The 51,148-nt window shown below is 37.0% G+C and carries 40 protein-coding genes (1 of these 40 only partly in view); 21 read left to right on the top strand and 19 right to left on the bottom strand.

All coding sequences use genetic code 11. From position 1 onward, the window contains the following. Positions 1-142 precede the first annotated feature (142 nt). Positions 143-655: a DUF2062 domain-containing protein gene (locus tag ESZ26_RS04325; protein WP_146798344.1), complete on the bottom strand. Its 513-nt coding sequence runs from the start codon at positions 653-655 to the stop codon at positions 143-145. A gap of 62 nt (positions 656-717) precedes the next feature. On the opposite strand from ESZ26_RS04325, the gene ESZ26_RS04320 reads away from it, so the two are divergent. From ESZ26_RS04320 to kdsB, 5 genes are all read left to right on the top strand, one after another. Continuing rightward, positions 718-3,168 (top strand): DNA internalization-related competence protein ComEC/Rec2, encoded by a 2,451-nt coding sequence (locus ESZ26_RS04320; protein ID WP_146798342.1) that lies wholly within the window; start codon positions 718-720, stop codon positions 3,166-3,168. 92 nt (positions 3,169-3,260) lie between these two features. Beyond that, on the top strand, positions 3,261-5,021 hold the full coding sequence (gene msbA, locus ESZ26_RS04315; RefSeq protein ID WP_146798341.1) for a lipid A export permease/ATP-binding protein MsbA: 1,761 nt from the start codon (positions 3,261-3,263) through the stop codon (positions 5,019-5,021). Between the two features lie 21 nt (positions 5,022-5,042). Further along, a complete protein-coding gene (gene lpxK / locus ESZ26_RS04310) occupies positions 5,043-6,131 on the top strand; it encodes a tetraacyldisaccharide 4'-kinase (RefSeq protein ID WP_146798340.1) in 1,089 nt (362 codons plus the stop codon). 33 nt (positions 6,132-6,164) lie between these two features. Then, positions 6,165-6,344, top strand: a complete 180-nt coding sequence (locus ESZ26_RS04305; protein ID WP_146798338.1) for a Trm112 family protein — start codon at positions 6,165-6,167, stop codon at positions 6,342-6,344. 22 nt (positions 6,345-6,366) lie between these two features. Continuing rightward, positions 6,367-7,146 carry a 3-deoxy-manno-octulosonate cytidylyltransferase gene (gene kdsB / locus ESZ26_RS04300; protein ID WP_146798336.1) on the top strand — a complete coding sequence of 260 codons (780 nt, stop codon included), beginning with the start codon at positions 6,367-6,369 and terminating at the stop codon, positions 7,144-7,146. Positions 7,147-7,214: 68 nt separating this feature from the next. Here the strand turns inward: kdsB and pepN are convergent, their stop codons facing one another. Then, on the bottom strand, positions 7,215-9,914 hold the full coding sequence (gene pepN / locus ESZ26_RS04295) for an aminopeptidase N (protein WP_146798334.1): 2,700 nt from the start codon (positions 9,912-9,914) through the stop codon (positions 7,215-7,217). Positions 9,915-10,381: 467 nt separating this feature from the next. Between pepN and ESZ26_RS04290 the strand changes: the two genes are divergently transcribed. Beyond that, entirely contained in the window at positions 10,382-11,821 is a 1,440-nt protein-coding gene (locus tag ESZ26_RS04290; protein ID WP_211361199.1) for a zinc-binding metallopeptidase family protein, read from the top strand. Positions 11,822-12,001: 180 nt separating this feature from the next. Next, positions 12,002-13,402 (top strand): hypothetical protein, encoded by a 1,401-nt coding sequence (locus tag ESZ26_RS04285; RefSeq protein ID WP_146798332.1) that lies wholly within the window; start codon positions 12,002-12,004, stop codon positions 13,400-13,402. A 65-nt stretch (positions 13,403-13,467) separates the two neighbouring features. On the opposite strand, the gene ESZ26_RS04280 is transcribed toward ESZ26_RS04285, so the two are convergent. Further along, on the bottom strand, positions 13,468-14,571 hold the full coding sequence (locus tag ESZ26_RS04280) for a 1-acyl-sn-glycerol-3-phosphate acyltransferase (protein WP_146798330.1): 1,104 nt from the start codon (positions 14,569-14,571) through the stop codon (positions 13,468-13,470). Positions 14,572-14,883: 312 nt separating this feature from the next. Between ESZ26_RS04280 and hpf the strand changes: the two genes are divergently transcribed. Both hpf and arfB read left to right on the top strand, forming a co-directional pair. Further along, positions 14,884-15,240 carry a ribosome hibernation-promoting factor, HPF/YfiA family gene (gene hpf / locus ESZ26_RS04275; protein WP_146798328.1) on the top strand — a complete coding sequence of 119 codons (357 nt, stop codon included), beginning with the start codon at positions 14,884-14,886 and terminating at the stop codon, positions 15,238-15,240. Positions 15,241-15,363: 123 nt separating this feature from the next. Beyond that, entirely contained in the window at positions 15,364-15,777 is a 414-nt protein-coding gene (arfB, locus tag ESZ26_RS04270; RefSeq protein WP_070376061.1) for an alternative ribosome rescue aminoacyl-tRNA hydrolase ArfB, read from the top strand. Between the two features lie 8 nt (positions 15,778-15,785). Here arfB and ESZ26_RS04265 read toward each other — a convergent pair whose 3' ends face one another. Continuing rightward, positions 15,786-16,556, bottom strand: coding sequence for a peptidylprolyl isomerase (locus ESZ26_RS04265; RefSeq protein ID WP_146798326.1), 771 nt, complete (start codon positions 16,554-16,556; stop codon positions 15,786-15,788). Positions 16,557-17,245: 689 nt separating this feature from the next. Beyond that, positions 17,246-17,908 carry a signal peptidase I gene (lepB, locus tag ESZ26_RS04260; protein ID WP_146798324.1) on the bottom strand — a complete coding sequence of 221 codons (663 nt, stop codon included), beginning with the start codon at positions 17,906-17,908 and terminating at the stop codon, positions 17,246-17,248. 413 nt (positions 17,909-18,321) lie between these two features. On the opposite strand from lepB, the gene ESZ26_RS04255 reads away from it, so the two are divergent. The 4 genes from ESZ26_RS04255 to ESZ26_RS04240 all read left to right on the top strand — a co-directional run bounded on the left by ESZ26_RS04255 (position 18,322) and on the right by ESZ26_RS04240 (position 21,591). Further along, the gene (locus ESZ26_RS04255) at positions 18,322-18,870 is read left to right on the top strand and encodes an RNA methyltransferase (protein ID WP_146798322.1); all 549 of its coding nucleotides are present in this window, start codon (positions 18,322-18,324) and stop codon (positions 18,868-18,870) included. A gap of 282 nt (positions 18,871-19,152) precedes the next feature. Continuing rightward, entirely contained in the window at positions 19,153-19,359 is a 207-nt protein-coding gene (locus ESZ26_RS04250; RefSeq protein WP_070376065.1) for a cold-shock protein, read from the top strand. 119 nt (positions 19,360-19,478) lie between these two features. Then, on the top strand, positions 19,479-20,606 hold the full coding sequence (gene zapE, locus ESZ26_RS04245; protein ID WP_146798320.1) for a cell division protein ZapE: 1,128 nt from the start codon (positions 19,479-19,481) through the stop codon (positions 20,604-20,606). Between the two features lie 175 nt (positions 20,607-20,781). Beyond that, the gene (locus ESZ26_RS04240; protein WP_146798318.1) at positions 20,782-21,591 is read left to right on the top strand and encodes a DUF2884 family protein; all 810 of its coding nucleotides are present in this window, start codon (positions 20,782-20,784) and stop codon (positions 21,589-21,591) included. Positions 21,592-21,724: 133 nt separating this feature from the next. On the opposite strand, the gene ESZ26_RS04235 is transcribed toward ESZ26_RS04240, so the two are convergent. Next, the gene (locus ESZ26_RS04235; RefSeq protein ID WP_146798316.1) at positions 21,725-22,951 is read right to left on the bottom strand and encodes an EAL and HDOD domain-containing protein; all 1,227 of its coding nucleotides are present in this window, start codon (positions 22,949-22,951) and stop codon (positions 21,725-21,727) included. Positions 22,952-23,207: 256 nt separating this feature from the next. Between ESZ26_RS04235 and putP the strand changes: the two genes are divergently transcribed. Beyond that, on the top strand, positions 23,208-24,701 hold the full coding sequence (gene putP / locus ESZ26_RS04230) for a sodium/proline symporter PutP (RefSeq protein WP_146798314.1): 1,494 nt from the start codon (positions 23,208-23,210) through the stop codon (positions 24,699-24,701). A gap of 372 nt (positions 24,702-25,073) precedes the next feature. Here the strand turns inward: putP and ESZ26_RS04225 are convergent, their stop codons facing one another. Genes ESZ26_RS04225 through ESZ26_RS04190 form a run of 8 tightly spaced genes read right to left on the bottom strand, consistent with a single transcriptional unit; the run spans position 25,074 to position 33,533 of the window. After that, a complete protein-coding gene (locus ESZ26_RS04225; RefSeq protein WP_146798312.1) occupies positions 25,074-25,787 on the bottom strand; it encodes a DUF3379 family protein in 714 nt (237 codons plus the stop codon). Beyond that, on the bottom strand, positions 25,780-26,295 hold the full coding sequence (locus ESZ26_RS04220; protein ID WP_244947070.1) for a sigma-70 family RNA polymerase sigma factor: 516 nt from the start codon (positions 26,293-26,295) through the stop codon (positions 25,780-25,782). The genes ESZ26_RS04225 and ESZ26_RS04220 overlap by 8 nt, the downstream gene beginning before the upstream one ends. Positions 26,296-26,354: 59 nt before the next feature. Next, on the bottom strand, positions 26,355-28,031 hold the full coding sequence (locus ESZ26_RS04215; protein WP_244947069.1) for a BatD family protein: 1,677 nt from the start codon (positions 28,029-28,031) through the stop codon (positions 26,355-26,357). A 5-nt stretch (positions 28,032-28,036) separates the two neighbouring features. Next, positions 28,037-29,986, bottom strand: coding sequence for a vWA domain-containing protein (locus ESZ26_RS04210; protein ID WP_146798308.1), 1,950 nt, complete (start codon positions 29,984-29,986; stop codon positions 28,037-28,039). 1 nt (position 29,987) lies between these two features. After that, positions 29,988-30,986: a vWA domain-containing protein gene (locus tag ESZ26_RS04205; protein WP_146798306.1), complete on the bottom strand. Its 999-nt coding sequence runs from the start codon at positions 30,984-30,986 to the stop codon at positions 29,988-29,990. After that, the gene (locus ESZ26_RS04200; RefSeq protein WP_146798304.1) at positions 30,983-31,492 is read right to left on the bottom strand and encodes a DUF4381 domain-containing protein; all 510 of its coding nucleotides are present in this window, start codon (positions 31,490-31,492) and stop codon (positions 30,983-30,985) included. Before ESZ26_RS04200 ends, ESZ26_RS04205 begins: the two co-directional genes overlap by 4 nt. Then, positions 31,480-32,508, bottom strand: coding sequence for a DUF58 domain-containing protein (locus ESZ26_RS04195; RefSeq protein ID WP_146798302.1), 1,029 nt, complete (start codon positions 32,506-32,508; stop codon positions 31,480-31,482). The genes ESZ26_RS04200 and ESZ26_RS04195 overlap by 13 nt, the downstream gene beginning before the upstream one ends. Positions 32,509-32,567: 59 nt before the next feature. Beyond that, positions 32,568-33,533 (bottom strand): AAA family ATPase, encoded by a 966-nt coding sequence (locus ESZ26_RS04190; protein ID WP_070376075.1) that lies wholly within the window; start codon positions 33,531-33,533, stop codon positions 32,568-32,570. A gap of 246 nt (positions 33,534-33,779) precedes the next feature. Here ESZ26_RS04190 and fadI point away from each other — a divergent pair, with 246 nt between their 5' ends. From fadI to ESZ26_RS04175, 3 genes are all read left to right on the top strand, one after another. After that, positions 33,780-35,087: an acetyl-CoA C-acyltransferase FadI gene (fadI, locus tag ESZ26_RS04185; protein ID WP_070376076.1), complete on the top strand. Its 1,308-nt coding sequence runs from the start codon at positions 33,780-33,782 to the stop codon at positions 35,085-35,087. Positions 35,088-35,146: 59 nt separating this feature from the next. Continuing rightward, entirely contained in the window at positions 35,147-37,291 is a 2,145-nt protein-coding gene (gene fadJ, locus ESZ26_RS04180; RefSeq protein WP_223271569.1) for a fatty acid oxidation complex subunit alpha FadJ, read from the top strand. 171 nt (positions 37,292-37,462) lie between these two features. Then, positions 37,463-37,663: a hypothetical protein gene (locus ESZ26_RS04175; RefSeq protein ID WP_146798298.1), complete on the top strand. Its 201-nt coding sequence runs from the start codon at positions 37,463-37,465 to the stop codon at positions 37,661-37,663. A gap of 223 nt (positions 37,664-37,886) precedes the next feature. On the opposite strand, the gene ESZ26_RS04170 is transcribed toward ESZ26_RS04175, so the two are convergent. The 3 genes from ESZ26_RS04170 to ESZ26_RS04160 all read right to left on the bottom strand — a co-directional run bounded on the left by ESZ26_RS04170 (position 37,887) and on the right by ESZ26_RS04160 (position 45,940). Further along, on the bottom strand, positions 37,887-38,084 hold the full coding sequence (locus ESZ26_RS04170) for a hypothetical protein (RefSeq protein ID WP_146798296.1): 198 nt from the start codon (positions 38,082-38,084) through the stop codon (positions 37,887-37,889). A 186-nt stretch (positions 38,085-38,270) separates the two neighbouring features. After that, positions 38,271-42,899 carry an EAL domain-containing protein gene (locus tag ESZ26_RS04165; RefSeq protein ID WP_146798294.1) on the bottom strand — a complete coding sequence of 1,543 codons (4,629 nt, stop codon included), beginning with the start codon at positions 42,897-42,899 and terminating at the stop codon, positions 38,271-38,273. Positions 42,900-43,156: 257 nt separating this feature from the next. After that, a complete protein-coding gene (locus ESZ26_RS04160; RefSeq protein WP_146798292.1) occupies positions 43,157-45,940 on the bottom strand; it encodes an insulinase family protein in 2,784 nt (927 codons plus the stop codon). A gap of 218 nt (positions 45,941-46,158) precedes the next feature. On the opposite strand from ESZ26_RS04160, the gene sixA reads away from it, so the two are divergent. Further along, complete coding sequence (sixA, locus tag ESZ26_RS04155; RefSeq protein ID WP_146798290.1) at positions 46,159-46,632, top strand: phosphohistidine phosphatase SixA; 474 nt, start codon at positions 46,159-46,161, stop codon at positions 46,630-46,632. A gap of 8 nt (positions 46,633-46,640) precedes the next feature. On the opposite strand, the gene smrB is transcribed toward sixA, so the two are convergent. Continuing rightward, positions 46,641-47,198, bottom strand: a complete 558-nt coding sequence (smrB, locus tag ESZ26_RS04150; protein ID WP_146798289.1) for an endonuclease SmrB — start codon at positions 47,196-47,198, stop codon at positions 46,641-46,643. A 281-nt stretch (positions 47,199-47,479) separates the two neighbouring features. Between smrB and prmB the strand changes: the two genes are divergently transcribed. From prmB to ESZ26_RS04135, 3 genes are read left to right on the top strand one after another with little or no spacing between them, the layout of a single operon-like run. After that, complete coding sequence (gene prmB, locus ESZ26_RS04145) at positions 47,480-48,424, top strand: 50S ribosomal protein L3 N(5)-glutamine methyltransferase (protein ID WP_146798287.1); 945 nt, start codon at positions 47,480-47,482, stop codon at positions 48,422-48,424. Positions 48,425-48,477: 53 nt separating this feature from the next. After that, the gene (gene aroC / locus ESZ26_RS04140; protein WP_146798285.1) at positions 48,478-49,569 is read left to right on the top strand and encodes a chorismate synthase; all 1,092 of its coding nucleotides are present in this window, start codon (positions 48,478-48,480) and stop codon (positions 49,567-49,569) included. Positions 49,570-49,598: 29 nt separating this feature from the next. Then, positions 49,599-50,762 carry an MFS transporter gene (locus ESZ26_RS04135; protein ID WP_146798283.1) on the top strand — a complete coding sequence of 388 codons (1,164 nt, stop codon included), beginning with the start codon at positions 49,599-49,601 and terminating at the stop codon, positions 50,760-50,762. Positions 50,763-50,857: 95 nt separating this feature from the next. Here the strand turns inward: ESZ26_RS04135 and ESZ26_RS04130 are convergent, their stop codons facing one another. Beyond that, positions 50,858-51,148, bottom strand: partial view of a M16 family metallopeptidase gene (locus ESZ26_RS04130; RefSeq protein WP_146798281.1) — the final stretch only. 2,577 nt of this gene lie beyond the right edge of the window; the window shows 291 of its 2,868 coding nt (coding positions 2,578-2,868); the start codon falls outside the window, past its right edge; it ends in the stop codon at positions 50,858-50,860.

Raw genomic sequence — 51,148 nt, 5'->3', positions numbered from 1 at the left:
AAAGTCAGCCAAGCAATTCGTTTTACCCAGTAGGCGAGAGCGGCAATATCCGAGAATGCTGAAGTGCTCAAAGAATAGATATCCTGTTAAAAGTAAAAATGCCGTTCACCTTAAGTGAACGGCATTAAGATATTGTCGGTTTTTATTTTCTATTCTTGCGTTTTTTCCATTCTTTTATCACTGAATATCGCCATAGTCCATGTATGGTGAAATAACCTATTATTGAGAATAATGTCGCCAGTACTCCACAACCAAGTAAAAATGCTGGTCCAATAGTTGACAAGCTATCAACTAGCCATTGCCAGTTCGCTTCAAATACAAATTCTTTTTCTGGACGACCTAATAACCAGATACCAACCATATAACAGCCATAAAAAATTGCCGGTATCGTTAACGGATTTGTGATCCAAACCAGCGCAACCGATAGTGGCAAATTTGAATGTACTATAATAGCAACACCAGCAGCTAAAACCATTTGAAAGGGGACCGGGATAAAGGCAAAAAATAAACCGACGGCAAAAGCTTTTGCGACAGAATTACGGTTTAAATGCCATAAGTTGGGGTTATGCAATGACGCACCAAAAATTTTTAAATGTTTATTATTTTTTATGGTGTTGTGATCCGGCATATAACGCTTGAAGAGTTTTTTAGGCATATACTTTACTTATATTATCTAGGCTTTATTTATCGATTAGACAGATACGGAAATTAATCACTATGGAACGGTGGCTATTTACATTTTTTATTGGTGCTATTCTGTCACTATTCTTACCGATAGTACCAGACTTTTCGCAAGTTTCTATTTGTTTTTGTTTTGCTGTCATTTTTTGTCTCATCAAAAGGTTACGGGGTTATAGTGGACTCTTTTTTGGCTGTGCTTGGTTACTCAGTGCTGGCTTTGCTTATCAAAATATCTGGCAAGTTAATAACCTTGTCGCAGATAATTTTTTCGGTAAAACCGTAACGGTAAAAGGTATAGTTACCAATATCCCAAAGTCATTAACGCGTATAATAAAAAAGGATGAAACGACCAAAAAAGTATCACGTTTTAATTTTGTTGTTGAAGAAGTCAATCAACAAAAACTCCAATCAAAGATAAATATTCGTCTCCGTTGGGATCATAAGTCTATTAAACTAGATAGCTTAAAAAAGGCTACCAAGATTAACCAAGGCCAGAAATGGCAACTTAATGTCCGAGTGAAGCCTGCCCATGGTTTTGCAAATATTGGCGGTTTTAGCTATCAAACATGGTTAAGGCAAAAGGAACTCCATGCTACCGGCTATGTAAAACATTCAGTAAAAAATAAATTAATATCAGCACAGCCTAGTTATCGCCAACGATTGTATTTACAACTCAATGAATTAATAGACTCAATAACTTTAACGAATGAGCTGCACCATTTTATTTTTGCCCTTACCTTTGGCGAGCGAGGCAAAATTACCCCTGAGCAATGGCAAGTTTTACAAGCAACAGGAACACAGCATTTAATGGCAATTTCTGGCTTACACTTAGGCCTAATTGCCAGTGGTGCTTTTGGATTGATGTTGATGTGTTTTCGCTATAGTCCCTTTTATTTACTGTTAACTGAAAAAGGCAAGTTATGGCTGGTAAAAAAGAACAGCCGTATCGTTACTTTCGCTTTTAGTAGCTTGGTTGCGCTATTTTATGCTTATCTCGCTGGCTTTTCTTTACCAACACTGCGCGCATTGATTATGATGCAAATATTTATTGGCGCTAAGTTATTGGGTGTTAAGTTAACGATAACACGCTGGTTATTACTCAGTATCGTTTGCATTATATTGATATCACCCTTTAGTCTGTTTAGCGTTAGTTTTTGGCTAAGCGTTTATGCGGTATCACTGATCTTATTGATTATTTGGCGATGTCGAAAACTACTCTCATCATCGGGTGATGGTCAAGCGGATAAAATAAAAGCCTGGCTCCACTCCTTAATAATTATACAGCTAGGCTTAACATTATTTATGTTACCCGTTGCGGCTTTGTTGAATTATCAACTACCTCTTTCGGCATTACTTGCTAATATTATTGCCGTGCCTTGGATGAGTTTTACCGCTATTCCGCTATGTTTATTGGCTGTAGTTGTTATGCCTTTTAGTGAAACGCTAGCAATATTTTTTCTTGAGTTATCGCTAATGTCATTAAAGTTGATTTGGCAGTGGCTAAGTTATTTGTCGAGCCAACAATGGCTTTTTATCGACGTTAGCCATCAGACATTAATGATTATTTTGATGATCAGCGGTTTATGCTTCATCAGTTATTTTTTAGCATTACCCAAAAAAGTACTGGCTGCTGCGCTATTACTTACTTTTTTATTCAGCTTGATGTCTGTTAATAACCAGCAAAAAAATGATGATTGGCAAGTAAATGTTCTTGATGTGGGACAAGGGTTAGCGGTTGTTATTGAACGAAATGGACAAGCGATTTTATACGATACAGGGGCGAGTTACCCTAGTGGCTTTAACTTGGCAGAAAGCGTGATTTTTCCTTATTTACAGTATCGAGGGGTGACCACTCTTGACTATTTATTGTTAAGTCATGCCGATAACGATCATGCTGGTGGCTTGGCTTTTATTGATGAAAAAATAGCGCTAAATAAAATTATCGTTAAGCAAATTAAATATAATCAACCGGTAGAAGATTTTGGCAGGTATAGTTTTGTTAACATGCAGAGTTGTAAACAAGGCGATAATTTTATTTGGCAAGGTCTGACTTTTTCTGTGTTGTGGCCAGTGGTTATTGAAGATAAAGAAAATGATAATTCGTGTGTGATCCATATTTCTGATGGTAAATATAAGGTGCTATTAACGGGCGATATTCCTCGTAAAGTTGAAAAGTTACTGGTCGCAAATGTTGAAATCGCTGACAAGTTAAAAGCTGATGTTATTGTTGCGCCACACCATGGCTCAAAAACCTCATCAAGTACGGGTTTTATTAAAGCGGTTTCACCCGAGGCGGTTATCTTTAGCGCCGGTTTTATGAATCGATGGAAGATGCCTAATAAAGCAGTACTTAAACGTTATCATCAGCTTAATGTAACGCCATATGCAACTGCTGAGCATGGAATGATCCGCATAAACATCAGCGAGCAAGCACTTGAAATTGAATCTTATCGTCTGCATATTAAGCCTTATTGGTTTGCTAATTAACGTTGTAAATATTATTAGTTGGTTGCAACTAAGAAATAACGCTAAAATGGCTTGGGTATGAATAATTAATCGCGAAGTCACAGAGAGACTGAATGTTAGCAAGTAAAAACAAAGTAGCAGTGCAAGCCACAACTTGGCAAAATTTTAAACGTTTAATGAGCTATGCTAAACCCTATAAAGCAGGGTTTGTCATCGCTATATTAGGTATGCTCGGTTATGCCGGTATCGACACTTTATTTTTCTCGCAGTTACAGCCATTAATTGATGATGGACTAACAGATGCTAATCCTAACTTTATGAAGTGGGCACCACTTTTTGTTATTGTTTGTTTTATTATCCGCGGTATCTGCCATTTTTTTGGTAATTATTGTTTAGCTTGGGTGGGTAATAATGTTGTTACCGATTTAAGGCAAAATTTATTCGAGCATATTATGGCGCTGCCGGTGACTTTTCATGATAAAACGTCGACCGGAACGTTAATCTCTAAACTCACCTTCGATACCGAACAAGTCCTTAACGCGACGAGTAAAGCGTTACTTACCTTAGTGCAACAAGGCGCTATGGTGATTGGCTTTCTCGCGGTTATGTTTTACAACAGTTGGCAGTTATCGGCAATATTCCTTCTTATAACTCCTATTATCGCTATTATTGTTACTGTGGTTTCGAAACGTTTTCGCCAAGTCAGTAAAAAAATTCAAAATGCGATGGGCGAAGTAACTTCTGCTGCTGAGCAAACCTTTAACGCTCATAAGGTTGTGTTAACCTTTGGCGGACAAAAACGTGAATTCGAACGTTTTGGTCAGATAAATAAACATAACCGCCAACAACGTATGAAAATGGTAGCCACTAAATCTTTTAGCGTACCCTTAATACAAATTATCGCTTCTTTTGCATTAGCGTTTGTACTTTACGTTGCCAATTTAGAAAGTATGAAAGCAAGCTTAACGCCAGGGATTTTCATAACGGTGATTACTTGTATGACCATGCTACTTAGACCTTTAAAGTTATTAACAACGGTTAACAGTGACTTTCAAAACGGTATGGCGGCTTGTGTCAGTATTTTTGCTGTGCTTGACCAAGAAAATGAAAAAGACACCGGTCAACAATCACTTGAGAAAGCCAAAGGAACACTTGCCTTTGAACAGGTAGATTTTTCTTATACTAATGACGAAAAATTAGCGCTTACTCAGTTAAGCTTTACTGCGAATGCTGGCGAAACAGTGGCTTTAGTTGGTCGCTCGGGGAGTGGCAAATCAACCGCCAGTGCAATTTTGCTTCGCTTCTATGATGCCACTTCGGGTAAAGTACTTATTGACGGTAAAGACATTACCTCATACAAATTGAAAGACTTACGTGCTCAGTTTGCTTATGTGTCTCAGCAAGTGGTGTTATTTAATGACTCTATCGCTAATAATATTGCCTATGGTAAACCCAACGCCAGTCGTGACGAAATTATAGCTGCGGCTAAAAGTGCCCATGTTATTGAATTTGCAGAGAATATGGCTGACGGAATTGATACAAATATTGGAGATAATGGCGCTTTACTCTCTGGTGGGCAACGTCAACGTGTTGCTATCGCTCGAGCATTGTTGTGTGATGCACCTTTTTTAATTCTTGATGAAGCGACCAGTGCATTAGATACGGAGTCAGAACGTCATATTCAAGATGCTTTGCAAGTTTTACAAAAAGATCGTACCTGTATTGTTATTGCTCATCGTTTGTCTACCATTGAAAATGCCGATAAAATTATTGTTATGGAACAAGGGAAAATTCTTGAGCAGGGCGACCATCACACGTTATTAGCAAAAGAAGGTGCTTATGCAAAATTACACAACTTTCAATTTAGCGAATAAAATGACGGTTGAGATCTTGCTATGCGCTTAATTGAAAAGGTTTGGTTTTTTCAACATCCAGCAAAATGGCTGCTCGTGCCTTTATTGTTGCCGTTAACGCTTCTTTTTTGGTTATTATCTGCGTTGCGACGAAAATGCTATCATCTGTATTTTTTTAAATCCTTTGGTATCGATATCCCTGTGGTGGTAGTGGGTAATATTGGTATTGGCGGTAACGGTAAAACACCAGTGGTTTTATACTTAATTGAGCAATGCTTAGCACAAGGCATGAAAGTTGGGGTTATTAGTCGAGGTTATGGCGGACAAGCACCGCACTATCCTTACTTACTCAATGCAACCAGTAGCGCAGCTGAAACAGGCGATGAGCCTTTATTAATTTATCAACGCCATGGCATTCCTGTGGTGGTTGGTGGCGATCGTGTGGCGAGTGCCAGGTTGTTAATGCAGCAAGGCTGCGATGTTATTATTGCTGACGATGGTTTACAACACTATCGCTTAGAACGAGATTTTGAGCTTATTGTTATTGACGGTAAACGTGTGTTTGGTAATGGGTTGTTATTACCTGCAGGGCCCTTACGTGAAGGTTTATGGCGTTTAAAAACAGTCGATGCGCTTATCTTTAATGGCGCAGTGCCAACCGATAATAAAGTCTATCCGCTAGGTATACCTCAAATAACAATGACCTTGATGGCAAAAACGGTGGTCAATGTTAAAACCAAACAGCAGCTATTATTAACTGATTTTTATCAGCAGTTTAATGATAAAGACAATGAGACTAAGCGTATCAATGCTATTGCCGGTATTGGTGATCCGAGTCGTTTTTTTAAAACCTTAGTCGATATTGGCTTTAGCCTCGAAGCATCGGTCGGCTTTAAGGATCATCAGCATTATAATGCAGCACAATTTGTCAGTTTTTCTGACGAAATTCCGCTTTTGATGACAGAAAAAGACGCGGTTAAATGTACATCTTTTGCTAAAAATAATTGGTGGTATTTACCGGTTGATGCCCATATGGAAAATAAACAAATAACGCCATTTTTAGACGCGCTATTTGACAAAGTAAAAGCAGATAAACTGAGCCGTATTAAGGCTAGATTCACGCTAAGCTAAATAATAAATAAACTGATAAATAAGAGAATGAACATGGCATTTGACGTAAAATTAATGGAAATATTGGCTTGTCCTGCTTGCAAGGGCAAACTTGATTACAATAAAGAGCAACAAGAATTAATCTGTAAATTCGACCGCCTTGCTTATGCTATTGAAAAAGGCATTCCGGTCTTGTTAGAAAGTGAAGCGCGCCATATTACCGAAAATGACTAATTAAATATATTTGGAGAATTAAATGTCTTTTATTGTTGTTATACCCGCTCGGTTTGAGTCGTCTCGTTTACCGGGAAAAGTGTTAGCCGATATTAATGGTAAGCCGATGATCCAATGGGTTGTTGAAAAAGCCCAGCAAAGTGGTGCTAGCCAGGTGATTGTGGCCACTGATAATAAGCAGGTTGAAGAAGCGGTATTAGCATTTGGCGGTGAGGTTTGTAAAACTCGTGCCGACCATCAATCGGGTACTGAACGTTTAGCTGAAGTGATGAACATTTATAACTTTGATGATGATCAGGTTATTGTTAATGTTCAGGGCGATGAGCCTTTTATTCCAGCTGAAAATATCGCTCAAGTTGCCCGGAATTTAGCCGACCAGCAAAGAACAAATCAGCAACAAGCTAGAATGGCGACACTTGCTGTGCATATTCATGACGTAGAAGAAGCTTTTAATCCTAACGCCGTTAAAGTGTTAACAGATAAGCACGGTTATGCGATGTACTTTAGCCGTTCGACCATCCCTTATGACCGAGATCGCTTTCTTAATGAGGAAAGTGTCGCCGCTATTGGTGATTTTTATTTACGCCATATTGGTATCTACGCCTATCGCGCTGGGTTCATTAAAGACTATGTGCAATGGCCGGCCAGTCAATTAGAGCAAATTGAATCTTTAGAGCAACTACGGGTGTTATGGCAAGGTGAAAAAATTCATGTTGCGGTCGCTGAAACTCGTTTAGCGGTTGAAGGTGTTGATACACCAGAAGACTTAGAAAAAGCTCGGGCTTATGCTCTTACGCTTTAAGTATTTTTTATAAAATAAAAAAGGCCTTATGTTTTTACATGAGGCCTTTTTATTACGCTAACAAAATATTATTTCAATAGTTTTAGCGCTTTAACACAGCGACCAATTTGTTGATGGCTAGCTTTAACTGTCTTTAACACTTGCGGCTTCATAGCACTGTAGTCTTTAATCAGTTGTGCTAATTCTGCTTCACTGGTTGCATTACATTGTGTAGGCAACATGCTACCGGCAAAAGACTCTAATAAACCTAAATCACTTCCTTCATTTAATTTAGGGATGTGTGCAAGAATTTTAGCTTTATAAGGCGCTTCTAAAGCTTGTTGCTCACCAGGAAATAAACCCCACATAATATAACGCAGTGTAGAAAGTTTTAGCTTGTCAGGGTTATTAATAACGATGTTAAACCACTTTTCTTTAACGTCTGCCTCAGGTCGAAGAACTTCGGCATAAATAGCACTTTTAACACCTGAATCGGTAATGTCTTTTTTTGCTTCAGCGCTCAATAATGCTTGGTAATTACCATGTTGGTAACGGTTCATTTTAGCAATTAATGTCCAGCGCTTGTCTTGATCTATGGTAATGCCATCAAAACTTTTTTCACCGTTCAAAATGTTTTGTAAGCGGTTTAAATGCTTAGTTGTTTTCGTTACACCGACATAACGGCCATACCAAAGTTTTTGGAAGTCTGAACCCGCTTCAGCATTTTCTAATAAACGTAAGTATAAGTTTTCAACGTCCATATAAAGTGCCGTATAATCTTTTTGCTCTAAGCGTGTTGCAACAGTTAGGAAGCCTAAAGCCGAGGTTAAAGTGCTGGCAATTTTACGTGATACGTTATAATCGCTTTCACCTTCAAGATTAGCCATAGCAAAATTTACCAACTGATCAGCAGCTAAATTTGCATCATTGACACTGTCAGACAAGCTTTGCCATAACATTAAGCGCATAGTGGCATTATCAATCGCATTGATATGCTTTTGTGCTGAAGCCAATGACTTTTCATCAAGGTCTACTTTTACGTAACCCCAATCGGCTTCGTTTGGATACACCAAATCAGGGCATGTTTGACCAATTACTGCTTTAATCTCAGTGGTTGCACCTTTATACATGATAGGTGTTGCAGAGGTTAAGTTCATCGCATTGCCATCAGCACTAACATTGTATAAACCAATTTGCACACGTTGTTCACGTAATGTTGGGTAACCTTCTGGTGCTGTTTGGTTTATTGCAAACGCGCTAATTTTACCGTCACTACATTGGTAATTAACTTTGATGGTGTTTAAGCCTGCATTATATAACCAGTCTTGTGTCCACTGGCTCATATCTTTACCAGCAGCTTTGCCCAATTCACCAATAAAATCTTCAAGATCAGTATTTTGGTAAGAAAACTTTTTCAAGTAATTGCTTACGCCGATGCGGAAATTTTCTTCACCTAAATAATAAGGCAACTGTTTTAATACTGATGCACCTTTACCGTAAGTAATACCGTCAAAATTTGATAAAGCAACCCCCGTAGAAGCAACCGGTAGTTCTATTGCATGAGTGTTCACTGAATCATCAGTGCGGTAAGCCCATTGTTTAGTACCAGAGTAGAATACATCCCAGTTGTTTTCAAAGTCACTGGCTTCTGCAATAGCTAAGTTAGCCATATAAGTAGCAAAACTTTCATTTAACCATAAGCCGTTCCACCAGCGCATAGTAACTAAATCACCAAACCACATGTGTGCCATTTCATGAGCAATAACATTAGCAAGACTCATACGAGCACTGGTTGATTTTTCTCCACGTGCTATATAGCCTTCATTGAAGGTAACCGCAGCAACGTTTTCCATGGCACCGGCATTAAAGTCAGGTGCGACAATTTGGTCATATTTGCCAAAAGGGTATTTCACATCAAAGTAGTTATTGAAAAAAGCAAAACTTTGTTTAGTTGGAATAAACCATTCATCAGTCTTAACGTATTCGGCTAAACTTTGACGAGCAAACAAACGTAACTTCATGCCTTCAAAATCATCTTCCCATACCGCGTAATTACCGGCATGAAGAGAGAAAACATAAGAAGAAAATTTTGCTGAAGCAGGGAATGACCATACTTTGTTATCACCGCTTTCACTAATAGTTGTTTCGCGGGTTGCGCTAATTATTTGCCAATGTGCGGGAGCGGTCACTTTTATTTCGTAGCTGGCTTTTAAATCAGGTTGATCAAAATGAGGGAATAAGCGGTTCGCGTCATAAGGTTCAAAGTCGGTGTATAAGTAAACTTCACCGTTTTTAGGGTCAACAAAACGATGGAAACCAGAGCCGTCAGTAGAGTAAGGACGTTGGTAATCAATAGTAATACTTTGCTTACCAGCGGTTAATTCGCTAGCAGGAATAGTAATAAACCATTTCTCATAGCTAAACTTAACGGCTTTGCCATTAACTTTTAATGACTTTATGGTACCTTCATCAAAATCTATGGTTAAATCATTTTTATTGTTTTCTACTAAGTCAAAGAGTAACTCGGTAGAGCCAGAAAAACTTTCGCTTTTATTATCAATCGTCACACTTAACTTGTAGCTAACGTTGCTAACTTGTTTTGCACGCATCTCAGCATAAACTGCTTCAAGTGATTCACTTTGAGTGCGCAATAAACTTGTTTGTTGTACGGCTTTAGCGACTGCTGAGTTACTTGCTGTGTCTGCTTTTTCACAGCCCATCAGAGCAATACTTGAGCCAATAATAGCAATGGACAGTGCCTTAGCTATTTGAGATTTATTTAATGTCATTTACCTAGAACCTACTTTATTGTTTTTAAGATTTCCTAGTGGAAACACTTTTTATTGAAAATATCCAAGCATTTATATCACATAAGCGGGGTAAATTTACTTCAGTCATCGCGTAAATAATGGAGTTGATCGAATATTAACTTGTTTTTAACAACGCTTGCTTTTTATCAGCATGCTTTTATCTGTTTTATTAATTAAAAACATTGTAATGCCTTTATTTACTTGGCGTTTGTTCATGTCTGTTAAGTGCCTTTTTTTGTTAGTTAATTGTTAATTTTATTTGCGGTTTTAAGTGAGAAATGTGTGGCGCATAACAAGGTGAACCAACTTGATGAGTATTTACGCTAACCAGGTGATTAAAATGCCGACGTTCATCTTGTTTTCTATCTGTTCAATCGAATAAACCTTGTCAGGGGACGTTACTTCTCTTTATCATGAGCCGCAGCCATTAATAAAAAGAAATAATAATGAATATAAAAAGAACCCTAACAAGCATCGCAATAATAAGTACTATGGCCCTTTCTGGTCAAAGTTATGCTGATAAAACTGAAAATGATCCGGTAAAAAAAGCATCGCCTTCAACCTGGTTAAACTTGTCTGAAAGTGAGTTAGTTGCCGTTGAAAAGTACGCAACAGATTACAAAACCTTCATCTATAAAACACCAACAGAACTGACCTTTGTTACTGAAACTATTAAGCGCGCCGAGAAACAAGGTTTTAAGCGTTTGTCTGAAAAAAGCAACCTAAAGCCAGGTGCTCGTTTTTATGATGTCAATCGTGACCGTACTATTTCATTAATTGTTATGGGTAAAAAAGGCCTTGAGCAAGGTACTCGTATTGTTGGCGCTCACATTGATTCACCTCGCTTAGAACTTAAAGGACGACCACTTTATGAAAAAGAGAAGTTTGCCATGCTGCAAACTTATGTTCATGGCGGAATTAAAACCTATCAATGGGTTAATATTCCTTTAGCCTTGGTTGGTCGTGTTGATAAAAAAGATGGTACGGTGGTTAATATCTCTGTTGGATTTGATGATAACGATCCTATTTTTATGGTGCCTGATTTAGCGCCACATGTTGACCATCCAAACAGAGATCGGAAAAGTCGTGACGTGATCAAGAAGGAAGAACTTGATGTTATTATCGCCGCTAAACCTGATTTAGATAAATCAATAAAAGAATTGATCACGGATTTCTTAAAAACAGAGTATGACATTTCAGTTGATGATTTGGTGTCTGCTGAATTAGCTTTAGTACCGGCAACTAAACCTCGTGACGTTGGCTTTGATCGCAGTATGATCGCCGCTTATGGCCAAGATGATAAAGCGAGCTCGATTGCCGCTGTTACTGCAATATTTGAACAGAAAATTCCTGAGTATACCTCGGTTGCCTTTTTAGTCGATAACGAAGAAGTGGGCAATATTAATAATACCGGGGCAAGCTCAACTTATCTTGTTGATATGTTAAGTGGCCTGTTATACAACCAAATGGGTGACGATTATAACGATTACCAGTTACGTAAAGTTTTACGTAATACCAAAGTTATTTCAGCGGATGTCAACCCAGGTGTCAACCCTAACTGGGCTGGTGTTTGGGAATTAGGCAATGCGCCACGCTTAGGTAATGGTATTAACTTGAAACTTTATGGTGGTGGTTTTAATGCTAACTCAGAATACATGGCATGGACGCGTAATTACTTAGATAACAATAAAATCAAATGGCAAACCTCTACTTATAAAGGTAAAGCGTCTGGCGGGACTATTGGTAGTGATTTGTCGAATGACAATATGGAAGTTATTGATTTTGGTGTACCCATTTTATCAATTCATTCTCCTTATGCGGTAGGTTCAAAGGTTGACTTATATTCGTTGTATAAAGCAATGTCAGCTTTTTATCAGCAAAAATAAAGTTAACTTTTAATTTTAGATAAAAAGATCAGCATTGGCTGATCTTTTTTCTTTATATGAAGCTAAAGCATAACTTTTTGTTCCAAATACAACACTTGATGATATTAGTGCTTTAAGTTTTAGCGGTGATTACTTTATAATTACTTTAATGGATCGCTAAACTTAGAAAGAATTCTTCATATGTTATTAAAATTACTTCAGCTACAAAACTGCTCAATAAGCTCATTTTTAAACAATTATAAAAATACACTTTTAGTACTGCCAATCGTTGTTGGCATACAAGCATGTGGAGGCGGTGGAGGCAGCAGCGATAACACCACCCCAACAGTTCCAAAAAGTTACGCTTTTTCATTAACGTCTACACTGACAAATAAATGTGGCGAAAAATTACCATTTGTCGATGTTGAGCTGTTTATTCAAAATAATGATTGGAGTGTCGTCACAAAGTTACAGCCTAACGCTAATGGACTTTTTAGTTTTTCATCAGAAAATGAATTAATAAATTACACACTTGTTGCTAAAACTCAGCAAGTAGGAAAGGTGGAAGGTTTAGATTTTGTTAGCTTTCATCAGGTAAAAGCGACAACCCCCGCTACTTATCAGGCTGAACACATCAGTAAAGTTGTAGATACTAATTGTGAATGTATCACTCAAAATGTTGAAGTGTCGCATACACCTGTTGCTGATATTACCCAAGTAACCAGCTCAGCGACATTTGCCAGCACAGCAGTTATCAATTCAGAACGAACTGACTTTATTAATGTGGAAGTTTGCCGAATAATTGATGGAACTTGGCCATTACATTCTTTCTCCCTTGTCGGTACTGGAAATAATAGCAATGTACAGGGTGCTGCAGGCTTTATTGATGATTTTAACCAAACAGTCATTAATAGTGATAATCAAGTGGTATGGCAACTCTCCGCTTTCACTGCTATTGAACAAATTGGCTTAAATAAAAATCATCAGCCTTTCACTACACAGCAATTATTCTTGGGGCAGACGCATTTTGCGATGACAGTACTTGAAGAAGATAACGCAGTTGATTTATTTAATAGTCATCTCTATGTTTCAGAAACGGTTTATCAATCAAATGCAGAGGTGATTTTTTCTGAAACAGATTCTGCTTTTGGTAAAATAAAAATATCGAGTCAGCATCAAGTTATTTCTTCAGCTTTTAACACTAGTTTTGCAGTAGCCGCCACGACTAAAAAACCAGATGTTGATGATATTTATTTCTCAGAAATAAAGTCCGACTGGAGTTATGATTACAGTAATGTTGCTAATTACCCTCTGGCTATAATTACCGTTAATTACCAAGCTTATCACCCTGAAAAAAACACCCCTATGCCAGCTAAATGGACAAGTTATGGGAAGATCACCGGACAATTACCGGTGGCTTCGGCTTTATCTGGTTATGAAGGTATTATTAATGATGACACGATAGTATTAGGTACCAATACAGATTTGGTGCAAAGTGAATATACTGATAAATACGCAAATTACTTAGTATATTACCAAAATGAAAGTAATGGTTCTTTTACTGATAATGTAAAAAACTATCATATTTCGATTAAGAAATAAGGTCATTTTACTATCAAAAACGGCGCTATATAGCGCCGTTTTTTATTGAAAAGATTCATCAGGCATTAATCTAATGCTTGTTTCGCTCTAACAGGATTAGCATACATGGTTAATAACCAATGCTGTTGCTGTTCAGTTAAATCAGACATCCGACTATTCAACTGATTCATTACGCTTTGCTTAATATCATCTTGCTGGTGCAGTTGCGCATAAGCCGTTAAGTTGCTGTCATATAATTTATAGTTACTGATAATCTCTTGGTCAATAGCTTTTGCTACCGCTTTACTGTCGGTAAATTCACCTTTAATAGCATGGCAAAATTCAACATGAACACGACCTTTTTTACCCATTAACCCTTGAGTAATACTATTTAAATCTTCATTTTCTTTCTTTTTATAACTACCTGTTGCTTCTCGTTCAGCGAGTTCAATCGCTTTGTCTCGGTCACAGGGATCAAATTCATACGAAATAGAAACAGGCACAATATTAATTTCATTTAAATAGTCAGCAAGGAGCGTTTGCTTGTCTTTGTTCAGTAATAACATTGAAATTAAAGCCGAATTGGTCTTGTCTATCCCATCTTTAGCACGACCTTCACGCTGTGCTATCCAGATGTTTTGTTGGCGCTCATAAACCGTATGATGAATATAGGCAGATAATTGCTTTGACGCATTTAACATGGCACGTTTACTTTCTTCACTGCGTTTAACGATAAAGCTTTTATTAATACGCATTAAGTCAGCAACCCAAGGTTGGTGCAGTAAGTTGTCGCCTACTGCCGCCTCAACGGTATTAATACCACTGTTGTACAACGCCCAATTAATTAACGCAACATCAAGCACTATATCTCTATGATTACTGATAAAAAGCATAGGCTTACTGGTGTCAATTTTTTCTAAGCCATGAAAAGTAAAACCATCAGTACTATTTTTTACTAAGTGGTGCAAATATTTTGCGACTTCACGTTGGATGTCTTCGATGTTATGAAACTTACTTACACGTAACTTTAACGTCCACTTTACTACTGAGCGACAAATAACCGGCAGAAGTTTGTACAGTCTAGGCATTTTAAAACTAGCAATAGAAGAAAGTAGCCCTCGGTCATTAATCAGTTTTCGGATCACAGTTGCAACCTCATCATCACGATAAGGGCGAATATCATCAAACATTTAAGGTCTCTTTACTGCTTAACAGCGATTTATTAACTTAAAAACTGGCAGATATTATAACCGTTTTTTAAATGAAAATGCTTCTATTGTTTATGCTTTACTCTTTTAAATAATATAATTTCATTAGCTTAGGGATAAGGAATAAAAATAATATAAAAAATTAAGCAAAATCCAAATAAAATGTATAAATTTTGCTACAGTTAATTATGTAAGCTCTTTTATGAATTAATTTATATTTTTTTCATGCTAAGACCTTGCGTTTTTCGACTTTACCCTCAAGTCTTAAATAGAGTCTAAATAAAAGGAATACCTATGAAAATAAATCTTTCAGGTCACCATGTAGATGTTACAGATGGTGTAAAAGAACATATCGACGAAAAATTCTTAAAAATTTCTAACCATTTTCCAACGCTGATTTCATTAGACATTATTCTTTCAAAAGAGCATGGAAAATATGGTGCAGAAATAACGACAAATTATGAAGGTGGTCGAATAGCCGTATCAGCACAAGACGATGTTATGTTTCCCGCAATTGCTAGTGTAGCCAAAAAACTTGATGCTGCACTTAAACATAGAAAAGGCCAATTAAAAGCAAATTTACACAGTAAGCCTGTTTCAGTTACACCTGAAATTGCCCATGAAAAAGTTCAAGAAATGAATTTGAACTAATTTAAAAGCAGTTATATTTAAATGTTTACGGGAGCTATTGCTCCCGTTTTAGTCTCTAGCGTATTATTACCATTATCAATGGTATACTTAACTTGTGGACAAATAATGTTGTAGAAGTGAAATATGTTAGCCCTTTCAAATAATGTCTGGTTAGATCAAAATGAACTTGAATTAACGGCTATTCGTGCGCAAGGAGCGGGCGGGCAAAATGTTAATAAAGTTTCGTCAGCGATTCATTTACGCTTTGACATTAAGGCATCGTCTTTACCTGATTTTTATAAAGAACGTTTATTAGCATTAAAAGATAAACGTATCACTAAAGAGGGGATCTTAGTGCTTAAGGCACAACAATATAGGACACAAGAGAAAAATCGTGAATCTGCGCTTGAGCGTGTTGTCGAAGTGATAAAATCAGCAATGGTTATTCAAAAAGTTCGCAGAGAAACTAAACCCTCAAAAAACTCGAAAAAAAGACGCTTAGCCGGTAAATCTCACCGCGGCAATGTAAAAGCACTCCGCGGCAAGGTCACTGATTAGTCGATCTTTTAAGAAATTTTTGTTTTACGTCGTAAGCCTACTAACGATAATACCAATAGTGCAAGGTAGGATAAGCTACCGCCACCGCTACTATCACCCGAACTGCTTTCTTTATTAATCAGAGTGTTTTTTACTGGAGATAGGCTTTCAGCCGTTGTTGTAGAACTATTAAAAATAGTGACATTATTAATGGTTACAAAGTTCTCAACTGCGGGTACAAAATTGCTATTGGCGCATTGCTCGCTAGTGTATTCCGGCATGGGGATATCTTGGCAAAGCGGTAGTAAGGCTATTTGATCAAGATTATCCATACCTTCAATGACTTCACCAAACACCGTAAAACCACCATTTTGTATGTCTAAGATAGCACTATTATCTTTATAATTAATAAACCACTGACTGGTTGCACTATTAGGACTGTTTCCTACTTTTGCCATCGCGATAGTCGCTCTAACATTTGAATACAAGGGCTCATTATTGACGGTACTATCGACACTAATTGGAGTTAATGGAAAGTCACCATCAAATCTTAAACCTCCCGCTTGCACGATAAAATTAGGCACTAAACGATGAATCACGGTATTGTTGTAGTCGCCGTCGTTAATATATTTTAAAAAATTTTCTACTGTTTTCGGTGTGGTTTTATCGTGTAAGTTAACTTTGAAATTCCCTTGAGAAGTTTCAAATTCAACAATTGTCGCATTGCTTGATACTGATAGCAGTGTCGCAATAGAACATGCACTCAGCAGTGCGAGCGTCTTAGGGGAAGCTTTATACATAGTAACCTTAAATTTATCAGGGATAATAATATTCGAAAACAATGTTAGCGATATTAAAAGCATTAGCTTAAAACAACAAGGGCTTTTATTGTCTGTAAATTTGAATTTACCGCTGTAGTGCTATTTTGCTTTAATCTTTGGATGCGTAACGGCCAGAGATGAATGTCTTTTGCCAAGATCGTTATTAAATTTAACGGCCACCCAACTAAACTTTATTCAATAAACGTTGGTAACATATTGGCTAGAGCGTGCTGACTGTTAAGTGGTTGGCAAGCGGTTTTATACTGCTTTTTATTGACTTTTTTATAAGCATATAAAAAAGTCACTTACTGATAAAACTCGCGTCTTCAATAAGACTAGCTAAAGGTGACTTTACCCGTCGCTCTTTGTAAAATAAATTGTGGCGGAGCGACAGGTTTACTGACAGTGTTATTACTTCGTCTATCATTGCCTGTTTTGTAAAAAAAATTCTTAATTAAGTGTGGTTTTCTCAACAAAAACTGAAGCAAAAATAGCGTTGAGGAGAGCTTTAAAAATGACGAATAAAATACCTTTATTTATTCACGGAATACAAATTTAGCTTTATATATTAAACCGTTTATTATCGATTATTAAAATAAAAATCACAGCCTGAATTTAGCGGATGTGATTTCAAAGCTGATCAAAACGTATTAGCCGTGATTTTACATTTAAAGTGAATGAAAAAAACGATTACTGCGTGGCAAGAAGTTATTATTATAATCCAGAGAAAAAGCCACTTGACTTGACCTGCCAACAATTTCATTTCTTGGTACTAAGCCAATTACCCGCGAGTCCGCACTATTATCACGGTTGTCACCCAAAACTAGATACTGTCCAGCCGGTACTAATACTTTATGGAAGTTGGCTAACTGTGAAGCCAATTTACCGGTTCTAATGAAATGTGGCTGGCCATTGATCGTCTCAGTAATGTCATGGTAATCGTTTGATGAGACGTTGTTTTCTAATGTTTCTTGATAGCTGATCACTTGGCCATTTATAATTAATTTATTATTTTTCATGATAATGGTATCACCTGGTACACCAATAACACGTTTGACTAAACGCTTGTCTGAGACAGCAGAATCAAAAATAATGATGTCATTGGTTTGTGGCTCGGCAAGTGTAACCAGGGAAATATGAGTAAAGGGTAAACGAATATCATAAGCCATTTTATTAATGAAAATTCTATCGCCTTCGACAATTGTCGGTTTCATTGAGCCTGTAGGTACGTCACTCCAGTCAGCAACAGCACTGCGAAATACTAACATTAAACCGATAAAGATAAATAATGACTTATTTTCTTTCCATAGTTTTGCTAAATTATCTTTCATTATATTTCCTCTATATACATTGATGACAAATCAGACTTTTGCCAATAATACTTTCGCTATTATGACCATGATTCTTTTTATTTGTTGCTTATGAAATGTAACGGGTTATGACAATTTTATTGTTTAAAAATAAAAAACTAATTAATGACCTGTTATTAATAGGCTTTTATGATTATTTTAAATTTAAGTGATGTTCTCTATCCTTGCTAGTCTTAAATTTATCAGTGCTTTATATCAATATAGGTTTGGATTTCTATGGTATTAGTAGGTAAGGGATAAATAGATAAAATTAAAATATAATTCCACTACAAATAAAATATTAATATTTACTTGAAGTTTGCATTAAAGCTAAGGAGAATTCTTGCAAAATTTACGTGTGTTTGTAAAGTAACTAACCAAAAACGATTATATTAATGACCAAAAAGATAAAAGTACCGTTAAAACAAAAAAACGCTGACTCAGCTGAGATAACCTTAGGTTTAACCGATCCTAAAAGTCCGAGTAATGTTGGTGCGGTAATGCGCGCGGCAGGATGTTATCAAGTTGACAGCGTACTTTATAGTGGTGTTAGGTATGCAAGAGCCGCTAAATTTCACACCGACACGCAAAGTGCCAGTAAAAAAATACCTTTAATTGGTGTGGAATCTTTGGTGGAAAGTTTACCTGAAGGTAGCAAACTAATATGTGTTGATTTAATTGAAGGAGCGGTGCCACTACCTGCCTTTGTTCATCCTAAAAATGCCATGTATGTGTTTGGCCCTGAAGATGGGACTATTAGCCAAGCTGTTATCGATAAAGCGGATGCAGTGGTATATATCCCAACGAATGGCTGTATGAATTTGGCGGCAACGGTAAATGTTTTGCTTTATGACCGCTTAGCAAAGTCGGCAACAGCAGTTGGAGACGATGAGCTTATCCGAAAAAGTAGGGATACAAATAATACGGTAAAAGTTAAACAGTAAAATGCCTTGTCAACGGGGTTAACTTTACTGTTTGTTCATAAAATAAACAAAATCATTAATAAAGTCGATAAAAAACTTGACTCTTTCTATGAACGATATACAATGCACGCAGCTAGAAAGTACTACCTATATTTATGTACCAAGTTTCGAAGTTATGTTAGTAGCTCGTCCTGTTTAATAAGTCATAGCAACACTCTCAGCATCATCGTTTTAGTGAATTAAATTTATTTAATGGCTAAAACAAAATTAAGATTAATTATATTAAACAAATAGGATACTATTATGTCTACAACTACTGGTACAGTAAAATGGTTCAACGAGTCTAAAGGTTTTGGTTTCATCGAGCAAGAATCTGGTCCTGACGTTTTCGCACATTTCTCTGCAATCTCTGGCGACGGTTTCAAAACTCTAGCTGAAGGCCAAAAAGTACAGTTTACTGTTACTCAAGGTCAGAAAGGTCCTCAAGCTGAGAACATTCAAGCTCTTTAATTTTGTATCTTGAGCTAACTTAGGTTACCTCATACAAATAAATTGCTAAAAAGGGTAAGACTTATGTCTCACCCTTTTTTTGTGGGAAAAATTTAGTAAATACGTTCAAAACTTAAGTTATGCTTTCAGCTTACCAAGCTTTATCTACTTCAAATAATTTTAAATATGATTATGCACAAGTTAATGCGGTTGCTAAACTTGATGAGCTTTCTAAAAATATTTATCAGCACGAGCGTAAATCTTGGCTTGCGAAACGACTTAACAAATCGTCTGCTATTCACGGACTTTATTTCTATGGCAGAGTCGGGCGTGGCAAAACTATGCTTATGGATCTTTTCTTTCAAAATTTAGCTATTACCGCTAAAAAACGTATTCATTTTCATCGTTTTATGGAAGAAGTGCATCAACAATTAAATTTATGTTCTGGCCAAAGTGATCCATTAACGTTTATCGCTAAGCGTTGGGCGAAAAAGTTCAAAGTACTATGCTTCGATGAGTTTTTTGTTGCCGATATTGCTGACGCTATGTTACTTTCTGGGGTCTTCCAGGCGCTTTTCCAGCAAGGTATTATTCTAATTGCTACTTCTAACTGTCAGCCAGAACAACTCTATCGCAACGGATTACAGCGTGAACGATTTTTGCCGACGATCGATTTAATAAATGGTTATTGCCAAGTATTATCTGTTGATGGTGATTTTGATCATCGTTTAGATCATTATAAAGCTGCAATGGCATATCGGGATTATACTTTTCCGTTCCATAAAAATGTAAATATACTCGAAAATAGATTTTTTCAAATAACGGGTATTAAAGGCACTGCAGGTAATATAACTGTCAACCACCGTAAAATACCTTACCAAGCGAAAACAGACACTATTATACTTTTTGATTTTTATGCTCTGTGCTCAGGTCCAAGAAGTCAGCGAGATTACATAAGTCTAGCTGATTATTTTACAGTGGTATTGCTTGATCAAGTACCACAATTTGAGGGAGAGCGCATAACATCTGTGACCTCAGGCGTAGAGGATGACTATCAACGTGAGGGAAAAATGTTAAGTCAACTGCGCCATTTAGATGACGAAGCTCGGCGCTTTATTGCCTTGGTTGATGAGTTTTATGATAGAAATATACGGCTTATTATTAATGCCGAGGTTGATATCATTGAGCTTTATCAAGGGCAGCAATTAAGTTTTGAGTTTGCTCGTTGTCAATCCAGACTTATTGAAATGCAAAGCCTATCATATTAACTAAAAACTTGTCTTTTTCACTAATAAATAGTATTTAATCTTTACTTAATCCTGCTGTTTATTTACATCCTATTGAATTATATATGCTTTATTTGTTGGCACTAGTTTTGTAATGACTCTATTAAGTTAGGCATTATTTAGTCGATAACAATATTTAATAACAGAAGGGCATAATATGAAAACACTCATCGCAACAGCACTTATATTGGCAAGCAGCACTGCGTTTGCTTCCACCGCATCTTTCACAAATGACTCATGTAATGCGAATATATCTGGTGGTATTAAAATAACGCCAACCACTATTGAATTTTCCAAAAGTAAGCAGCCACTCTATAAAATTGTCAATAATGAGCGGCTTTATGTTAATGGTGTTCAAGTCGATTTAACACAGAGTCAGCAGTCTTTAGTTAATGATTATTCGATTGGCATTCGGGCCGCTGTTCCACAAGTAAAACGTATTGCATTAGATGCTATCGATATTGCTAGTGACGGTGTTAATTTAGCGTTTAATGAGTTACTAGGCCAAGACAATACACTGAGTGCTGAAATCACTAGTCAGCTTTCAGAAATACGTAAAGAAGTTGATCAGGGCTTTACCAGTGATAGTGACATTTATTTTGATGAGGATGGCTTTTCAGGAGAAAACTTTTTCAATGAAGATTTTGAACAACGCATTGAAAGTGCTGTAGAAAAGACCGTGCAAAATTCGATTGGTAGTTTAATGATTGCTGTGGGGCAAGAGATGCTTTTCTCTGGTGGTGATATGGACGCTTTTGAAACACGTATGGAAGACTTCGGTGAAAAAATGGAAAACGTAATGGAGTCTCGTGGCGAACAAATTCAAAAAAGTAGTGAAGCACTTTGTCAATCTGTTGTCGATATCGATGCACTTGAAGATAGGTTAACTGATGAAATAACTGAGTTGAAAGACTTTAATATGCTAACGACTACCGTTTTAGCTAAAGACCGTAAAGATCTGATGTAATGGTTAACTAAATATCAGTGAACTTCTCTAGAGTTCATTATAGAATTTATTCACGCTATCCTTTAACCATTGACGATAAAAAACGAGTAAACTATGAGTTTACTCGTTTTTTTTTAATTCTGAACTTGTTTAATTATTTGCCATTGGTCATCTGCGATTGCTCGTCAGCCCAAGAAAGTGCTTGGTTGTAATCTTTAATCACTTTTTCTTTTGCAATGCCTAATTTTTTCATGACAATGGTGGTTTTATCCCATTGCGCATGTTCAATAAACTCTAGTAATTGTATCAATTCAGCCAATACACCTTTCTTAGTGAGTAAAGGATCCTTTATTTCTTGAGAAAGTGGTAACTTTTCTAAAACTGTTTCAAGTTTTTCATCTAAAATAGCATCAATTAATGATAATAGCCCAGTCAAAAATGCAATAGAGCTGTCTATCGGAGCACTAATATCTTTGGCTACAAGCTCACAAAATTTTGCTCGAGCCATTGCGGAATTTATTAACTCAGAAGGTTTATCTGGGTTTACATTTATGGCAAACATTAAACCTAAAAAACGCTTTAATTCTTGCGAGCCTAAGGTCACAAGTGCTTGCTTTATTGAAGATATTTCATTACTTCTACGGAAAATTGCCGAGTTCACATATCTTAATAGTTTATACGAAAGCGTTACATCGCGTTCAAATACTGCGGTAATACTGATTAAATCTAATTCAGGTTTTGATGTTTCATAAAGTAACTCAGCCATAGCAATTTGCGACGGAGAGAGACTTTTCGTTTTTATCATTTCAGGCTTGGCAAAGAAAAAACCTTGGAATAATTCAAAACCTAATTCTAACGCTTGATTATATTCGTCGTAGGTTTCAACTTTTTCAGCGAGTAACTTGATATCAGGGAAGTTAACAATCGCTTGTTTAACTTCTTTAATTTCTTCAATAGTAGATATTTTCCAATCTATTTTTATTATTTTGATATAAGGAAAAAAATGAACCCAAACTTTTTGATGTTCGTAGTCATCAAGCGCTAATGTGTACCCTTGCTCATAAAGATCTTTGCAAATAGCTAATAGTTTTTTACCCGGCTTAACAGTTTCTAGAATTTCAACAACGACTTCATCCGTGGTTAGCATATTTGCGTAACCAAGACTTAACGTTTCAAGGGTAAAATTAATAAAGGCGGGTTTGTTACCGGTAAATTCACCAATACCTAAGTTAAATTTACTTGCTTCGATCATTTTTGTGGTGGCTTCATCACCATCAATGTCAGGAAAAACGTTGTCAATACTATCTCTAAATAGCAATTCATAGGCAAAAAGATTTTTGTCTTTATCTAGGATGGGTTGCCTTGCGGCATAAAAATACATAAAAGTTCCTGATCTCTTCGTAACTATACTGAATATATTGGAAAAAGGAGAAATTAGCATCAAATATTTTTATATATTAGTTACGAGCATAAAAATATTACGATGATAATACCCTTAAATATAGTTGAAAAAAATAAAAGTATAGTAATAGCAAAATATCTAGTCATACTAGCTTATTCTATTTTTTGCTCAGTGACATAACTTTTTAACAATTTTCTTACTTAGTAAAAATATAATAATATTTTCGGAGGTTAATTTGGCATTTGGTACGTTATTTTCTTTAGGTTTATATTTTATTGTAATGATCGGTATAGGTTTATACGCCTATAAAAAATCAACCAGTGACGCTGCAGGTTATATGCTAGGTGGGCGCAATTTAAGTCCTTCAGTGACAGCACTTTCTGCCGGCGCTTCTGACATGAGTGGCTGGATGCTAATGGGTATACCTGGAGCCATGTATGTTACAGGTTTAAGTAGCATTTGGATCGCAGTAGGTTTAGTGATCGGTGCATATTTTAACTACTTAATTGTTGCGCCTCGTTTAAGAACGTATACAGAAGTAGCAAATGACTCAATAACTTTACCTGATTTTTTTGAAAATCGTTTTAACGATAAGCGCCATTTGCTGCGCGTAGTTTCATCAATTGTTATTATTGTCTTTTTTACGCTCTATACCTCATCAGGCATTGTTGCTGGTGGTAAATTATTTGAAAGTTCTTTTGGTTTAAATTATGAAGCAGGACTCTACGTTACTGCAGGTGTTGTCGTACTTTATACCATGTTTGGTGGATTTTTAGCGGTAAGCCTTACTGATTTCGTGCAAGGGTGTATTATGTTTGTTGCGCTTGTACTGGTGCCTTTTGTGGTAATAAGCGACATTGGTGGCGTACAAGCAATGAATGATGTCATTCACTCCATTGATGCTGAAAAGTTTAACATGTTCAATGGCGTTAGTGCGCTAGCGATTATTTCAGCGATGGCGTGGGGCTTAGGTTATTTTGGCCAGCCGCATATCATTGTACGCTTTATGGCAATCCGTTCGGTTAAAGATTTACCTGCTGCTCGTCGTATTGGCATGACTTGGATGATCGTTTCAATTTGTGGTGCGATGGCAACCGGTTTTGCTGGTATTGCGTATGTTGCAAAAACAGGTACTGAATTAACAGATCCAGAAACTATTTTTGTGTTGTTTTCTCAAGTCTTATTTCACCCTCTTATTTCTGGCTTTTTGTTGGCCGCTATTTTAGCCGCAATAATGAGTACCATTTCTTCTCAATTATTGGTGACATCGAGCTCATTAACGGGTGATTTTTATCAAGCTTTTCTTAATAAAGACGCTACTGATAAGCAGCTTGTTTTTGTTGGCCGATTATCTGTGTTGTTAGTTGCTATTGTTGCGATATCTTTAGCCTATGACCGAAATAGTTCTATTTTAAGTTTGGTAAGTAATGCTTGGGCCGGCTTTGGCGCTGCATTTGGACCTTTAGTTATCCTAAGTCTCTACTGGAAGAAAATGAATAAACAAGGTGCGTTAGCAGGTATGTTAACGGGTGCCATAACGGTTCTTATTTGGATTTACGTACCAATAACTGTTGGTGGTGAATTATTGAGTTCAGTGATGTATGAAATTGTTCCAGGCTTCATTCTTTCAACAATCGCGATTATTGTGGTGAGTAACATTACCGCAGCACCTGATGAATCTGTTGAAAAAATGTTTGATGAGATGATTGAGCAACACAATATCGATTAATATTATTGTAAACTCGCTCAAATAAAAGCCCGTTATTGATATTCAATAACGGGCTTTTTATGTTCAGGATGAACGGTATAACGTAGTGGCATCTATGCGAGGAGCGTATATGTTATTCCAAGATCTGTTGTTTGTGATGTCCGTATTAGATACTGAAACGAGTTCAGCATGACGATTTCGGTATTTGTTGTTTGTGATGTCTGTATTAGATACTGAAACAAGTTTAGTGTGACGATTCAATAATCAGCATGTTAATTTTAGTTTCTGGATAATAGCGTTTTAATCAGAGGGGATTAAAAGCTTCGTCGCGATGTTTTCATGCGCGACGAAGTAAGAGGATATAAGAAGTTGCATAACAATGTTTGTTATTGCTTAAGTAGACCAGCTAATATTTTTATTAATCGCTGTTTGCCATTGTACCAGTGATTCATTTTTATCAGCGACAACAATAATATTGCTGTGTTTAAAATGCTGAGATTTTCCTATTAATTTATCATTGGTAAAATTAGCGGTAAACTCAAGGTCTTCATTATGTGGAACAACAAACACAGTAACCATACTTGTCGCTCCTTGGAACACTAAATGCAGGCTTTTCATGCCATCAAACCGACAATAGTCAGCAAACATTAATTTTCCAATATCAGCAGTAAAGCTACCTTGAAACGTCGCCATTTTTTCGTTCAATGAGTCTAAACTTACATTTACCGGTGAAGTGTTAGAGAAATGGCCTTCTTCATGGACAATATGAGCGATGGCATAATCCCCTAAGTTACTGTAGGCACTAGAAAACTGCATAAAGTTAATGGTTAACCCCATCGCAAAGGCAATAGATGCGGCTAATGCAAGACGAACACGACTTTTTCGTTTTTGTTGCTGATGACTTGCCATTGTTTGACGTAAAATAAGTTTATCACTTAAGCCACTCGGTACTTCAATATTTAACGCCTGAAAGAGTTTATTGTCCAAACTTTCAAGTTCTTGTGTAAAATTTTGCTTGGCGGGATCACTGTGTATTGCAGCAAGCATATCTTCATCACGTGTATTTGGATCTGCATAAATACGACGTCTAAATTGCAAATCATCCATTGTACTGACCTCTAACTTTGGGAGTATTATCTAAAGCTTCTTTTAATTGATTACGCGCTCTAAACAATCTTGTCATCACGGTATTCTTATTTAAATCGAGCTGTTTAGCTATTTCTTCACCCGAAAAACCACCAATAATTTGTAACACTAGTGGCTCTCGGTATTCTTCTGGCATTTGTGCTATTTTTTCACGTAGCCAATAGTTTTCAATTTCTTGTTCGCTACTCGTTGATTTAGTATCGGTAATAGCGGCTTCTTCATATTCACTCATTTCAAAGCGTTTACGTTCGAAACGACGGGCATTTTCCCGGCGTAAAATTGTGATCAGCCATGACTTAGCTGCTTTTTCATCTTTCAATGAATCTAAAGCTCGCCATGCCCGTAAAAATGTCTCTTGCACTAGGTCTTCAGCCACATGTTTGTCGTGACAAAGCCAATAAGCATAACGGAATAAATCGCCATGCAAAGCTTTAACGAGTGCTTCGTATCTAACTTGTTTTGTTGCCATGTTGTAAGAGACCTGAGCTGACATTATTTTATTTCGCTTTTAAAAAAATCATTTCACTTTTATCTTGGGTTCAGAGATAAAACGTTAGTTTTACTCACTTTTAAACCATGCTTATTAATAGCTTGAATTAAGGCGACTAAGGTATTGCCTTGCCAATCTTTTTGCTCTTTTCCATAATAACATTGTTGTAATAACTCTATTTCGTTTTGAAATTTATTATTATTTATCTCGATTAACGCATCATCAAGTGTCGCTGTTATTTTTTTTCCTGCTTTTATTTGTAAGGTATTTATCCAAGGCGAAATTAACGAGAGCACTGCCAAACCTTGATTTTTTTTACAGGCGGCTAACAAAGATAAGTAGGCATTATTATTTTTATTATCACCTTTAGCTATTTTTACCGCTGTTGACCTAGTGATCTTTGTACTAATAAACCACGCTAAACCAGTAAGTAACCATAAAGCTAAAAATAGCCACTGTAGCCAGGATGCCTGAGTAATAATTACTGTCTTAGCTGGAACTAGCACTTTATTTTGTTCATTTTTGATTATAGCAGGGGCAACTTCAAGTTCGCTATTAGGTAAAACTGTGATTTTTTGAGCAGCAATAGTGGCTACTTGATAACGGTTAGTGACTGTGTTCCACCATGGTATACTAATTTCTGGTAGCTGATATTCTCCGGGCTTACTAGCAACGATGGCAAAATTTCTAACTTTTTGGCTAACCAAGTGGCCACTGCTCATGCCTGTATGTAATTGGGCTTGGTCTGGATATACTTTTAAGCCTTTTGGTACAGCCATTTCAAGTAACGGTAATTGTTCCTCAGATAACCCTGCCGCAGTTAAGGTGATTGTGCGTGTAATAGGCTCGCCTACTTTAAAAGTAGCTAGGTCAGGTTGCCAATCTTGATGAATAGCGAGTAAGTTGCTTGGTAGCCATGTTCCTTGGAATGTTTCAGGGATAGGACGTACCACTAGTTGAATTTCATCGCCAATGACACTAACTGGTTTAGTTTCTGAAAAACCAAACATGTTATTTCTTCGCGTTGAGGGTACTAAAATTTCACCAGAAAATACTGGTGATTTTAAAGTAAATTCACCACTATTTTTAGGGCTTATTGCATAAGTTCTTTCAATAACCCGATAGCGACGTCCATTAATAATAGTATCTTCTTCTTTATCTTTTCCAATTTGGGTAATACTGGCGCTTTCTAAGGTCGGCTCGGTTAAACTGCCACGCTTTAATTCCGCAGCAAAGTGCAGCTTTACTGTTAGGGTTAATTGTTGTTGAACATAGACTTCTTTAGTTGATATTTCTGTGCTGATAAAGATATCTTGTTGTTTGTCAGCGAGGGGATCATTTTCAGCTAATATTTTTACTTCTATTGCTTGAGACTTTATGCCTGCGATGGTTAAGGGCGGAATAATAAAATTGCCTGCTGACTTACCTAGCAGTAAAGTACTCCAGGTTGTTGTTTGTGTCGTTTTAAAATTGACCATACTGGTTTGAGAACTCACCGATGTTCTGCCAACAATAAAGTCTTTTAATAAGGCTGTGGTATTTAACGCGTTAGTGTCGACATCATCATCTATGGTGATTTTTAAAATAAAAGATTCGTTAACCACGACAGGATTTTTATCAATAGTGGCACTAACTTGACTTGCCGCAAGTGCATTACTGGTAAAAAGCGTACTACTGAGCAAAATGGTTAATATGGCTATTATTGTTGACGTCATTATTTTTACCATTGTTTTTTTCCTTTTGCACGACTACTACGAGTATTACGGCGTTTTTGATATTCGAGCTGCATTTTGTTTCTCAGTAACATATAAGGGTCATCAGTTACTTTATTGAGTAATTGTTGGTGTTTTTGTTCGGTTTCTTCTGCTAATTGTTCCGCGGCACGAAGCTGAGCCGGTGTTTGCTCTGGTTGGTTTTTTTCATCTTTTTTACCTTCGTTTTCTTTAGCTTGTTTTTCTTGCTCTTGCTCTTGCTCTTTTTCTTGCTCTTGCTCTTTTTCTTGCTCTTGCTCTTTTTCTTGCTGAGACTTTTCTTGTTTAGATTGATCTTCGTTATCTGCTTCTTTTTCATCACCTTGTTGTTCTGACTCACTCGGTTGAGCTGGATCGTCACTGTTCTGCTGTTCTTGATCTTTCCCCTGATTTTCTTGATCTTTTTGTTCTTGCTGCTCTTGGTTTTTGTCGTTGTTTTCTTCTTTGTTCTGTTCTTGGTCTTTTTGTTGCTGCTCTTGCTGTTTTTTTAACTCTTCAAGATAAGCTTTATTGGCTTTTGCATCTTGATGTTGAGGATCTTTTTGTAACGCTTGTTCAAACGCTTCAATGGCTTCATCAACGCGCTTCAATTGCGCCAGGGCGTTACCTTTGTTATATAGAGCTTCTGCAGTGTCTTGTTGTTGAAATGCTTTTAATGCTTGCTCGTAATTCCCAGAGCGATAATAAGAGCTACCCTGCCAGGATGAATCATCAAAACTAGTTGCGGCCTGCTGAAAATCTTCACTGTTGAACTGTTTTTGTCCTTGCTGGTCTTTGGTTTGCCACAAATTGTTCCAAAACCCATCCGTTACCTTTTCGGTTGTAAGAGGCTCTTTTGTTACCACTGTCTTTGGTTTTATTGCGCTGGGTAATATTGTGCTTTGTGCGTAGCTTTTATCTGCCGGTGTTATTAATAATATTATTGGTAATATCGCCAGTAATCGGCCGCGACGAAAGTAGGGTAATAGCAAAGGTAAGACTAATAATAATAGATAAGGTCCAGCTTCTTGCCATTGATCACCAGTATTTGAAGACTCTTTTTGTTGTTGCTCTTCAATATCATTGGGTTGGTGAACTAACTGTTGAATATCACTATTATTGTTAGCGAGTGTAGCGTAATAACCACGGCCTCTTTTTGCTGCCCCTTTTAAGGCTGATATGGATAATTTAGGGACGATAATAGAACCACTTGCGTCTTTCATCAGTTCACCATTATTAAGCTTTATTGGCGCTCCAGCGGTTGTGCCTATACCTAGAATATTCAAACGATGATTATTGCTTCTACTCCAGTCGGTGATGTCTTGAATATCATAATTATCGATGCCATCAGTAAACCAATATATATCACCTTTGCTATGACCTGCGTTAACGAGCATATCGTGAGCGAGCGTGAGTGCAGCTAGAGGGTTACTGCCGAGCTCTGGCATTAGCTCTGGCGATAAAGACGGCAATAACAACTTAATGTTGTTAATGTCGTCTGTTAGAGGACTAATGGTAAAAGCATCCCCGGCATAAGCGATTAAGCCTATCTCACCTTCATTTAATTGTTCCAGTAAATCAATTGCTTTGTAACGTGATCTTGTTAATCGATTGGGGGCAATATCAGTAGCGTACATTGAATACGACATGTCCATGATCAACACAGACCCGCGAGCTAGTTGATAAACCGGTTGTGGCAGTTTTTTCCACGTCGGTCCGGCTAAAGCAACAATTACCAATAAACCTATGATAAAAGGTAAGGTAAGTGACAACTTTTGCTGGCTATCTTGTTTATCAACTAAAACGCTTGCTAAATGTTGTGGCAGCAGTTGTTGCCAGCCAGACTGGCTTAAACGGTATTTTTTAAGTAGTTTTAACGCAAAAACTAAGGCAATGATGGTTAATAACCACCAAGGACGAATAAAGTGAAAGTCAGCCATTTTAAGTATTCGCTCCTTTTAATGTGATAGTGGGTAGGTTCACCCAAAGTAGATAAAGAAATGATAACAATAATGCCGCTGCTAAAGGCCAGTAGAATAATGCGGTAAGTGGGCGCATTTGTTGTTGGTCTTGCTCTATCGGTTCTAGTGCATCGAGTAATTGATATATTTCACTCATATCTTTACTGTCACGTGCCCGAAAATAATAGCCACCAGTTTCACTAGCCAATTGCTGCAACGACTCTTCATCTAATTCACTGGAAGGATTAATGCGACGCTTACCAAAGATAGAGTTTTGGATCATGACATCGGCGCCAATACCCACTGAATAAATAGTAATGTTTTTTGCTACCGCAAGCTCTAATGCTTGTTCGGGGGTTATTTTACCTGCTGTATTTTGGCCATCGGTTAAGAGTAATAACACACGGTTTGATTGTTTTTTTGCATCGAAGCGCTTTACAGCCAAGGCAATAGCATCTCCAATCGCCGTTTGTTTACCAACTAAACCTAATACGGCTTCATCCAGCATTTGCTGTACTGTTTTTCTATCAAAGGTCATTGGCGTTTGCATATAAGCGTCATCACCAAAAAGAATAAGACCTAAACGGTCACCCGTGCGACGTTCAATAAACTCGCCTAATAATACTTTTAACATGTCTAAGCGGTTAACTGTACTGCCATTTATTTGCATATCTTCTACTTGCATACTGCCTGACAGATCTACAGCGATCATCATTTCGCGTCCTTCGGTGGGCACATTTACTGCTTCACCGAGCCATTGCGGCTGACTGGCAGACAAAACCATTAAACTCCAAATTAGTAGAAAAAAAATTCGTGGAGATTTTTTAGTTTTAGCTGAAAAAGTTTGGCTGGAAGTATTTTGAATTAAGATCGGCATTTTCAATGCCGCCGCTTGATTTTTATTTTTAGCGGGTAATAAATACATGATTAAAGGTATTGGCAGCGCCAAAAGCACCCAAGGTAATAATAAATCGATCATGTTGTTATCTCATGTTTTATGACTGTTTTTTGCTTTAAAACCTTTGGAGGTATTGCCTGACTCAGCCAAAGGTGAGCGGCTTCCTTTAAGGTTTCATTTGATGAGTTTTCGGTCGGTTGATATTTATTAATAAACTGTTGAGCAGATAAGCGTTGAAACTTGTCTTGTTGTTTAGTCGCCAACGTGTTGATAAAAAAGTATTCTAATTGCTTGCCATGTAACGAGGCAACTTGATTACGTGGGAAATATTGAAAAGCTGCCCATTTTAGCAAGGTAATTATTTCGTCATTATTATCAGTATTTTCAAGCTTGGCTAATGCTAGTTTCTGAGCCTGACATAAGGAACGGTGTTTTTGCCACTTTATGACGACAAATATTAGTGTTAACAATAAACAAGTCAGTAATATCCACCAGCCGTAAGCGAGAGGATAGTTATGAATTTGCTCAGGCAGATGAATATCTTTTAATTGAGCTAATTGCTCAGACGGTTGTTTTAACGCTTCCATGAGGCGACTCCGTCAGTTAATTGTTGTTCTAAAGTTTGGCCCGCTGAGAAGTGTAAAACTCGGGCGCCTGCTTTAAGTAATAAATCTTTTTTTAGTTGAACTCGTTCATTGGCTTGTTGATGATAATTTTGAGTGGCATTTTTATCACCGATCAATAATTGTTGTCGCGAGTTTCCGTCGGTTACCGTTACGTTCATCTTATGTTTACTATTAGGTAAGTCGTGCTCGAGCGGATCACTCAGCAAACAAACAACCAATTCACAATGACGACTGATATGCGATAAGTGGCGAATAGTTTCTTGGCTAATATAATTACCATCGGTGATTAAATAAACCAAACTTCCGGGTCGAGCAAGTTGCCTTAGTCGTGCACAATTCTCTTCAAAAGCAGCATTGGCAGAGTCATGCTGTTGTTCAATGGATAAAGGTTCTGCGTGCTTTTGCTGTTCAATAGATAAGGTATGCTGATGAGTTTCAACTAAACTGTATAAATAATGAAGCACGCCTTGCTTGCGACTGCGCGGTTTTAATTCACTATGTTTATGTTGGTTAAAAACAATACCGCCAACTCTATCGCCTCGTCCTTTTGCATGCCAAGTCACCAATGCCGCTAAGTGTGCAGCTTGTACTGATTTAAATAAAAGCTGACTACCGAAAAGCATTGAACTACTGAGGTCGGTAACCACGAGTACAGGCCGCTCAACTTCTTCTCGAAAGATTTTGGTATGAGTTTTACCTGTTCTAGCTGTTACACGCCAGTCGATGGCACGTATATCGTCACCATTTTGATAATGGCGTACTTCGTCAAACTCCATACCTCGTCCTTTACTCCGAGATAGGTAATTACCCGACATTTGGCCATGCTGACTTTTACGCGCAGCAAGATCAATTAACCTGGTTTTGTTTTGGTATTGAATTAATTCATCGATAGACAATTCGATACCATTACTTAAAACACTATTGAGCAGACTTGTGATGCCTTGCTGGTTTTGTACTTTTTTTTGATTAAGCCACATAAATTTACTTACAAGATTGATCGTTCATTATTTGATGTTGCTAAGGCGATTAACGCTATTTAAGCAACAGCGACTAAGCTTAGTAAGTGATCAAGAAGTTGATTACTGTTTATACCTTCAGCTTCTGCTTGGTAAGTCAGTAAAATACGGTGACGTAATACATTGTGGAATACGGCTTGTACATCTTCAGGGCTAACAAAATCACGATTATGTAACCAAGCTCGAGCGCGAGAACATCGGTCAAGTGCTATAGTTGCTCTTGGGCTAGCACCATATGCGAGCCATTTTTTTAATTGGTCATCATATTTTTCTGGGGTACGCGTTGCCATGATTAAATCAACAATATAATTTTCAATCGCCGGTGCCATATGAATTTCCATCACTTGGTCTCGAGCGGCAAAAATATCACTTTGTGATATTTCTTTTACCGGTTTTTTACTTTCTTTACCGTGTTGAAGTGCTTCGCCGCGATTGAGTTTTAAAATAGCTAATTCACTAACCGCATCGGGATAGTCAATTTCAATATGCATTAAAAAACGATCTAATTGCGCTTCTGGTAGTGGATAGGTACCTTCTTGTTCAATAGGATTCTGTGTTGCCATTACCAGAAATAAATCAGGGAGTGGATAGGTATTACGACCAACAGTAATTTGTCCCTCTGCCATTGCTTCTAATAAAGCCGATTGTACTTTTGCAGGCGCTCGGTTGATTTCATCAGCGAGTACTAAATTTCTAAAAAGAGGTCCTGGCTGAAAAACAAACGTACCATCTTCAGGGCGGTAAATATCGGTGCCGGTTAAATCAGCAGGTAATAAATCAGGGGTAAATTGTACACGATGAAAATCAGCTTCAATACCTTCAGCTAATGCATTTACGGCACGAGTTTTTGCTAAGCCGGGAGGACCTTCTACAATTAGATGACCATTGGCAAGTAATGCAATAAGTAAATTTTCAACAAGGGCGTGTTGACCTATAATTTGTTGAGATAAGTATTCTTTTAAAGATGAAAAATGTTCAATTGCCATGCTAACTACCACTTACTTGTTTTTATTGTTAAACCTGTGAGTATATATATAAGGTTCAGGTAGCATAAAACAAGGAGTTTTTACAATTTGACATGATTTTTAACAATTTATTTTCGAATGAATCGCTCACGTTTTAGCTGGGAGTTGTATTTATTTCATTTGAGGTTAGAATAAAGTAATCAATAAGTGGTCAGACCTCTTGGTTTGAAGACGATAAAATTAGATATTACGATAGAAGGGTAAGACATGACAAAAATGAATTTAACGACTCGAAACGGAGAACGCATCGCTGTAGTGGCTGGGTTGCGAACACCTTTTGCAAAACAAGCCACCGCTTTTCATGGTGTACCAGCAGTAGATTTAGGAAAAATTGTCGTTAATGAATTGCTAAAAAAGCATGATATTGACCCTACTATTATTGATCAATTGGTTTTTGGCCAAGTGGTACAAATGCCTGAAGCGCCAAACATTGCCCGTGAAATTGTATTGGGTACCGGTATGAATGTGAATACCGATGCCTATAGTGTCTCAAGAGCTTGTGCAACAAGCTTTCAATCAACGGTTAATGTAACTGAAGCTATTATGGCAGGTTATGTTGATGTGGGTATTGCTGGTGGTGCTGATTCTTCATCAGTTGCGCCTATTGGTGTGTCGAAAAAGTTTGCACGTATCTTACTTGATTTAAGTAAAGCGAGAAGTTTGGGTCAAAAAATATCATTAATCCGTCAGTTGGGCCTAAAAGATATTATGCCAGTTCCACCTGCCGTTGCAGAATATTCAACCGGTATATCGATGGGGCAAACGGCTGAGCAGATGGCCAAAACCCATAATATATCTCGTGAAGCTCAAGATGAATTAGCGCACCGTTCGCATACTTTAGCCACAAAGAGTTGGCAAGAAGGTAAGTTAGCGGGCGAGGTAATGACCGCCTACAGTGAACCTTATAAAAGCTTTATTGAAAAAGATAACTGTATTCGTGAGAACTCAGAACTTGCCAGTTATAAAAAATTACGTCCTTGTTTCGATAGAAAACACGGCACAGTGACTGCAGCAACCAGTACACCATTAACAGATGGCGCCTCTGCCATTATTTTAATGCGTGAAGGGCGTGCAAAAGAATTAGGTTATAAACCACTTGGTTATATCAAAAGTTATGCTTTTGCTGCCATTGATGTTTGGCAAGATATGCTTATGGGGCCAAGTTATGCGACGCCATTAGCACTTAAGCGTGCCGGTATGGAATTAAAAGATTTAGATTTAATTGAAATGCATGAAGCTTTTGCAGCACAAGCACTTGCTAATATGAAAATGTTTGCCAGTACGAAATTTGCCCGCGAGCAATTAGGTCAAGATAAAGCGATTGGTGATATTGATATGGCTAAATTTAACGTGATGGGCGGTTCGTTAGCTTATGGTCATCCTTTTGCCGCAACAGGTACCCGTTTAATTGTACAAACCCTTAATGAGTTAAATCGTCGAGGTGGTGGTACTGGTTTAACTACCGCATGTGCTGCTGGTGGTTTAGGCGCTGCAATGATAGTGGAGACTGATTAATGACTTCACTTAATAACAACCAAGCAAACGATAAAGCGCTTAAACAAGAGAGTAACAATATGAGTACCTTTACATTAATTCGCCAAGACAATGGCATTGCTCATTTAGTGATGGACGTAATTGGCGAATCCATGAATACCTTAAAAGCTGAATTTTCTGAGGAAATTGATGAGGTATTAACAGAAATACGTAATGACAATACGATTAAAGGTATTGTCTTAATCAGTGGCAAAAAAGATTCTTTTGTTGCTGGCGCAGATATTAATATGCTGGCGAGCTGTCAAAGTGCAAGTGAAGCAACGGCTCTTTCTCGCAATGGACAAATGATTTTTGATCAGATTGAAAATCTTTCAATTCCTGTTGTCGCTGCTATTAATGGTGCCTGCCTAGGCGGTGGACTTGAACTTGCTATGGCGTGTCATGCTCGTATTTGTAGTGATAATGGCAAAACAGCCTTGGGTTTACCTGAAGTACAGTTAGGCTTGTTACCGGGTAGTGGAGGTACGCAGCGTTTACCAAAATTGGTTGGTATTCAAAAAGCATTAGATATGATGCTAACAGGCAAGCAATTGCGCGCGAAACAAGCGTTGAAGATGGGCTTGGTTGTTGATGTTGTGCCAAACAGCATTTTAATTTCTGCTGCCGAAAACTTAGTGCTAGCAGCACAAGGTAAGGCGAGTCAGATTAAAAAAAGTCAACGCAAGGTAAGTGTTTTAGATAAGGCACTGGAAGGTAACGCTGTTGGCCGAAAAATAATTTTCAATCAGGCGACTAAATCTGTATTAGCTAAAACCAAAGGGAATTATCCTTCACCGCTTAAAATTATTGATTGTGTACGCAGTGGTATCGAAAAGTCATCGGTCAGTGGTTACCAAACTGAAGCGGATCATTTTGGTGAACTCGTTATGTCACCTGAATCAGCTCAATTAAGACAAATATTTTTTGCCACGACCGACATGAAGAAAGAGCAGGGCATCGAAGGTGTTGATGCTAGACCTATTAGCCAAATTGGCGTTTTAGGTGGCGGCTTAATGGGCGGAGGTATTGCTTTTGTCAGTGCAACTAAAGCTAATGTTGATGTACGTATTAAAGATATTGCGCCGCAGGGGATCAGCCATGCGATGAAATATGGTTATGACATACTCAACAAAAAAGTTAAACGTCGCTTTATGTTAAAAAGTGAAATGCAAAAGCAATTGGCTAAAATCACAGGTTGTGTCGATTATAGCGGTTTTAAAAATGTAGATATGGTCATCGAAGCTGTTTTTGAAGATTTGTCATTAAAGCAAAAGATGGTTGATGACATGGAAAGTATTTGTGCTGAAGACACTATTTTTGCGAGCAATACCTCCAGTTTACCTATAGGACAAATTGCAGCAAAAGCTTTGCGCCCTGAAAATGTTATTGGACTGCACTATTTTTCTCCGGTAGATAAAATGCCATTGGCCGAAATCATTGCACATTCAAAAACCTCTGATCAAACGATTTCAACGACAGTCGCTTTTGCTAAAAAACAAGGCAAGACGCCGATAGTGGTAAAAGATAAAGCAGGTTTCTATGTTAATCGTATATTAGCGCCTTACATGAATGAAGCCGCCTTGTTATTACTCGAAGGCGAATCGATTGGTAAGTTAGACAAAGCATTGGTTAAGTTTGGCTTCCCGGTTGGTCCCATACAATTACTTGATGAAGTAGGTATAGATATAGGCGCTAAAATTGGCCCTATTTTACAAGCTGAATTAGGCGAACGCTTTGCTGCACCAGAAGCATTTAATAAACTTATTGCCGATAAACGTTTAGGTAAAAAAGTGCAGAAAGGTTTTTACCTTTATAAAGATAAAAACGGTAAAAAAGTCACCAAAAAACTTGTTGATGAATCTGTCTATCCTTTATTAAATATTATCATTAAGGATCAAAAAACGAATGATGAGCTGGTTCAGCGTTGTGTTTTTATGATGTTGAACGAAGCCGCTAGGTGTTTAGATGAAGGTATTATTCGTAATGCTAGAGACGGCGATATAGGCGCTATTTTCGGTATCGGATTCCCACCTTTCTTAGGCGGACCATTTCACTATATTGATACCCTAGGCGCGGATATGATTGTCAATAAGCTAAACCTGTGGAGCAATGAGCTAGGTGAACGCTTCAAACCTTGCCAAGCATTAATTACCATGGCTGAAACAGGTAATAAATATTATTCGTAACTGGCCATTTTATGCCACCTCGGTGGCAATTTAACGACAAAAGGGGCAATTTGATGCCTCTTTTTTTATGCTTATTTTCCCTTGAAAATAAGTTGAATAAATACTCTAAATTAGTTATATTTCGTCGATAAATTTTTAGCCAATCTTTTAGTCTGTTTAGCGGTAAATATTATGGTGTTACTTTTAGGGTTTATCAGTGTTGTTTGTTCGATGTTTTTTTACTGTCAGGCATTACGTAGTGGCTTAGGTTTAAAGCGCTGGGCATGTGCAGGATTGGTTTTTGGGCCTTTTATTTGGCCAATGTTCTGTATGAAGAAACGCATGAAGGTGAATGAATTGTTTGGCTTTAATGTTTTAATTTTAAAGGCTTAGAATTTTAGTTAATGGTGCTTTACCAAGCTAGGTAAAATAAGACAGCTACATTCCTTGTAGCAAACAGTGCCTTTCTTCAAACTAACCATTGAAAACTGTTGTTCAATGGTTTTTACTTCCACCACTTGCTGGCCGGCATTTCTTTAATCTCAATGCTAGCAGCAATAGGGTTTGCTTTAGTTGTTACAAATAGAGCTTTAAATAAGTTGATCATTTTTAACTCCTAGATGCGAACTTTACCGTGAGACTTTCCGATACGAACTTTACCATGAGACTTTCCGATACGAACTTTACCGTGAGACTTTCCGATACGAACTTTACCATGAGATTTGCCTATCTCATTAATCATTAGCGAATCAGATTCAATAACAGGTGCTGGCGAAGTAGACATTGCCAAAGACAAAATAAGTGAGCTAAGCATTCAAATTTCCTTAATTTATTATTAATTTCATCTATGCTAAAGCACGTAGCGTGCCAGAAAGTAAAAACCATCATAAAAGCCTTATTAAATAAGGCTTTTATGATGGTTTTTATAGGGGAACTACGCTTGTCAAAATTTTGTCTGCTGCAAATGAGTTCTAACAGCTTATAAAGCTTGAATATGGCATTAAAATGACGTTTTACCAAAATTGGTCGATGCTTTGGTAATTTGATAAGAGAGTAGATACTTTTGAAAGTCTCCTTCAGGTAAAGCTTTACTATACAAGTACCCCTGTAGTTGCTCGCAGCGCAAGCCAGAAAGGAAGCTCAGCTGATTATTGGTTTCGACCCCTTCTGCTACTACTTGCATGCCTAAGTTGTGGGCAATGGTTACTATAGTTGCAACCATGTTACGACCTTGTTCTGACTCTTCAATATCATCAACAAAAGCTTTGTCTATTTTTAAGGTGTTAAGTGGAAACTTTTTTAAATAAGCGAGTGACGAGTAGCCAGTACCAAAATCATCTAACGATAGATGAATACCCATGGCACGAATTTGTAACATAATATCAATGGCTTTCTGAGGTGAGTCCATGACCGTGCCCTCCGTTATTTCTAACTCAAGGTACTTCGCTGGTAATTGACTTTCTTTGAGAATGTCGGCGATCATGCCGACCAAATTAGGCTGGGTAAATTGCACAGCTGATAGATTAACTGCTACTCGGCCATTAAATAGTCCGGCATCAACCCATTTTTTAGTAGCGAAACAAGATTTTCTTAAAACAATTTCGCCGATGTCTATTATTTGGCCAGTTTCTTCCGAGATAGGAATAAAGGTTATTGGGCTAATGATACCTTTTTTAGGGGTTTCAAAACGGACTAACGCTTCCATACCGGCCACTTTACCGGTAGAAATTTCAATTTTAGGCTGATAGAAAACAGAAAATGAGTCTTCTTTTAAACCATGGCGTATTAAGCTTTCAATTTGTAAGCGTTTTACCGCCGCTTTATTCATTGAGTCATTAAAAAACTGATATTTATTACCACCATTATTTTTAGCATGGTACATCGCCGTATCGGCATTTTTTAGTAACTCTTGTGGTGATATACCATCTTCTGGGTAAAGCACAATACCTAAACTACTAAATAATACTACTTCTTGGTTTCTGAGTTTCAGCGGCTGAGCAATGGTGGTTAGCACATCTTTAGCGATACTGGTGATCGTATGGATATCATTAGTGTTTTCAATAATTATACTAAATTCGTCGCCACCTAAGCGATAAACCGTATCTTGTTTTCTGCCAACGGCTTGCATTCTTTTCGCTACTTGACATAAAAGGACATCACCAACTTCGTGGCCCATTGAGTCATTAATTTTTTTAAAATTATCTAAATCAAATACGAGTAAGGCATGAGGCGCTTTTTTATCGACCAATAGGGTTTGATTGGCTTGAAAATATGAACGATTCGGTAGACCCGTTAAGGTATCACTATTGGCTAGTTTACGTAGTTCTTCTTCTGTTTCTTTACGTTTAGTTATATCAGAAAATACACCAACAAAATGCGAAATACTTTTATTCTCATCAAGTATTACATCTATATTGAGGTCAGTTAAATATTTTTCGCCGTTATCACGTTTACTTTCAATCTCATCGTGCCAGCTGCCTTTGGTGATTAAGTGCTTTTTAACATTTTTGGTGAAACTTTTTGGATATTGGGCAAAGTCTAAGGTTATACCAAGCATTTCTTTACGTGTTTTTTGGGTGATGCGTTGGTAAGATTTATTGACATCAACAATATTAAAAGCGCGATCATAAATAACAACTGCATCTGAGATATTCTCGATACACTTGGCAAATAACTTTAAACGTTCATCGGCTTTCTTTATGCGACTTATATCTTTTAGAGTACCTGTCATACGGGTTGGAGTGCCTTTTTCATCACGCTCTACTATCTTGCCGCGATCTAGCACCCATATCCATTTATCATCTTTGTTTTTAACACGATAGGTCGCTTCAAAATGATCGGTGTCGTTATCAAAATGGTCGTTGATTGCATCACGAACTCGCGCGATATCATGTTCGTTAATATTGGTTTTGTCTGAGCCGACGTTACGTTTACCATCTTGTGGGAACTCTAAAATCCCCCAAATATTTGAGCGATATATTTTGCCGGTGATTATATTCCAATCCCACATTTCATCGCCACTGCCCCACAGTGAAAGTTTCAAACGCTCTTCACTTTTTTGAATCTGTAAGTGAAATAAGCGTTTATGTCGCATTTGTTGAATTACATAACCAATTAATAAAAAGCAAAGTAGCGTATAAGCTATGATTGCAGTTTTTGAAAGCCACCAAGGCGCTAGTATATGAATATTGAGCGTACTCTTCTTACTAGGAACGGTATCTAATAAATCATAAACTTCAACTTCAAAAATATAGTCACCAGCACTTAAATTGGTGTAAGTGGCACGGTAATTATTTTTACCTGCATCTATCCAATCAGTTTCTAAATTTAATAAACGATAACGGTAACTAATTTGGTCTGGATATTTTGCATTTGGCGAAATAAACTCAATAGTAAAGGGTGATTGTTCATGCTTTAAGGTTAAGAGGGATAACTGACTCAGTTGTCTACTTAATAGAAATTTATTTTCACTAATAGGTGCCTCTTGAACGCTAATTTTCTTATTGGCGATAAGTAAGTTAGTTAACTGAGGAGGATTTAGTCCTTGGATTATTTGTATTGCTTTTTGTGGGGAAAACTTGTGTACACCATTACTGCCGCCAAAAAAAAACTCGTTATTACTTGTTTTTAAAGAGGAACGTTCTATAAACTCAATATTAGAAAGATGAAAATCCTTACTAAAGTTTCTAACATGTTGTGTTGTGGGATTAATTAAAGATATCGCTCCATTAGCCGAAATCCAGGCATTTTCCTTATTGTCTAATAAAATTGATTCAATTGAGTTATTTAATAATTTGTTATTTTCATTATAATAAGTTGTTGTCTTTTTCTCTCTATTATAAAGTAAAACACCTTGCTTAGAAGTAAGCCAAACCCAGGAGTTAGAAGACTTTATATTGTTGATTTCAATTGTCGTTAGATTTCTAATACCTTTAATATCATGGTAATTAAAATTTTCTTTACTGTATAGGCTAGTTGATAAGTTGAAAGATATTAACTGGTTTTTTGATGAAATAGCCCAAAGTATACTATTTTCATTATCGATTTGCAGAGTTGTTAAGCGTTGGTTGTCTCTAGCTTGATATCGATTAAACTCATTTGTCGATATTTTGTATGAAACTAGCATACCTTTTACATCAATAAACCAAATGTTATTTTTAAAAACTTGGAAAGGATATTTTTGGTCATAAAATGATTTTGTTTCCCAGCCTTTGATTTTCTTGGTTTCTTTAGAGTAAACGTTATATGTAAACAACTCTCCTGAGTTATTAATTGAATTAACATGTGAGTAGGTATTTATCCATAAATTATTTTTATTATCGGATTTTAACTGGTAGATCTGTTTTCCCTTAAGTGCATCTATATAATTACCTGATACTTCGCTATTTAGATAATTCAAACCTAAATTTTCAGAGTAAAACCAAACTTTTCCATCTGTTGATTCAGTTAGTAAGTCAATTGACCCATTTAACACTCCATTTGAATAGTGCTTAAAATTTAGAGATGCATTTAAAAAAACATTTACACCTCTACCGTGTGTAGTTAACCATATCTTTCCAGTAACATCCTTGATGATCTTAAGAATTTTGTTTTTTGACAGACTGCTTGATTCTTGATTGTTTTGATAGGTCGTTATAGCTTTGGAGTTTAGGTCTATAATATTTAGACCATCTTCGGTACCAAGCCAAACTGTTGAGTCATCAGCTTTGACTATGCTCCTGACTTTATCTGAAATTATTTTATTAGTTGGATGACTTGTGTGGTATTTATCATTTAAATTATAGTTTTCATCTAATACATAAACGCCATCATCTGTCGCTAACCAATATTCACCATTAATTTCTTTCATCTCGAACAATGAATTGGCAGGGATAGTAATATGCCACTTATTATTTTCTTTTTGTAAGGATTCCGAGTAATTTAGGTCTTCGTTAACTAAAAAAATACCGTTGTCGTAACTACCTAACCAAAAATTTCCTTTTAAATCTTGATAAATAGTTTTTATCGCTTTTATTTTGTCTTCAAAACCATGAATTCTAATTTTTGTAAAAGAGTTATTTTCTTTATTATATTTTTGAATGCCATTCTCAGTAGAAACCCAAATATTATTTTTTTTATCTTGATAGATATCCCAAATAAAATTATCAATCAATGTTTCGCTATTACCTTTTTGGTGATAATGATTTTCAAAATTATCAAATTGCTTATTATATTTACTTAAGCCTTTTTGGGTTCCCACCCAAAGCACTCCTGACTGATCAACAAAAACCTTACGGATGAAGTTATTGGCAATAGAGGTTGGATCACCTAACTTTCTTCGGTAATGGACAAAGTTTTTTCCATCATATCGATTGAGGCCATCTTCGGTTGCTATCCAAATAAACCCATCATTGTCTTGGGTAATATCAAAGACGTTGTTTTGGCTTAAACCATCAGCGGTTAATAAGTGCTTAAATTTTAAGGCGGCTTGGTTTGACAAAGAAGTGTTTGCCGTAATAAGACTTTCGGTAGATGTTTCACCGGCAGCGGCCAGATTAATGGTAAATACCATGGTGAAAATGAATAAAAAGAAAGCTTGGCAGAACTGTTGAAATTTTACTGGATAAGTTTTATAAAAAAAATTAAGCACAAATACGACCTTGGATAGCAGCTTTAATTAGGCTTATTTACACCATTCATAATATAAAATAGAAAAAATATTTATAATGAATTATTGGACCGTTTGAACGGTATAAACTAAGCAAGCAATTTTATTATTTTTGTTATTCATATTGCATCAAGCCATATTAAAAATCATGGCTAGGGCTAAGTCAACTTATTTACCTTTATATGAATAATATACCTAGATAAGTTAATATGATTAGCCCTGATGTTTTATCGGCAGGCTTAGTATTTTCTTTGACAATTATTTAATTTTTTTTCAATCTTTTCATTGTGCTGCAATGTTTTTTTATCATTTTCCGCGATGTTCTCTTGGTAACTCGCTAAGGTAATACGATCATAATTATTATTAACTAAAAGCTGTTGAGCAAAAAAACGACTAATATCATCAATGGTTAATGATAAAATAACTTTAATTAATTGTTGTTTTTCATCGAAATTCGTTTCTTTATTACAAATAGCGGCCCAAAATCGTTGGCTCTTTATGCGCAAGCTTGAGTCTTTTTCTTGTAATTGGCTCGCCAAACCTTGTTGAATATGCTGCCAATCTTGCTCAGATAAAAGGGTTAGATTTTCCTGTGCTCTACTAATAAATTCGTTTATTTCTTTTACTAAAACATCGGCATCAACGTGTGGTGATTGTATATAAAAAGCGATACCCGGGTAACGATTAATCGGAATGAAGCCAACTCCTACTAAATAACCAAATTGTTTTTCAGTGCGCATCTCTTGAAAAAATAGCGGAGATAATACTTGGCTGGTGATCATCGTTATCGCTATTGTGTTTAAATCTTTACCGGCAAATGGATAATAAACTACGGCAGCATGATCATGCTCAGGTAAGTGTAAAGGAAGGTGAATGTCACCTTGGCCTTCAATATCAAGGACAGGTACATTAACGGCATACTTATCTGAGTACTGATGACTAAACGCTGATTTTAACTGTTCACTAAATTTCAGTGCATGCTCAGTTAACCAGTTACCATGCATTAACGCCTCAATGGTTATTTCGTCAAAGAGATGTTTTCTAAAGGCGATAAATTCCTCAAAGGAAGTGTCTTCTAGAGCATTAGCAAGTGAGCTACTTGTTGGGTTTTTAGGTTGCATCGTTGAACTAAGAATTGAAAACAATTGTGAAATAGATTTACTGGTTTGCGCGTTATGCCAATGATTAATTAATTGCTTTTTAAATAACTCAAATTTTTCTTCGATGAAGTTCTCGGTGACTAAACTTATCAATAATTGCTCGAGTAATTTGTCTTGTTTAGTACTAACACCTGAAAGTTGTAGGGTGATACCACCTTGATGCGAAAACAAATGGTAATGAATTCCGGCTAGTTCAGCATCATAATGCTGTTCAATAACCGCATCACTGTATAAATCAACGAATAACCGTGTCATTGCGATGTGCTTACTGTCTTTTATCGTTAGTGGCGCATCAATGCCAATGTAAATGTAGCCCTTGGGTACGATAAAAGTGCTGTCTTGTTTAAACCATACCGATAAACCATCAATTTTTTCAATTAAATCGGGTGTGTTTTTATCTTGCTTAACAACAGCCTGAAACGAATGAATTTTCGGATCTTTAACGATATAGGGGTTGCTCAGCGGTAAAGAAAAATCGGTGGATATTGCTTCATTTTCCCAATTTTTAATTTGCAGTGGCGTTAATTTTTCAATACTGAAAGGAACTTGGTACCAAAAACTATTTTTATCAAACTCATTTTTCGCACTAATATGAACAACACGCATATTACTTGCTGATAAATAGTCCAACAACAAGTTGATTTCTTGTTGTTGCATACCGTCCATTATGTAATCACCGTAAATGTAATCTTTGGGGGCATAATGCTGCATGTTAATAACTAACTGACAAACAGAGTCTAGCGGTTTTAGTTTTTCTTGATAATTGAATGATAAATTAGCGATTGCCTGCTTTTCTTGATAATAAAACTCATCTATCGGGGCACTCTTTATTAAGTTTAAATAGGAAAAAATACCGCTGATGATCTCGTTAATATGCAACTCACCTAATTCTGTAAGCGAAATACTTAAATTGAAATCTTTGAAATTTGAGCCATTTACACCAGAGCCAGCCGTTAAGCTAAGTGCCCAACGCTGTTTTTTAAGATAAGACAATATACTACCTTTACCCTCATGGCCCAGTAAATAAGTCAAAATAGATTCTGGTTTGTTACGGTAGTAGGGATCAATACTAGGCATTGCAAAGCTAACAATAAGTTGTCTGTCGTTCTTTACTGGTTTTACATTAATTTTTATTTGTTGATGTTCGGGTAAATATAACGGTGTATTTATGGTTGTAGGGGAAGAGGTTGCAGCTTTTATATCGGTAAATTTACTCGTTGCTAATTGCGATAACTCATCAAGTGATTGGGGGCCTTCTAAAACAAGTGTCATTATATTTGCACGATAATGTTGCTGAAAAAAGTCACGTATTTCGGTTGTTAAATCACTTTCTTTTCTATCAGCTAGTGTATCAATTGAACCAACAGAAAATTTCGAAAACGGATGAGCTTGATTGATAGTCTCTTTGTGAACATCGTACAGGCGACGAATATCGTCTTTAAGCTTAAGTTTAAACTCAGCGTCGACATTTTGGCGCTCTTTTTCAACAAATTCTTGGGAAAGCAATGGACTAATAAAAAATTGGCTAAAACGATCTAAGGCAAAAGGAAAATGTTTATGTTGAATATCGAAGAAAAAGCAGGTGTGTTCTGTTGCCGTCCATGCATTGTTACTGCCCCCATGTTGACTAATATACTTTTGATATTCACTACCGTCAGGATAAGACTTAGTGCCTAAAAACAGCATGTGCTCTAAAAAGTGGGCTAAACCTTCACGATCATTGGGATCGCTAAAATGGCCAACATTTACCGCTAATGCTGCAGCAGATTTATTGGTTTGTTCGTTGTGAACTAAGAGAACACGCAAGCCATTAGCTAAAGTTAAGGTTTTATATTGTTTGTTGTCATTTGGGCTTTGTTTCAATATCTGCTCCGGCAAACACTGCAGCAACCTCATTTGTGACGAACACTGGAAAGGTAAGCGTTTGTTTCTAAGATTATTTTAATTATCTAGTTAAATTACCTGAAGCATTAACTAGAGTCTATTGTATTCTTAATTTATCTATTAATTATCTATACTATAGACTGAAATAAGGGCTAAAATACCATCGGTTTGAAAAAATGATGTTATTTGGAAAATTTATGCGAATATTTGTAATGCGACATGGTCAAGCTCAATCAATAGCTCCTTCTGATCTAAGTCGTGAATTAACTTCCGACGGTCAAGATGAAGCTGAAATTATGGCAAAGAAATTGGTTGATCAAAAACAGCACTTTGATGCTATTTTTGTTAGCCCTTATGTTCGCGCTCAACAAACCGCAAAAATTGTAAAAAACATCTTATCGACTGCAACCACTTTAACTACGCTTGAATTTATAACGCCAGAAGACTCAGCTAAACAAATGCATAATTATATCGATGTCGCTTTTATTGATAATCCACAGGCCAATGTACTGATTGTTTCACATATGCCCTTGGTCTGTTATTTAGTTGAGGAGTTTACTTGTGGTCAGCATGCGCCGTTATTTGAAACCGCCTCTATTGCAGTCATTGATTACGATATCAGTGCGGCGAAAGGGCAGTTAATTTCACATACAGCACCGACCAGTTTTTAGTGCTTTGGTTAGATAATATCAGCAAAGCGATCGTTAAGTTCAACTAACACCAATAATGCACCATTACCACCCCACTCAAGTGGTGCTTGATGAAAAGCCATAACATCAGGATGTTGCACTAGCCAATGTGGGACTTTATTCTTTAGCACCTGCGAACCTAGGCCGTGTACAATACAGACACACTTAGCATGTTCTTTTTTACAAGCAAACATCAGTGCGGCAATTTCTAACTTGGCTGTTTTCTGATCTAAACCATGTAAATCTAAAATTAAATCGGGTGCGTATTGACCGCGTCTTAAATTTTTAGCTTCAAAGCTGTCAACATCTTTACGTACATATTTCATCGGACCTTGCTGGTTTAAATTTGGTTCAAACTCATCAGAAAAATAAAACTCAGCATGCTGTTTTTTCTTCGCATTCCCTTTGTCTTTCCCTAGATGTAAAGATTGATTTTTGCTTTGCTTTTTAATGGGCGCAATTTTATCTTGAACAATTGGCTTTACTTTGCCAATGGCTTGCATAAATAAATCTTTCTCATCGGGGGTTAATGCATCTTTAAATTTCATCTTAGAAACTACATTCTTACTTTAAGAGGGAAAACAATTCAAATTCTAAAAACATCTGTGGGCAATAACAAGCAAAAGGTTATAATACTAATCAAATTAAGCAAATGATCAATTTTAATGGTCTAAATATCCAAAAACAACGCTGTTTTTAATCCCAATAGCCAACTATTAGTTAATTAAGCGTCTTGTTCTTGAAAATTTATCTTCATTTAAATTTGAACCATTAATAAATTTAATGGGTATAGTGCCCCTTATAAAATTGTTAAATAAAGAGAGTAAATGTGAACGAAGTTGATTTTTCACCGATTAAGGATGAACTGCATACCATAGGTGATTATTTACGATTTGCCACCAGTGAATTTAATCAAGCAGAGCTGTTTTTTGGTCACGGTACTAATAATGCTTGGCATGAAGCGATAACTTTAGTGATGTTCGCTTTAAACTTGCCGGTAGAGTTAAATGAACAAGTGTTTAATTGCCGTTTAACATCAGCTGAAAAATCAGCCGTACTGGCTTTAATTGAACGACGCATAGTTGAACAATTGCCAGCGGCATACTTAACCAATCATGCGCAGTTTGTTGGTTTACCCTTTTATGTTGATGAACGCGTTTTAGTACCACGCTCTCCTATTGGTGAATTAATAGAACAACATTTTTCACCCCATTTTTCATCAGATAATCCACCTAAGCGTATTCTTGATTTATGTACGGGAAGTGGCTGTATTGCCATTGCCTGTGCGGTAGCATTTCCTGAAGCAGAGGTTGATGCCCTTGATTTGTCTATTGATGCATTAAACGTTGCACAAATTAATATTGAAAATCATGGCTTAACAGAACAAGTTATTCCAATTCAATCTGACGTTTTTTCTGGGGTTGAAGGGCTAAGTTATGATTTAATCGTAACTAATCCGCCTTATGTTGATCAAGAAGACGTTGACGCATTACCGCAAGAATACTTGCATGAGCCTGAAATGGGCTTAGGGTCGGGAGTTGATGGCTTAGATATTGTTCGTGAAATTCTTGCTCAAGCGGCGAGTTACTTAAATGAGAACGGTGTTTTAATTTGTGAAGTAGGTAACTCTCAAATTCATGTTGAGCATGTTTATCCACACGTACCTTTTACGTGGTTAACCTTTAAAAATGGTGGCCATGGAGTGTTTATGTTGACTAAGCAACAGTTAACAAAACATCAGAACAGTTTTACGCAAGCATTTGAACAAAAGTAATTTAGCTTATTCAACGTAATCGTGTATTCAAATAATAGAGAGAAGATTTATTCATGTCAGGCAATACCTTTGGAAAATTATTTACCGTAACATCATTTGGTGAAAGCCATGGTTTAGGCTTAGGTGCCATTATTGATGGTTGTCCGCCAGGTCTTGCCTTATCAGCAGCTGACTTACAAGACGATCTTGACCGTCGTCGTCCAGGCACTTCTCGTTATACCACGGCCCGCCGTGAAGCCGATCAGGTTAAAATTATGTCGGGTGTGTTTGAAGGTAAAACGACAGGCACGCCGATTGGACTGTTAATTGAAAATACCGATCAACGTTCAAAAGATTACGGTAATATTGCGCAAAGTTTTCGCCCGGGGCATGCCGATTATACCTATTGGCAAAAATATGGCATTCGTGACTATCGTGGCGGCGGAAGATCGTCAGCGCGTGAAACGGCTATGCGAGTTGCGGCAGGCGCCGTAGCTAAAAAGTACTTAAAAGAAAAGTTTAATGTTGAAATTCAAGGTTGTGTCACTCAAATAGGTGATATTTGTGCAACTAACATTGATTGGGATATTGTCGAAAATAACCCATTTTTCTTTCCTGACGAAACTAAGCTTGAAGCTTTAGACGAGTTACTACGCGGTATTATTCGTGAAAAAGACTCTATTGGCGCTAAAATAATGGTGCGAGCCACTAACGTTCCTGTTGGTTTAGGTGAACCTATCTTTGATCGAATGGACGCCGATATTGCTCATGCGCTTATGGGCATAAATGCCGTTAAAGGTGTTGAAATTGGTGATGGTTTTGCTGTTGTAAATCAAAGAGGCTCTGAGCATCGTGATGAGTTAACGCCCGAGGGATTTGCAAGTAATCACAGTGGTGGTATTTTAGGCGGAATTTCATCAGGACAAAGTATTGTTGCAAATATTGCGATGAAACCGACTTCAAGTATTGGTGTTAGCGGTAAAACTATTGATTTAGAAGGTAAAGCGACTGACCTAGTAACTAAAGGGCGTCATGACCCTTGTGTAGGTATTCGTGCGGTTCCTATTGCTGAAGCTATGCTAGCGCTAACCTTGATGGATCATTTTTTACGTCACCGCGGACAAAATGCTGATGTGGTTTGTGTGACACCTGATATTGAAGCCTAAGTAGTGTTTATTATTAAAAACCAAAAGTGATGACATCAGTTAAGTTTGTCAGACTGTCTTCGAGTTACTTTTGGTATTTCGCTATTTTAGGTTTGATCATTCCCTTTCTACCTATTTTTCTTGATGCCAAAAGCTTCAGCTCAATTGAAATAGGTGAAATCCTGGCTATTATTACAGCCACTAAAATCATCGGTCCAACCTTTTGGGCTTTTGCTGCCGATAAATCAGGTAAACAATTAGCTATTATTCGCAGTGGTGCTTTGTTGGCCTTATTGAGTTTTTCATTGCTTTTTTGGCTAAACGGTTATTGGCCAGTTGTTTTTTGTTTAGCGATTTTTAGCTTGTTCTGGACCGCAGTTTTACCTCAACTGGAAGTGCTTACTCTTAATTCTATTAGACGTAGTGCTAAAATCTATGCGCGTATACGCTTATGGGGCAGTATTGGTTTTATTTTCTTAGCGGTGATAGCTGGGGACTTAATTGAACGATATTCTGCAGATGCCTTTACTTACTTAGGGGTGACTGTGCTGGCGGGACTATTTCTTTCAAGCATGAAGTTAAGCCCTGCAAAAAAGATTAAAAATCGTGTGCAGCAGCTCGAAAAAATCAGCGATAAAATATTCAATCGCTCATTTATATTCTTTTTTCTTGCTGGACTGATGTTACAAATGAGTTTTGGTCCTTATTATGGCTTTTTTGCGCTCTACCTTCGAGAGCTCGCTTATCCGGGATTCGCGGTTGGAATCTTTATTACCATCTCGGTATTGGCTGAAATTCTTATTTTTATCTATGCGAGTATCTTCTTTCGATATTTCCGACTAAAAACCTTGCTAGCCATCAGCATCTTACTCACCTCGTTGCGTTGGTTTATGACGGGTAGTTTTGCCGACGTTATTTGGGTACTAGTTTTAGTACAATGTATACATGCGCTGAGTTTTGGTTTGTACCATAGTGTTTCCATTCAATTTATTCATCAACATTTTAATGACGATCAACAAAATCGCGGTCAAGCTATTTATATTGGTGGTGTTTATGGTTTAGGAGGTGCGATTGGCGCTTATATTGCTGGTATCGTTTGGCAGGGAGGGCAAGGCAGTGAACTTGCCTATAATCTAGCGGCATCTGCGGCGTTTATTGGTTTTTTGTTGGTTTTATTTATGCAAGATAGACAACAAGTTAATATTAGTCGCTAACGCTTTAACCGTGTCCTCATGCTTTATTTCTCTGCTATGTTCAATCTTCAACTTCAGTCTGGCGACTAATCACCAGACTGAAAATTATTTTTTGATTAATTAGTATTTAAAAGCACAGGGTCTCCTAAACCTAATGCTGTTAAACGTGGCAGTTGCGACTTTGCATCACCGACCACTAAGTAAATCATTTGCTGGTGGTGTAAATGTTGATTGGCTAACGATTTGATGGCAGCTAAAGTTAAGCTTTCAACTGATTTGGCTCGCGCTAATACATAGTTTATCGGCAAGTTGTATTGGCTAATATTTTCTAACATGGTGAGTTTTGCGTTATATGTTTCAAATTTTCTAGCATTACTCTTTAAATAATAACTTTTAGTGGTTGCTAA

The sequence above is a fragment of the Colwellia hornerae genome, assembly GCF_007954355.1.
Taxonomy (GTDB): Bacteria; Pseudomonadota; Gammaproteobacteria; order Enterobacterales; family Alteromonadaceae; genus Colwellia_A; species Colwellia_A hornerae.
Note: the sequence above shows the minus strand (reverse complement) of the source record. Positions and strands in the feature narration are given on the sequence as shown.

Bases quoted from the DNA above. Each gene is read 5' to 3' on its own strand.
- ESZ26_RS04325 (WP_146798344.1), bottom strand. From the start codon at position 655: ATGCCTAAAAAACTCTTCAAGCGTTATATGCCGGATCACAACACCATA.
- ESZ26_RS04320 (WP_146798342.1), top strand. From the start codon at position 718: ATGGAACGGTGGCTATTTACATTTTTTATTGGTGCTATTCTGTCACTA.
- msbA (WP_146798341.1), top strand. From the start codon at position 3,261: ATGTTAGCAAGTAAAAACAAAGTAGCAGTGCAAGCCACAACTTGGCAA.
- lpxK (WP_146798340.1), top strand. From the start codon at position 5,043: ATGCGCTTAATTGAAAAGGTTTGGTTTTTTCAACATCCAGCAAAATGG.
- ESZ26_RS04305 (WP_146798338.1), top strand. From the start codon at position 6,165: ATGGCATTTGACGTAAAATTAATGGAAATATTGGCTTGTCCTGCTTGC.
- kdsB (WP_146798336.1), top strand. From the start codon at position 6,367: ATGTCTTTTATTGTTGTTATACCCGCTCGGTTTGAGTCGTCTCGTTTA.
- pepN (WP_146798334.1), bottom strand. From the start codon at position 9,914: ATGACATTAAATAAATCTCAAATAGCTAAGGCACTGTCCATTGCTATT.
- ESZ26_RS04290 (WP_211361199.1), top strand. From the start codon at position 10,382: ATGAATATAAAAAGAACCCTAACAAGCATCGCAATAATAAGTACTATG.
- ESZ26_RS04285 (WP_146798332.1), top strand. From the start codon at position 12,002: ATGTTATTAAAATTACTTCAGCTACAAAACTGCTCAATAAGCTCATTT.
- ESZ26_RS04280 (WP_146798330.1), bottom strand. From the start codon at position 14,571: ATGTTTGATGATATTCGCCCTTATCGTGATGATGAGGTTGCAACTGTG.
- hpf (WP_146798328.1), top strand. From the start codon at position 14,884: ATGAAAATAAATCTTTCAGGTCACCATGTAGATGTTACAGATGGTGTA.
- arfB (WP_070376061.1), top strand. From the start codon at position 15,364: ATGTTAGCCCTTTCAAATAATGTCTGGTTAGATCAAAATGAACTTGAA.
- ESZ26_RS04265 (WP_146798326.1), bottom strand. From the start codon at position 16,556: ATGTATAAAGCTTCCCCTAAGACGCTCGCACTGCTGAGTGCATGTTCT.
- lepB (WP_146798324.1), bottom strand. From the start codon at position 17,908: ATGAAAGATAATTTAGCAAAACTATGGAAAGAAAATAAGTCATTATTT.
- ESZ26_RS04255 (WP_146798322.1), top strand. From the start codon at position 18,322: ATGACCAAAAAGATAAAAGTACCGTTAAAACAAAAAAACGCTGACTCA.
- ESZ26_RS04250 (WP_070376065.1), top strand. From the start codon at position 19,153: ATGTCTACAACTACTGGTACAGTAAAATGGTTCAACGAGTCTAAAGGT.
- zapE (WP_146798320.1), top strand. From the start codon at position 19,479: ATGCTTTCAGCTTACCAAGCTTTATCTACTTCAAATAATTTTAAATAT.
- ESZ26_RS04240 (WP_146798318.1), top strand. From the start codon at position 20,782: ATGAAAACACTCATCGCAACAGCACTTATATTGGCAAGCAGCACTGCG.
- ESZ26_RS04235 (WP_146798316.1), bottom strand. From the start codon at position 22,951: ATGTATTTTTATGCCGCAAGGCAACCCATCCTAGATAAAGACAAAAAT.
- ESZ26_RS04225 (WP_146798312.1), bottom strand. From the start codon at position 25,787: ATGGATGATTTGCAATTTAGACGTCGTATTTATGCAGATCCAAATACA.
- ESZ26_RS04220 (WP_244947070.1), bottom strand. From the start codon at position 26,295: ATGGCAACAAAACAAGTTAGATACGAAGCACTCGTTAAAGCTTTGCAT.
- ESZ26_RS04215 (WP_244947069.1), bottom strand. From the start codon at position 28,031: ATGACGTCAACAATAATAGCCATATTAACCATTTTGCTCAGTAGTACG.
- ESZ26_RS04210 (WP_146798308.1), bottom strand. From the start codon at position 29,986: ATGGCTGACTTTCACTTTATTCGTCCTTGGTGGTTATTAACCATCATT.
- ESZ26_RS04205 (WP_146798306.1), bottom strand. From the start codon at position 30,986: ATGATCGATTTATTATTACCTTGGGTGCTTTTGGCGCTGCCAATACCT.
- ESZ26_RS04200 (WP_146798304.1), bottom strand. From the start codon at position 31,492: ATGGAAGCGTTAAAACAACCGTCTGAGCAATTAGCTCAATTAAAAGAT.
- ESZ26_RS04195 (WP_146798302.1), bottom strand. From the start codon at position 32,508: ATGTGGCTTAATCAAAAAAAAGTACAAAACCAGCAAGGCATCACAAGT.
- ESZ26_RS04190 (WP_070376075.1), bottom strand. From the start codon at position 33,533: ATGGCAATTGAACATTTTTCATCTTTAAAAGAATACTTATCTCAACAA.
- fadI (WP_070376076.1), top strand. From the start codon at position 33,780: ATGACAAAAATGAATTTAACGACTCGAAACGGAGAACGCATCGCTGTA.
- fadJ (WP_223271569.1), top strand. From the start codon at position 35,147: ATGAGTACCTTTACATTAATTCGCCAAGACAATGGCATTGCTCATTTA.
- ESZ26_RS04175 (WP_146798298.1), top strand. From the start codon at position 37,463: ATGGTGTTACTTTTAGGGTTTATCAGTGTTGTTTGTTCGATGTTTTTT.
- ESZ26_RS04170 (WP_146798296.1), bottom strand. From the start codon at position 38,084: ATGCTTAGCTCACTTATTTTGTCTTTGGCAATGTCTACTTCGCCAGCA.
- sixA (WP_146798290.1), top strand. From the start codon at position 46,159: ATGCGAATATTTGTAATGCGACATGGTCAAGCTCAATCAATAGCTCCT.
- smrB (WP_146798289.1), bottom strand. From the start codon at position 47,198: ATGAAATTTAAAGATGCATTAACCCCCGATGAGAAAGATTTATTTATG.
- aroC (WP_146798285.1), top strand. From the start codon at position 48,478: ATGTCAGGCAATACCTTTGGAAAATTATTTACCGTAACATCATTTGGT.
- ESZ26_RS04135 (WP_146798283.1), top strand. From the start codon at position 49,599: ATGACATCAGTTAAGTTTGTCAGACTGTCTTCGAGTTACTTTTGGTAT.